The organism is Ruegeria sp., from assembly GCF_965243365.1.
In the GTDB taxonomy this organism is placed as follows: Bacteria; Pseudomonadota; Alphaproteobacteria; order Rhodobacterales; family Rhodobacteraceae; genus Ruegeria.
Genome location: NZ_CBDEUW010000002.1, coordinates 730091 through 787761, shown reverse-complemented (window position 1 = coordinate 787761; position 57671 = coordinate 730091). Strand labels below are relative to the sequence as shown.

The window sequence follows — 57671 nt, the reverse complement described above, 5'->3', positions numbered from 1 at the left end:
TCGTAGGCATAGTCGGTTTCATCAAACCACTGAGAGTTCGGGTCCGTGTTGTCATTTCTCACGCCCGACCAGATGACATTTCCATGCCCATCAAACAGAGTGCGCGTCCAGCCACAGATCGTGGCAGCGTCATTGTCAAAACAATGCGCATCTTGCTGCTCTACAGATGGAAAGGTCAGGGTCTGACCAGTTCTGTACGAAGTTCTCGAAAGCGACAGCCCATACGTTCTTTGGACATATGTTCCATCTGCGGCGATGGTCTGTATCACCCGCCCCAGCGTGTCGTAGCTGAAGCTGACCCGCTGATTTGCAGCGGCAGTGTTTCCGGCAGCCTCGGCCCAGGTCAGAGGAATACTGGTCCAGGCGACATTGCCCCGTGTGTCATGGCCGCTGAGCGTCACAATCGCATCTTCGATCTGATCGGTCGCACCGCTGGTGGTGTCCTTGTAGGTCTGACCAAACCCGTCGAAATACTGCCGCGATACCGTGTCCGGGTTACCGCTGGCCACATCAGCCGACGCTGCACGGGTCTCGACATATTGCGCATCGGGATCGCCAAAGTGATTATAGGACCAGTTGACCTCATGCCCGTTCGGGGCGGTTCTCTTTACCTCCCGGCAATGCCCGTCAAGCGTGACCGTGGTCACCAGACCGTTGAGATCGGTCTCCGTCAGCGGAACCTGACAGCCATGGTGCCATTGCGTGCTCGCCGTGTGGCCCGCCGCGTTAGTTGAACTCGTCCGGAACAGGTGTTTCTGCGTGTCATACGTGTGGGTCGTCGTCCGACCCTTCGCATCCGTCTCTGAGACAACATTACCCCACGCGTCGTAGGTGAAGGCACCAACAGTTTGAACAAATGGATCACCTTGCCCGACCCCGCTACGCCATAGGCGATACTCAGTAAGCTGACCCTTTGCAGGCTGAACCGACCAATGATCTGGTGCCCCGTCATAAAGATAGAACTCCGCAGATAACCATGTTGATTGGTCGTTTGACCAAGCCGCCCCGACGTTTACAATTTTGTGCTTGAATGTGTTAACAATATATTTGCTTAAATTGTAATTTTCGCCAAACCAGGTTGTTCGATCATCCTCAGTGCCGGCAAAACCCAGGTCGCGCCTATGCGCAATCTCACCATACAGAGTGTAGGAATATTCTGTTGTCCGCTCGGTCAGACTGCTTCCATGTAGCGTCTTGTGGCGCGCCCGGTTTTTCCAGGACCGCCTGGGCAACAGGTCGATCCCCGTCGACCCCCAGTCATTGATCTCCTGCCACTGCGTCACCCCGTCCCGGATCAGGGTGCGTGACTTCACCTTGCCCTTCAGCGCGGTGTCGGATTTTCCGCCCGCAACATTCTGTTCATAAACCGTCACCAGTTGCGGCCGCGTTGCCTCTCCAGCAATGGCGGGCAGCGTTGCAGTGATGGTCCGAAACCCAACCGTCTGCCGCATGTCATAGTCAAAGCGGTTGCTGACATAGCTGTAATCGGTGCTCCGCTCCTGACCCGCAAACCCGTTTGAGCGCGTAATACGGCTCACCACCGGATAGGAGCGCGGAACCTTGTTGTCGTTAAAATGTGCGGACGGCGTGTAGGTCACCGCCTGATGCCCACCCAGGGGATCGGTGACTGTGGCCAGCACGTTCTTTGGGCCCGAGACGCCAAACAGGTTCAGGTTGCCGTTCTTGCCGACGATGTCCCCGATCCCGTCCCCATCAAGATCCGTCACAACACCCCGCTTGGGGCCGACAAGATGTTCATTTGTTGAGGTCTTCGGATTGAGCAACGCGACAAAGAAGTTGCCCTTGGAAATGTAGATCTGGGATCGGAACTGGTCGAGCGTACACCAGTCATGCGTCACTTCGCACCTGCGCGTGATCACCAAATCCGCCAGCCCGTCCCCGTTCATATCCCGAACCTGGATACTGGCATTCGGAAACTTGTCAGAGGCGGTGAAAGACGACCAAAGTTCGCCAGACGGCTGAAACGACTTGCCCGTCGACAGGTGAACAGTGATTTTGGCGGGCGAAACATCCGATCTGAACACAACCAGATCCTGAGCGCCGTCGCCGTTCACGTCACCAAAACTAAAAACACGTTTCCGACCATGATCTTTGAGTGGGTTCGTGACAGTTGTTTTCTGGAACCAGACATCCTTGGGGTCGAAGTAACTCCAAGTGTCCGGAATTACATAAATAGGCTCTTCTATCGGAACAAACAAGTCAGGGAAAGTCTTGTTATTTATGACGGTTGTGCCTTTTCCAAAGACCTCGTCCTGACCGTCGCCATCAATATCTGCTATGAAATTGCCATTGATGTTCTCATATGAATACCCACCCCAGATATGACCGGCGGTCCCGACCTGGTTCAAGCTGGAACCCAGGATCGCTTCCAAACCCGGATCCCGATCAAAGTTACCAAACAATTTGATCGGCTGCTTATTGGCCACAGGAACTTCCGGGATCTGAGGCGTTATTCCACGAATTGGCCTTTTTTCTATTCGCGAAAACTGCTGTTCCTCATCACTGGTTTTCACCGTCCACCGAATTTTGTGAGTGTACTGATAAAAGGTCTGATCCGCGACAGGATCATATCGCGATATTTTGCCCAGCACATTCAGATCGTAGTCCCCATCGAACGGGTCAAGGTAATTGTTCGCAAGCAGGTTTCGCAGTGCGGATCCTATGGTTTGTTCAGCTGCTGTTCGGTTGTTGTCGAACTCAAAGGCTTTGAGCAGGTTTCCGGATTTGACCAGCACGTCCTGATGACCATCCTGGTCCAGATCCATGATATTGACGATGTTGGAGAAAACGTTTGCGCTGGCCTTGCGGATAAACGCCATGTTATCCGGCGTGTAGGTGAAGCTGTAGGGCTGACCCAGAGGCGTCCCGTCCGGCACGTGGTTGGTATCAAACGTAAAGTCAGCCCCATATTGCTGAACCTCACTCAGAAGGCTGACCTTGGTCTGCGGAGCGACCGTGTAGCTCAGCGCATAGGCCCGGATCTTACTGGCAAAGTCGCCCTCAAAAACCTCGATTTTCCTGATCCGATGCCATTGCTGCCCAATAACGTCCGTGCCCGTTGCGTATCGCGGGCGCGCCACATCGGTCGGAATAGTGTCATATCCGATATAGATCGTATAAGTCTTCGCACCGTCTGGAAGTTCATATGTGATCTTATAGGGTCGCGGAGCGTGACCGTTCGCGTAGGCGGTATGGTAGTAAGAATATCTAACCGTATTGCCGTTCACATCCGTGACCGTCGAAAGAAAGTATCGGCTCTGATCGAGTAGCTTGTAGAGGTCGGTTCCTGGTGTCGTTTGCGCCCCGGTCAACACCTTCTGGCTCTGATATGTGAGCTTGGTTCCGTCTTTTCTGAAAACATGGAACTCGTTCAGAGCCTGATCCATCTGGATCTTCAGATAGGTCTCGTTATAGGTCGCAAAATGACCACCAGCGGTGCAGCTTGCGCTTGCCCTGGTTGTTTTCCGTTCAGCCGGATAAGGTCTGGAAAGCGTGTTGGTTGCGGCCGCATCGTCGCACAGAAGAAGGTCTTGCCCATCGAGACGGAACACATCCCGATTGTCATCAAAGGTCGGAATACCCCCGCCGTAAGACACCCGCTCAATCGACGACAGCGCAGAGAGCTTCCAGCCCGCCCCCAGAATAGCGTCTGGAGTCCCGTGCCCGTTGAAGCTCGACACGTATCGGAGGTTCAGGTTCGGCTCCAGTCCCCGAAAGGACGGCACCTCAATCGGAACGGAATATCGGAAACTGCCATCCGACAGGACGCTGTTGGCAACCGGCAGATCCGGTGTCGAAAGACCAGCGAACTCCCCTGCAATCTGGGCGTGTGAACTGGTCGACCAAACAAAACCAAGTAAACTCAGGATGGCGAAAGAAAATTTCTTAAACACGGACTTGACCTCATCACTTCAAGTACCAGTTTTCTAATGAGATTCGCTCAATTGGGTCAAACTTAATATATTAAACAACTCAAAGTTGCTCTTATCCAGCCTTTTGACTAAGCCAAACAAACAACTCTACCAAAGATTGTGAACAACAACGAAGGGAAAGAAACACAAGGCCTCGCAATAGCCGGTCTTGGGCGTTCGGTTGGCGTGTCCGACGCGACCCTTGACTCGACTATTGATGGAAAATCGGGTTTCCGGGTTAGGCTCATCCAAAGCCTTGCAGATTTGTCTCGTGCACGGCCCGGCTTCGAATCCTGATCCTCCACCTGAAACACCCTGTGTCAGGTGCAATTGAGGCAAGAGGATAGCGCGCGATCTTCGAACCAGCGGCGGTCACACTTGCCGATCTGCATCAGGCAGCCAACGCACTTTTTAGTAGTTGCTCAGGTTGTTACGGGGCAGTGAACTTTTAGGTCATGTTGACAAATTCCAGATCCAGAGGCGGATCGACGTGATGTCGACAAAGCCGAGGAAACTCTCGGCGGTCTTGTCGTAGCGTGTTGCGATACGGCGGGCGTTCTTGAGCTTGTTGAAACACCGTTCGACAAGATTTCGCAGGCGGCAGAGTGAGCGATCCACCCCGACGCGCTTCTTGCGGGATTTTCGCATGGGGATCACCGGCTGGACGCTGCGGTCGTCCATGGAATTTCGAATGCTGTCGGCGTCATAGCCACGGTCGGCGAGCAAGACTTTCGGTTGAGGCAGGTTCTCGGACATGACCAGGTCGAACCCAAGATAGTCGGATGTCTGGCCCGGAGTGATCTCTGTCCTCATGGGCAAACCGTGCGCGTTGACGAGGAGGTGGATCTTGGTCGTGAAGCCACCACTAGAACGTTCGAAACCCTGTCGCGGAGTCTCCCTTTAGCGCCTGCTGCCTGATGATGGGCGCGGACCACGGTGCTGTCGATCATCTGGAGCGCGTGCGGCACCGCCCCGCTTTCGTTCAGGGCGCCCATCATCTGTTCCCGCAATCCCGCCAGCGTCCAGCGCCAAAACTGACGGTAAACGCTCGACCATTTGCCGAACTCTTCGGGAAGGTCTCGCCAAGGGGCACCGGTCCGGGCGATCCAGAAAATTCCATCAAGAACACGGCGGTGGTTCGTGGGTTTGCGCCCGTTCGGGGCGCGGACGGCCACGATAAAACGCTCGAAGAACGTCCATTCTTTGTCCGACATCAAGTCTCGTGCCAAGCTGGCCACCATTGCAAATACCAGCTTGAATCACGCCTAAGCCTCAGTGTGAATCCCTTTTGTCAACACGACCTAACAATGCTATCTCAATGAGAGTGTATTGGGTTCAAAAATGGATTTGTCGGCGTTCTGAACCTGATCGGTTTGCCTGGAGTTCGACTTAGATGCATCGGTGGATATTGAATCTTTCACTGCGATAGTTACATTGATCTCAACAATAAAATGGCCGGAATGATCTTGACGTTGTCTGAGATTGAACCGGGACAGCGCCTGGCTGAAACAAGTGCCCAGACATATATCACGTTAGAATGCGCTTACGTGGACCCGAAGTGAAACCCGGGGCCGCATTGTATCTGACGTTTTGAATTCGGCTCCGCTTAAGTGAGGAGCCAGATCATTGACTGCGCTGAAGATAGTTTATCAATCCCCCAAGACGCTGAAGCCGCGGGACAGGAATCCCCGAACGCATTCGAAAAGCCAGATTCGGCAGGTGATGCGCTCGATCGAGCACTTTGGCTTCACCAACCCCGTTCTTGTCGATGAGGATAATCGGCTCATCGCGGGGCATGGCCGTGTCGAGGCGGCCAAACAGATGGGTCTGGAGCAAGTCCCAACGATTTGTCTTTCAGGCATGAGCGAAGAAGACATTCGGGCTTATGTCATCGCGGATAACAAGCTTGCCGAAAATGCGGGCTGGGATGCTGGTCTTCTGGCGCTGGAATTCCAGTACCTTGATGAGTTGGAAATCCCGTTTGACCTTACACTCACCGGTTTCGAGTTGCCTGAAATCGATCTGAGCATCCAGACGCTGAAATTGGATGGTGAAGAAGGGCAAGATCCATTGGATCAGGTTCCGATCCCAGTCGGGAAATCACCGGTAACCCGCGGGGGTGATATCTGGCACATTGGCCCTCATCGCCTGATCTGTGGAGACAGCACCGACGCGGAGACCTATGCTGCCTTGCTTGGGTCGGAACGTGCACAGATGGTTTTTACAGATCCCCCTTACAATGTCCCCATACAGGGACACGTTTCGGGCTTGGGGTCGGTACAGCATCGAGAGTTTGCCATGGCGTCCGGTGAAATGTCGCCAGAAGACTTTCAGAGCTTTTTGACATCTGTATTCCAACACCTTGCCTCTTATAGCGATGACGGTTCCATTCACTTTCAGTGCATGGACTGGCGTCATATGCGTGAAATTCTCGGGGCAGGGGAGGTGGTTTATTCAGAGCTAAAACATCTGTGCGTCTGGTCTAAGACAAATGGAGGGATGGGATCGCTCTACCGGTCACAGCATGAGTTGGTGTTTGTATTCAAATCGGGGACCGGCAAACACATCAACAATGTCGAGCTGGGCAAGAATGGCAGGAACCGGACAAATGTCTGGACCTATGCCGGGGCCAATAGCTTTGGTGAAGGGCAGGGCGGTCTTGAGATGCACCCTACCGTCAAGCCGGTGGCATTGGTGAGGGATGCCATTCTGGACTGCTCGCTTCGTGGCGGGTTGGTGTTGGACCCATTTTGCGGGTCGGGATCCACGCTTATCGCGGCTGAGCAATCGAGTCGGCGTGGATTTGGGATCGAGATTGATCCAGCCTACTGTGACGTGATCCTGCGCCGCCTGACGGATACATTCGGCCTGATCCCGCGTCTTGGTGACAATGGGCCGGTGTTTAAGGAGGTGGCGAGCGAACGTGAAAATGATGGCGCCAGTGCGGCGGCAGAGCAGGAGGTGGCCAATGTCTGATAAAGGCTACAACGTTGGCTACGGTCGTCCGCCCCGTGAAACGCAATTCCAAAAAGGTCAATCTGGAAATCCAAAAGGAAGGCCTCGGAAAAAGGGGACTGTTGAACTGGATCTGGATCAGGTCCTGGATCAGCATGTTAGAGTTAAGTCGTTAGGCGGCAGCAAAAAAATGGATACGCGCGAAGCGGCACTGCGGATGCAGGTTGCGAAAGCGCTTAAGGGAAACATTCAGGCCGCAAAGCACGTGCTAAAGCAGTTTGAAAAATATGATGCCATAACGCCGCCACGATCGAAGATACAAACAGGTGTGGTGATCGCACCTAGAGCCTCTTTTATAAAGCCTGAGAGAGATAGTTGATGGATTGCTGGGATCATTTGATGAATGGGCGCGTACTGCGGGAAGCAGAGTGTAAATGCCGCGACAACTGTATCTTCAAGGAACCAAACTATGACCGATGGTACTGACCCGATTGAGGACTTCGATCCTCTTTACCCCAACAGGTTCCAAAAAGGAAAATCTGGCAATCCCAAGGGAAGACCGTGCGGCGCGAAAGGGATGAAGTCTATTGTCCAGAGAGTCGCGCATGAAACGCATATCATAACTGAAAACGGTGAACGTAAGCGCGTCTCAACGGTGGACCTATTGCTAAAGACGATTCAGTGCGAAGCTCTAAAGGGCAACTTAAAAGCCAAGATTCTACTTGATGAACTACGGGAAAAATATAGCCCGCAGGAAGCCAACAATACGGGCTACGGCTGTCTTCTCGTGCCTGAAGGTTGCACGCTGGAGACCACGCTGCTCAGGGTCGAAGACGTTGAGGATGATGAACGCCTCAGGCACCGTTTGACATAGGCAGAGGTGGACTGTCGCAGTTCAGAGTGTCAGACTATTCTTTCGGACAACCATTTGAACAATCCGGACTCCACAGTCTGTGAAGCGAGCTCTTTGCCTGTCCAAATGTTTAAGTTCAATTCGCTTTGCCTTGGGAGGGCCAGTGCGCCGCGTGGATTGGCGCATGCAAATATGAAACGGTTACAGGACCCATCAGCTAAGAACCGATCAATGTAGCTGTCAAGTTCAGCCTGTCCAGCCTGGCTCTTGACCTGAACCCAGGCCGTTTCTCCGGTCAGGGGTTGCTCAAGCACCAGGTCCACATCAGGCATGTTTCCACCCAGCAGGCTGGTGCGCCGCCAACCGTTGCGCAGGAAAATGAGATCAATCAGTGTTTCAAATTCTGCCCAATGCAAGTTCCCGATCATTTGCTCGGTTAGGCTATACATCTCTGCGGTGAGAGCATTGGCGCTGTGTTGAAGTGGATGGCGTTCTATCCGGATTGATCGCAGCAGGTAGTCCTGAGCCTCGACACGGCATATTGTTCGCCTGTATGAAGCTGTTTTTGTAAGTGCTGAACTCAGGGTGTTTAGTTGTAGAGGAGTGCCAGCAAGCGACATTTTGGACCAACCACTTTGTGTGGTACGCCAACGAACCGGGCCTGACGATGTTATCTTGGATAGTTCGATCTTGTCGCCCACAAGCGCCCACCACAGATGCCCATGTGCCATCGTGATCCAAAGTGATCCTTCTGGCAGGTCATAGAAGTCTTTTAGTTCCCGGATGTCTTCTTTTGCAGCCTGAATTCCGCGTCCGGCCTGGGTCATCGTTGTTAGCAACATATCCCAATCGCCTGCCAGACACAGCGCATGATCGGCCAGGTCAAAGTCGACAGGTATGACCGCGTTCTCCAGGGCATAATCAACATGTTTGCCGCCAGAGCCTAGCTTTACATATCGCACATCTGGTGGGTTCAACTGGTCTTGCATGTGCCGCGCCTTGTCGTCGATCGGTGACATAGAAACGCTTCGTTTGGACGAGAAGTCAACTGAATATATCACTGATCGTCTGTAGACCGATCAACTGCATCACTGTCCAAGAAGCAATATGGATGTGCAGAACCGCCTGGCAAAAAACATGCGACGCTTGCGGCAGATGAAAGGCTGGTCGCAGGAGGAGTTCGCGCATCGGGCGGATATTCACAGGACGTACATTAGCGATCTCGAGCGCAGTGCTCGCAACCCTACGATCACCGTTGTTGATAAGCTGGCTGCGGCGCTTGGTGTCTCGTTGGGTGAGTTGTTGGATTAGTTCTAAAGACTGACTGACCACCGATCCAGTGCAAGCCCGTACGCCCGCTTTGCGCAATCCAAAGTTGGTGTTTTGCTTCAGGTTCACCCACTCTGACGGGCTAAGAGCTCAATCGCCCGCATACGCGCGGCGGCGTGTTGCAGTAGGACCTGGAGGGACTGAACAAGCTCTATTGCTTCTTCTGGGCTAATCTTCGATCGCTGGCCTCTGAGAGCATGCGATGCCGCGTCCTCCAAACTACCCGTTAGCTTTGCAAAAACGAAATTGAGCTGTTCACGGGTTGTGTCGTCCATGCCAGCAGTACCGCTTGCCAGGCCATGGAAGTCGAGCAATTTCTTTACTATCATCGGATGTACGACAAAAAAACGCTTCGAGGAATCCACATCAATTTATGGGACATGGAACAGTTAATTGAGGTCCCAAACTTGCGGGTCCAAAATCCCATGAGATGAAGCATCAGTCATGGGTCAAGAAAATGCGACGCCGGAAACGGCCCATTCCTGCCGTTCGACCTTGGTCACCGTCGCCGCGACGCGGCCCGTCAGAGGAGACATTCGCCGCGAGCGCAAAAACGGGGGCCGCTCGAACTCACAGGCAGCCGGACAAAGCCGACTTGCGCACGCGCACCCATTGCTGTTGCAGAGAACTTTCGCCGGTGCAGAGGAGCTAGTGTCGTAAAGCAGTGTATGTTGTCAGCACGGTCGTTGAATGAACTAAGTTTGACCACTTCTGACATCCACTAGCAATTTTGCGTTGACTCATATTTGGAATCATATTTAGTTCGGTTATAGAACGAATTAAAGAGAAGCCATGCCTGCTCAGTCAAAAATCTCTCGCAGAATGTCTCAGAGTGCCGTTGTCCAGACTATCGCAACGTATGGCCCGATCTCGCGCGCAAGCGCCGCCAAGCTCACGGGCCTGTCGAAGCAAACGATCTCGGAAATCGTAGGCAATCTTGAGGCGGATGGGTGGGTTCGCACTGTTGGGCAAACAGAAGGGCATGTCGGTCGTCGGGCGGTTGTCTACGAAATCGCGCCGGACGCGGCGGCCGTTGCCAGCGTCGATCTGGGGGGGACCAAAGTTCGTGTCGCGCTGTGCGATCTGAAAGGATGTGTCCTGGCAGAGCGTGTAGAACCAACTGAGCAGTCAGGCGGCGTTAACGTCGTTGAACAAATTAGCAGGATGGTCCTCGCAACTGCAGCCGAAATGGAATGCGGCGATTTGAAATTTGCTGTCGTCGGTGTTCCAGGTGTTCCTGACATGGTCACGGGGGCGATCCGCATGGCACCGAACATTTCGGGAATAGATCAGATTGATCTCGCCAATGAGTTGAATGCACGGCTTGGCGTGGAAATTCTCGTGGAAAATGACGTGAACCTTGCGGCGCTCGGTGAACATTGGATGGACAACCGCTCCGACAAGGATGATCTGGTCTATATTTCCGTGGGTACCGGCATCGGTGCTGGCATCGTTGTGGATGGTAATGTCATGCGCGGTGCAACGGGTGCGGCTGGGGAGATCGGCTTTTTACCTTTTGGAGGCAACCCGCTTGAGGCAGAAAGCCTCGAAATTGGCGCTTTGGAACGCGTAAGCGCGACAGACGCCATTGTTGGCCAGTACCAATCGCTGTCTGGTAAGAAGCTGAGTGTTCCCGGCATTTTTGATGCTGCCATTGCCGGAGACGAAGATGCAGAAAAAACACTTGATAATGTTGCATTGCAAATCGCGCGCGCGTCGGCGGCCATCATTGCAGTTCTCGACCCATCTTTGATTGTGATGGGAGGTTCCATTGGAGCCAGAGAAGAGCTTCTGCAGCGTATCAGCAAGTACGTGGCAAAATGCTATCCGCGCGCCGTTTCAATTCAACCGTCGAGGCTCGGAACACACGCAGCATTGGCGGGAGGAGTTTCCATTGCCCTGTCCCATCTTCACATGTCGCTTTTTGCAGAAGGGCAGAAAGGTGCGGAAATTCGCGTGCCTCCTCCCGAGTTTGAAGCGTTCAAAGCAGGCGTTTCATGAAGTCGAATGCTCTTTCCGAGAAATTGCGTCTGTCCCAAGACGCGCAGACCGATGTAGCTCTATTGCGCGACGCGCTGACTATTGACAGCGTGACCGGACGCGAAACTCCATTTGCCCGCTTCTTGGAAAAACAACTTTCCGGACTTGGTCTTCAAACGGGAATAAGCACATTTGAGGACCAACGCGAAAATGTCTGGGGTATCTCACATTCAGACGGACCTAACCTCATGGTGCTTGGTCATACAGACACGGTTCATGTACGCGGGTGGTCCGAACACTGGCAGGACGATCCACGAAAGGACCCTTTCGGAGGCGTCGAGGTTGATGGCCAAATCTGGTCACGCGGAGCCAGTGATCTCAAAGGCGGAATCTGCGCCGCCATTGCCGGATATCGACTGTTGCATCGCGTTGGCGTACAGCCGTCCTGCGGACTGACTTTCGCATTTATTGGCGATGAAGAAAGCGGCGAGCCTGGCAGCGGTGTCAGCGCCGGGGCCAAGGATCTGGTGCGGCGCATCAAATCTGACGAGATTCCCCGGCCGGATTTCGCAGTCTATGTCGAGCCAACGAACCTCGATGTTTACACCGCTCAAATTGGCTTTTTTATCGCTGACATCTCGGTCACAGGTAAAACCGCCTACTTTGGCACTCCTGAACTGGGCGTTGATGCCCTGAAAGCGACGCACCTTTTGCTGTCGCGCATCTGGAAGCATGAAGCCGACCTTAGTGCAGGCCCACGCCATGATCTTGTCGGCACGTCTTCTATACTGGTGACGGATATTCAGGGTGGCGGATTCATTGCGGTACCAGGCGATTGCAAACTGTCCCTGATCCGCAAATTACGACCCGGCGAAGTGATTGATGATGCTGTCAGTGCATTTGAGGCCGCTTTGAGCACCAAGGACCTGCCTGAAGGCATCGAGGTCACAATCCGGTATCCAGCCGGTCGAGACCATCCCAAAGGTGGTTCTCCGGTCGAGAACGATCCAGACCTTTCTGCGGTGAACTTGCTGCAAAGTTGCATCCGGGCAACCCGTTCAGAGGCTGGGCAAGCTGACGGCGCACCATATTGGTCTGAGATGCCCTTTCTGACCGAGCAGATTGGCTGCCCGACTGTCTACTGCGCACCTGGCGATATTGCAGTCGCACACACGTTTGAAGAACGCATTGAGGTTGAAGAATACCTCGCTGCTGTCCGGGCCTTTGCGCTCTTTTTCGCAGGCTTCAACACGTCTCACGTACCGTAAAATGTCTAACCTGAGGAGGAACAAATGACTTATCTGAGATCCGCACTGGCCGCATCAGCGTTCATTGTACTGTCCACGGGACTAAGCGCCGAGACAATCGGGCCGGGAGGCGAAAGCGCCACACCTTCATCATCCGTTGTTGTGAGTGATGACCAGGTTGCAGCCGTTCAAGCCGCCGGATATTCGGCAGCGCTTTTATGGCATGATCAATCGGACTTTGTGAACGCCGTCACCGCAGGCGCAAGCGACGAATTTGAACGTCTGGGTATCGAAGTTGTGGCTGTGACCAGCGCAGGCTTTGACGCTGCCAAACAGCGCAGCGACATTGAAACTGCTTTGGCCAAATCCCCGAACATCATCTTGTCACTGCCTCTGGATCCTGTGACGTCAGCAGCCGCTTTTGAGGAAGCCAAAGAGGCAGGCGTCGCACTGTCGTTCCTATCAAACCTACCTGCTGACTATCAGCACCCGGACGACTATGCGGCTATCGTGACTGATGACCTGTTCCAGATGGGCAAACAGGCCGCTGATGCCTTGGCAGCCGCTATGGGTAATGAAGGCACAGTGGGCTGGATTTACCATGACGCCGCCTACTACGTGACCAATCAGCGTGACAATGCCTTCAAGACGACAATCGAAAACGACTACCTGAATATCTCGATTGTGGCCGAACAAGGCATCTCTGATCCGGCCCGCGCCGAAGAGATTGCAAACGCAATGCTGCTGAAGAACCCCGATCTGGGCGGTGTATACGTCACCTGGGCGGGCCCGGCAGAAGGCGTTCTGGCGGCTCTGCGCGCCAATGGAAACAGCACCACCAAGATCGTGACGCTCGATCTTTCCGAGCCGATTGCTTTGGACATGGTTCGGGGCGGGAACGTCGCGGCCATTGTTGCGGACGAAGCCTATGAATTGGGTCGCGCAATGGCAGCGAGCGCAGTGCTCGACCTTCTGGGTGAAGATGTGCCGCCGTTCATCGTTGCACCGGCTCTTTCCGTGACCGCCGACACCGTTGTCGATGGCTGGAAAAAGTCGCTCAATATCGATGCACCGGCCAGCTTGTCTTCCAACTAAGAATCTCCCTGGCGGGTCGCCTTAGGGCGGCCTGTCGAAATTGAATGTAAGGGGCAGGTGACGAGAACACCAATCTTCCATGTAACTTCGACAAAACAAGGAACAGACTATGCTCAATACGCTGAAAACTCTGGTGCTCTCGTCGGTGATTGCAATACCGACGATCACGCTTGCAGACAACCGTCCTGAAACCAAAGGGCCGAATGGTGAAACCCCAACACCGGTTGCAGGACTTGAACTCTCTGATGCGGATATCGCAAAAGTTGCCGAGGGTGGCCACACGGCGGCCCTGGTCTGGCATGAGCAATATGCCTGGTCGAACGCAGTTGCGAATGGGGCGAAAGACGAATTTGCACGGATGGGGATCGAAGTTATTGCTGAAACCAATGCCAGCTTTGACCCCGCCCGCCAAAAGGCCGATGTGGAGACGGTGATGGCAAACAACCCGTCGATCATTGTCTCTCTGCCCATCGACCCACCTACGGCCGCAAACGTGTATGGCATTGCGCGTGATGCGGGTGTCAAGCTCGTGTTCATTGACAACGCCGTGCAGGGCTTCACCCATGGTGAAGACTACGTCTCGGTCGTTTCGGCTGACCTCTTCCAGATTGGCAATAAGGCTGCACATACCCTGGCCGCCGCAATGGGCGAAGAAGGCACTGTGGGGTATATGTTCCATGACGCGGATTTTCCGGTGACAAACCAGCGTGACAACGCGTTCAAGTGGACCATTGAAAACGAATATCCAAACATGGAAATCGTGATCGAATCCGGCATGGCCGATCCTGCAAATGCCGAGGATATCGCTCGCGCCATGTTGTCCCGCAACCCTGACCTCGGCGGTATTTACACACCTTGGGCAGAGCCTGCGCTCGGCGTTTTGTCAGTTCTACGTCAGCAAGGCAATACGGACACGAAAGTGATCACCATCGACCTGAATGAGCCGGTGGCACTCGATATGCTGAACGGTGGAAATACAGCTGGCATCATCGCAGACGAAGCCTACAGCATCGGTGTTTATGCGGCACGCTCGGCCGCGGCCAGCCTACTGGGCCGTTCTGTTGAGCCATTTCTCGTCGTTGATGCCTTGGCCATCGGAACCGACAACGTTGTCGAAGGCTGGAACCAGTCCATGAACGTGGACCCGCCGCAAACGGTGGTCGATGCGGCTCAATAATAGCCCTCTTCGGGCGGGCGGCATCGGTCGCCCACCCGACCTTGTACTCTAATGGAACAGGCAATGACAAAAGCCATAGACACGATAAAGTCTCTCGACCTGCAACGAAGCGTAATCTATTTCGGCTTTCTTGGAATTTTCCTGTTCTTTGCAGTGACACTTCATGATGACGGGTTTCTGACAAGCCGGAACCTGACAAACATCATCCTGCAAACAGCGCCCGCGACGATCATGGCCATAGGCTTGGTATTCGCGCTTTCGGCAGGCGAGATCGACTTGAGCTTTGGCTCTATTGTCGCTGTTGCGGCCTTGTCCGCTGCCGTTGCCATGCAGAACGGACCCATGCTCTATGGCGTGGTAGCGGGGCTTGGAGCGGGTATCCTGATCGGTGCTTTCAATGGTGCGCTGGTCGCTTATCTGCGCCTTCCGTCTTTCCTTGTCACACTTGCCACGATGGGGCTTTTTGCCGGCATCGCGCGGACCATGACAGATCTGCGCTCGATCCCCGTTCTCAATGATACATTCACCGGTATTTTCGGGTCTGGTCGGCTTTTCGGTGTGCCGTCACTGGTGTTATGGACCATCGGTGCGGTTGCGGTCGGCCACATTGTTTACCGCAACACGCGCTTTGGCGCGCATGTTCTGGCTGTCGGGGATAATGCCCGCGCAGCACAGGTTTCCGGTATCAAAGTCCCGCGTGTCCGGTTGATGGTGCTGACACTGTGCGGCGCCACAGCCGGTCTGGCCGGATTGCTCTACGCAGGACGGCTTCAAGCCGCCAAGTACACTTTGGGCGAAAGTGATCTTATGACCGTTATTGCCGCTGTCATTGTGGGCGGCACAGCTTTGAACGGGGGTAAGGGCTCGATCATCGGCGCACTTTTGGGGTCGTTGATGATGGGGATGCTGAACAACGGCTTGATCCTCATGGGGCTTCAGGTTTCCGACCAGATGATCGTGCGTGGGCTGATTATCCTGCTCGCGGTCGCAATCTCCCTTCGCGAAATTCGCCGCTAACTTCTGGAAGGCAAAATATGTTTCTTGATCTCCTCATCCGCCGCAATCCGCAATTCGTCGAAACCGCGATATCCCTGCATCAGCAGGGGAAAATTCCGGCAAACGCCTATGTCCTTGATCTGGACGCGGTAGAGCGAAATGCGCGCACGTTTTCTCAGGCAGCGTCGAAACTCGGGCTCACGACCTTTGCCATGACAAAGCAAGTCGGGCGGCATTCCGGTTTCTGTCAGGCGGTGATGCGCGGCGGCATCAACCGGTCTGTAGCTGTCGACATGCCATGTGCGGTTGCCTGTGATCGCGCTGGATTGAAAACCGGGCATTTGGGTCATCTGGTTCAAGTCCCTCGGCAAGAGGCGGATTTCGCTGCAAGTCATCTGAAACCCGATTTCTGGACCGTCTTTTCAGATACCAAGGCGCAAGAGGCTGCCGCTGCCGCCAGCAGAGCGGGACGTGAACAATCGCTCATGGCCCGTGTTCAGACCGAAGGCGATACATTCTATCGCGGTCACGAAGGTGGGTTCGAGGCCGGTGATATTGTCGATGTGGCAAACCGGCTCGACAATCTGGAGGGCGGGCGATTTGCCGGAATCACGACATTCCCAGCCCTGTTGTTTGATCAGGAAACGCGCAAGGTCAAACCCACGTCCAATCTAACGACCCTGAACAAGGCAGCAGAGGCGTTGGCGCAAACGGGGCGCTCAAACATCGAGATCAACGCCCCCGGCACAACGTCTTCTGCCGTTTTGGCGGCGCTCGCGGACGCCGGCGCGACACAGGTTGAACCCGGCAATGGTCTTCACGGCACAACCCCGCTTCACGCTGTAGAAGACCTGCCCGAGGACCCGGCGGTTCTGTACCTTTCCGAGGTCTCGCACCATCACGGCGGCAAGGCTTATTGTTTTGGCGGGGGTCTCTATATCGACCCGGTATTTCCTAAGTACCAGGTCCGCGCCGTGGTCAGCAGCACCCCGACCACGCAGCCATCGGCCCTGCGCCACGTCGAAATCCCGGATTATTCCGCCATTGATTACTATGCCATGATCGATGCAGATTCTGAAACCGCACCGGCCCCTGGCGATACCGTTGTGTTCGGCTTCCGGGGCCAGGTTTTTGTCACGCGCGCAATGGTTGCAGGTATTCGTGGGGTCGAGAGCGGGAATCCTGAAGTTACAAGTATTGAAAACGGATTTGGTGATCCGGTGAATTGGCCAGGAGCCTTTGCTCAATGACCCCAACTCTCTCGCTCCAAGATATTCGTAAGTCCTTTGGTGGCGTCGTCGCCATCCAGAACTTCTCACTTGACCTCTATCCCGGAGAGATCGTCGCGCTCGTCGGGGATAACGGCGCCGGCAAATCGACCCTCATCAAAATTGTCTCCGGAGTGCACCGGCCTACCAGTGGCGAGATCACCCTGGATGGCACGTCTGTCAGTTTTTCAGATGCAAGTGCGGCGCGCAGCCATGGGATAGAGGTCGTCTACCAAGACCTGGCGCTTGCCGATGAACAACCGGTTTTTATGAACATGTTCTTGGGTCGCGAGTTGACGAAGAAACCATTCGGTTTGCTCGACAAGTCAAAAATGCGCGCAGAAACCCAAAGTCTCGTTGATCAGCTTGATGTCCGCATCCCTTCGGCTGGCTCCACGATCCGTGACCTCAGCGGCGGGCAGCGGCAAGGGATTGCAATTGCGCGCGCGACCCACTGGGCCAGCAAACTGATCCTTCTTGATGAACCCACGGCGGCCCTCGGCGTTGCCGAGACCGCAAAGGTCGAAGAATTGGTTGCCTCCCTCAAAGAGCGAAACCTGGCCATCCTGATCATTAGCCACAGTCTGGATCAGGTGTTTCGCCTCTCGGATCGTATCTGCGTTCTGCGCCGGGGCGAACAGATCGGCGTTAGGAAAACCACAGAGACCGACAAGAACGAGATCATCGCCATGATCACCGGAGTGCATGATCAATGACAGCGGGCACGATTATGGCAGCTGAAATTGCCGAGATTCCTGAGATGATTGAGCGGCAATTGCGATCCATCGAGACCTATCTCGAAGCGGGGCACATGCTGGAGCTAGATGGCACGCATGGCATAGTCACATGCGCGCGCGGAACATCTGACCACGCTGCGACATTCTGCAAATACCTCATTGAGACACAGATCGGATTGCCGGTGGCCTCTATCGGCCCATCGGTTGCGTCTGTCTACGACGCCAAACTGCACCTAAACGGCTTTGCCTGTCTGACCTTTTCACAATCAGGGGGAAGTCCTGATCTGGCATTGCTGCAAAGGGCGGCAAAAGCAGGCGGCGCGAAAACCATCGCAATCCTGAACCAGGTTGAGAGTCCGGTCGGCAATGAAGCTGATCACGTGTTGCCAGTTCTGGCAGGCCCTGAGAAAGCCGTCGCTGCCACCAAGTCGTATGTGGGGATGTTGACAGCTTCATTGGGGATCGTCGCAGGCTATCTGGAAAACAAGGCACTGGTCGATGCGCTGAACTCTTTGCCTGAACTGGCTCGCGAGGCCTTGGACTGTGACTGTTCAGTTGCGAATACGCCATTGGCACGCTGTAGTTCTTTGTATTGTATTGGTCGGGGCCTAAACATGGCCATCGCTGCCGAGGCCGCACTCAAACTCAAGGAGACCTGTCGGCTGCACGCCGAAGCCTATTCGGCGGCAGAGCTTTTGCATGGTCCTGTGGCGATTGCGGGCGACAATCTTGGGGCCCTGATCTTTGGCTCAGAGGGTAAGGCCGCCAGGGCAATCGATACAGCCTATGAGCGGCTTCGCAAAGATGGCGCGAGGGCTTACCTTGTTCACCCCAAACAAGGTTCCTTCAGATTACCAATTCCAAAGTCAGACTATGAACTGATCGATCCTGTGCTTCAGGCAATCTGCTTTTACCGGTTTGTGGAACGGCTCTCGGTTGAAATCGGTGAAAACCCAGACGCCCCTCCTGGTCTCGTGAAAGTCACGGAAACAGTCTAGCAAGCAGCTTTGTGTTTTCGCAGCGCTCAGTGCGTCAAGGAGCACGAGAGCCAACTGAACTATACTCGGACGACCGCTTTCCACCACCAATTGGCTCGTGGTATTTCTCAGTTTTAGAAGTTTCCATGCTGCGTGCAAATGCAGCATAGAACATGCAATGACTGAGATGGCTCGCTGCCGACCTCAGAGGCATTGCAGTAATCACGTGATATGGTGCTTCGTCAACGTCGGGTTGTCGGTGTGGAGGGCATGGCGGATCGGAGGATCAGTCATGGAAACACCAAACTTACCGGCCATTCGCGCGCTTCGTCCAGCCTAGAACAAAGGACGTATCGTTGGCCAGAAACGGCAGCTGAAGCCAAAGCATGTCTGGGCAATCCGTGTTCGACTTGAATTGGCAGAAAATCATCGCGACCTCGCACTGTTCAACATGGCGATCGACAGCAAGCTGAGAGGTTGCGACCTGGTGAAGATGAAAGTCGTTGACGTTATGGCATCTGGCCAGATCAAAGAACGGGCTTCCGTGTTGCAAAGCAAAACGCAAAAACCGGTGCGTTTTGAAATATCCGAAGGCACAAGAGCCTCGGTCGAGAAGTGGATGGAGGAAGAATTCATGGTTGGCTCGGAATACCTTTGGCCGGGTCGCTTCCATAAGCGTCTTCATATCTCGACACGCCAATATGCACGGATCGTCCGCGATTGGGTCGCATCGATCGGTCTAGAAGCTAGCGCATACGGAAAAAATGTCGCAAGAAGTAGAGCGCGTAGATAGGCCGCATTCTCGAGCGACCGTTAATATCTCACCAACGCTCCTACGCGATAAGCTACAAGCGACTTAGTGCCATCGTTTACGAAGAGCTTCAAATTCACTATTCGCGCAGTAGGGTCTCTTTGCTCGATATGATCAAAGCTGCGACTTAACAACTTCCAGACATCCAAAATGGAGAGCTTGCTTCCATGATAAGGAATAGAAAATTCGTTTCTAGAAATCAGATCAGTGCGAAATTGCTCAAAACTGCAGCGGATGAACTCGATCGGCTTTAGTGTTTCTATTTCTCTTGTTGCCGTGTACGCCCAAACATCAAAGTCTATCGAAAAAATCTCTAGATCGCGTTTTATGTGGACGGCTTCAAACCCAGCTGTGTCAGCAAGTTGCCCGTTCCTGTCACAGGCCTGAATCGCATGCCGGACCGTGTTCAAACACAGCAGGCTAGAAACAACCGTAGTTGGGTAGCTCATGTCCAACACCAGCGCCCGATCTTTTTTTACTCTATGAGTTGTGAGCCTTATTTTGATTTCATTCCCGCTACTAACCGATTGCTCCCTGAATTCCTCAAGTGGTTCTGGCGCGTAAATATCTGCAAGTGATTCCTTAATGACGATGTCGTGTACAACGGCCATCAAGAACCGTGCTTCGCCCTTGTACTCGTCTTGTTGGTTCGGGTCCCAGCGATGAGGACTCTTGAGAGAATGGTGCCTAAGTTTTCCTCGTAGTAGGACGAGAGATTTTATCTTATCTTGAAGACTTGCATCAGCTTCGAACAGATCAAACTTCTCTTTTCTTTCGGTTTGATTTGACACGGTAAGCTCTTTTGTAACTTCCTCGATGCTGGAGCGCAAAACTTGTTCATTTGACAGCAATCTAACCTGCTGCGCTGTCTTAGTTTTTCCATCGCAGTATCGTGTCTCCAAAAACAAGAACATATTGTTGTAGGCATCCACGTACCTCCCGGCTTCAAAGGCGAGCCGACCTTCACGATAGTGGGATGTCGATTCAATTCGGTCGTCTGGGATCGGATTGGCGCAAAACGCTCTACCGATCTGTTCGAAATCGCAGGAGGAGTTGAGTGCGTGGTCAAAGCTAGATTTGAAAGAATTCAAGCCAATGCGAGGTTCCTCTTCGATACTCTCCGCATGGTACCGTATCTCGGGGCTATCGTAGTCCAAGTTGATGATTTGAATGCCACTGACAACGGCTTGCCAGTTCATTATCCTCTTTCTAGCTAGGTTCGCAAAGCCGCCATCGGCAATTTTCAGCTGCGTTCTCCCGCTTGTTTCACCGGGCTGCACAAAAATTGGCGCGTGCTCGATACTCACACCAGAAAAAGAGAGGCACACTCTCTTAAGAACGTTACCTTCCCGCTCCAAGGAAAAGGTCATATTCTCCTGCTTGAGGGGCCAACCTTCCATGACTTCGACATGGTTCTTCACGTCAAAGGCAACCGTGACTATCATGCTACGAATTCCTTGCTTTCCAATCAGTAGATATTCAGCTTGTCCCAAGCAGATTGCGCCGTCGGCGGGAGAATTGATTTTTCTATGAGTGGAAAGGATATCACAAGAGACAATCACTACGTGCCGATTTGGCACCAAAAAGGCTTTGTTTCGAGCGGTAAGGCAAAGCTCCACTATTTGAACATGTCGCCCGATGAAATCCATCTCCCCGACGGGCGCATCAAGCATCATCGCGACCTATTCGAAAGCTACCCTTCCCAGTGCTTTTACCAAACTGATCTCTACAGCACGTTTTTTGGCGCACAGGTGAATGATGAGATTGAGCGGAAGCTCTTTGGCGATATCGATACCGGTGGATCAAATGCTGTTCGAGCGTTTCTTGAAGACGACATCTCGGCGTGGCACGAAAACTTCCAGAACCTCTTCGTATACCTTGATGCTCAAAAGTTCCGCACTCCCAAGGGCCTAGAGTGGATAAACTCAAGGTATCCGTCCTTGGATCAGAATGCCCTAATGATGGAGATGCAGGGCGTCCGTGCGATCAACTGCACACTTTGGAGCGAGGGTGTGCGCGAAATCGTCTCCGCGCGACCGGCAGGAGTCAAATTCATCCTGACCGATCATCCGGTCGCAATCTACAACTATGCCTGTTCACCGGATCACTCGCGTTGCGCATATCCTAATGATCCGTCGATTACGCTGAAAGCCAGCCAGACAATCTTCCCACTGGATCAAGATCAGTGTTTGATCCTGACAAACTTGGAATACGCGCAAGAACCGGATTTGGCCGATCCGCTGGAAAAGCGCACCCATGCGCGTCAGGTACGCCAGTCCTTGGTCCGCACGGACAAATTCATCAAGACGCGCGAACTTGGCGATGCGGAAGTCATAGCGATCAACCATGTCCTGAAATCCCGCGCGAAAAGGTTTATCGCGGCAGGCAATCGGGATTGGCTCTGGCCGGAAAAGGCGGTGGAAGGGACGTGGCAGGATATCCGGCAGGTGCTACTGCCGCCCAAGGACGAGCTTTGGAGCTTCGGAGGGGAGACATACGTTCGCTATAAGGACGGAAGCGTTGACTATCAGGATGCGTATGGCCGCAAGACCAAATCCGCAGATTTTCTGAACAAGGACGTCAAGGAGTCCGATCTGGGAGTGAACGATCCGTGCGGGTGCGGATCGGGCAAGAAGTACAAGAAATGCTGCAAGGATAAGCCGAAATCCAAGCGGACAAGTTGGAAGGTTCTGAGTATTCGCGAGCGTAATCTTGGATTTTTCCGAGCGATCAACGCGATCCTGGGACTGGACGCAGGCAAGGACTGGGACGATGTCCGCCGCGAGCTTGACGAGGACAAAGTAAAGAGAATTCATGAACTCTACGGCTACACATGGCCGTTGGATACTGATCTCTTCGAGCTATTGCCGAAACCGGATGGGAACACGCGGGCACTCTACGCGGGCATTCTCGATCCACGCACGACGCCGTTCATAGTCTCGAATGCCTGCCTGTATTTCGGCGATGTTATGGTGCAGAATCCATTCATCAATCCAAATCAGGTCAACTCTGAATTCTCGCCTGTCGAGAACCCGCATTCTTATCTTCTTCAGACTCTGAAGAATTTGCTCTTCTTTTTTCAGCTCTTTCCACTGATCGAGAGCGGGCGCGTCAATCTATTTCCTGACCCGTCATCGGTTGATCCCATTCTGCAGCGCGAAGTCATGGAGCTTGCGCAGCAACGCTCGGAAGGTATGCGAACTTTCGAGCGCGACGCGGAGATCATGAAGACCCTCCATGAGCAGGATTTTCAGCAGACGCTATGCATGCTCCCTAAAGCTTCGCAGGAAAGTATGGCGCGGCGGGCCGACCCGAACGCGCCGGAAGAATATGTGCAGTATTATCTGAGGCATCTGGAACAAATGCGCGAAGACAACCCGCTCGTGCTGCTGAGGGACGATGTTTTCAAAGGCGGCGAAGGCGGGGGGCAACTCACGCCTTTTCAGATGGCACCGAACTTCGAGATGATGTTGATGATAGCTCAGGCAGCGGGAGCATTTATTGTGACCGATAGCCATCATCGGTGGGGAGAGCTTCAGCTTTCAAGTCACCGTGATGCGGGCATCCAACGATCACGCGCACCCAAGTTGATGGGGCACGTCTCTAAAACTCCGCTGCCAATTTGCGAGGAACTATTGGGTGCCGATGCGATGCTGGGCGATGGCACGTTGCAAGAGCATCGTAAATGGATCGAGAGGCTAAATGACGACCTGTCAGCGACAGATGCGCCGCTTCCAGAGGACAAGCTGATCCATGAGTTTGATCGCGCCACCGGCGATGCGGAGCGCCAGTTTGGTGACAATGCAAGTGCGGGCTTTGCGGGTCACTTTCAATACTTGACTCCTGCGGGAGGCATCTATCACAACAATGTTCGCAGGCTCATGGTGCGAAGTGGCATTGATGATCTTCCAGACCGTATTTCGTTGGCGGTGCGAATGGATATCGCTGGGATTTAGGATAGAACTCGATGAGAATATCGTTCGATCAGGGTGATTGCACGAACGTTCCTATCTGCAAGGACACAGTTAAAGTGCTTTAGGCTCAGGTTTCAAAACCTTGTCGCGCGACGACCACCTCAATGTCCGCTTTCGATGAGTCGACCGCTTGATTTATCTTTTGCAGCGAATTTCGGCTCTCCGCCCGTTCTCTAACAAGCCACTGGACTTCCAGGCATTTGAGAGCGGTACTGTCGTTACGAAACATCGCCCGGGATCGCCGGGCTCCACTCAGTACCGGACGAAGGATTGGCCTTCGCAAATGAGTGGAGAGAAATGGTGACGGAATCCGCACAGAAAACCAAAGTCGCGAAAGCAAAGGTCGTAAAGGCGAGGCCTGCGCGAAAGGGACAACTGACCAAACTGCTAAGCCGCAAGACCGGCGCTACAATTCCACAAATGGAGAAGGCATTCGGCTGGCAGCCGCACACGGCCCGGGCCGCGATATCGACACTGCGCAAAGCCGGGTTTCCGGTAGAACGCTCTGATACCGATAAAGGAACTGTCTATCGTATCGTTGCGAAGGCCTGAGGCTATGATGAACAAAGGCGTATCGAATCTTGAGCGGGCAATCAAAAGCATCGACATGCTGGACCGGCCGGGCTGCCTTAATCACTGGCGGGAAGTGTTCGGTCGCCCCCCGCCGAAGTACCTCTCGCCTCAATTCATGAAGCGGGTTCTGATCTGGGAACTACAAAACAGGGAGCTGGGAGACTTATTGGCGAAGACAGAACGCCGACTGAAACAAATTTCGTCTGGCAAGACACCGCCTGCGCAGGCGAAGCCGGGTTCGCACCTGGTTCGGGAATGGAATGGGCACACCTATCAGGTTGAAGTGATCGACGGTGGCTATGTCATGGATGGAAAGGCGTGGCGGTCCCTGTCTGCCATAGCCCGGCACATCACAGGCGCCCGGTGGTCCGGGCCGCGCTTCTTTGGGGTTCAGTGATGCGACGGATCCGCTGTGCCATCTATACCCGCAAGAGCTCGGAGGACGGGCTGGAGCAGGACTTCAACTCGCTGGATGCCCAGCGAGAGGCGTGTGAGGCCTATATCGCCAGCCAGAAACATGAGGGCTGGGAGTTACTGCCGCATCATTATGATGACGGAGGCATATCGGGCGGTCATCTGGAGCGCCCAGCACTTCAGCGTCTGATGCAGGCTGTGGACGGGAAACGCGTCGATCAGATTGTGGTCTACAAGATCGACCGCCTGACACGTTCTCTGGCCGACTTTGCCAAGCTGGTTGACCGGCTGGCCGCGGCTGAGACATCTTTCGTATCTGTCACGCAAAGCTTTAACACCGCCACTAGCATGGGGCGCCTGACCTTGAACATGCTGCTCAGCTTTGCCCAATTTGAACGTGAGGTCACGGCAGAGCGCATCCGGGACAAAATCGCCGCTTCCAAGAGGAAGGGCATGTGGATGGGTGGGAGTGTGCCACTGGGCTATCAGCCAGATGGTCGAACACTGAAAATCGACGAGACCGAAGCCGATACGATCAGGACGCTTTACGACCTCTATCTGAAACTTGGCACCCTGCGGGATGTAAAGGAACGGGCAGAGGATCTCGACCTCAGGTCCCGGCGCCGTGAAAGGGCGGGCGGTCGAATCTCGGGTGGAACGCATTTCGATCGTGGTCATCTCCAGCATATTCTGAGCAATCCGGTCTATGCGGGCCGAATCCGGCACAAGAAACAGGTCTATGATGGACAGCATCCAGCCATCATTGATCCGACGGTTTGGGACAAGGTTCAGGACATGCTGCAGAGCGGGGCAGCGGTTGCTCGCGGCTCCAGACAAAAGGCGACAAGATCACCTTTGGCGGGCAAGCTCTTTGATGAAACCGGCGATCGTCTGACGCCCAGCCACAGCCGAAAGAACGGAAAAAGACTTCGCTACTATATCTCCCGTAGACTGGTCAAAGATCGCAGCCGGAAACATCCGGATGCCTGGCGGCTGCCAGCAGATCAGGTGGAGGAATTACTGGCTGAACTGGTGGGGCGGCATCTGACCAGACCCGGTGCGGTGGTCGCAATGACCGAAGATTTGACGGCAGCCGAACTGACAGACGTATCGAAAAAGCTTCAGGATCAGGGCGATGCAACGGAACTACTGGCTTTGATCGAACGGGTTGATCTGCAACCTGGTTCCCTGACGGTACGGCTGGACATGGCAATGCTTGCTGACCGCCTTGGCAGTAAACAGGAGCAGATCAATCTGGCTGAACTGACAATCGAAGCTCCATTCCAGATGCGCCGGCGTGGCGTGGAACTGAAACTGCATCTGGGCGAGGCACCGGCGGAGATCGACAGAACGCTGGTGCAGAACATTATGAAGGGGCGTAGCTGGCTGGCAATGGTCATCGCAGGCAAAACCTTCTCTGAGATCGCCGACTCCGAAGGAGTGTCGAAGCGCCGTGTTCAGGACGTGACCAACCTGGCATTGCTCGCGCCTGAGGTTCTTGACCGCATCGCTGCCGGCGAACAACCCGATTGCCTCACCACGGATTACCTGATCAAGACGCGGTTCTCGGCTGTCTGGTCAGAGCAGCACGCACAGTTCGCATCGCTCTGAAACAAAACACCCTGAAATCTGCAAACTCGTACCGCCGGAATCGCAAACAGAGACTACGGCGTGAAATCGGCCCGTATCTTGCTCTGGATTGCGTCTCTGCCGAAATCCCAGTCTGCCAAGCGTCCGAAATCACGCGACAATTGCGCGATGAACTTTCAGCGTCTGAAAACAGGGACATTTGTGGCTGGGGTGGTAGGATTCGAACCTACGATACACGGTACCAAAAACCGCTGCCTTACCACTTGGCTACACCCCAACGGTGAGCGGCTGTTTACGGCTGTTGCTTTCCGGGTTCAAGGGCTTTTTGGACAAAAAACAACCCGGGTTGAAATTTTCCCGAAGGCGTTTGTGGTCCTGATCCGTTCGTTCAGGAAATGAGCCTCTATGCAGGTCGGATAGAGCTTAAACACCTTTGGGGTTGGGCCTTCCGGTCGATTGTATTAGCCCATCCAATGAAAGGACCAGAACCACCCATATCGGGTTGCCGAGAAGTCTGAAGCACAAAGACTATTCCCGGACTTCCGTCCGATCAACGCCCCACAAATTGGTCTTCAGGGTCCAGCCGCGGTATCCGCCCGCTGAGATTCGGCACCAATCGATCGAGCAACTGCCCAGCCGTGCCACCACTCCGGTTTCGAAATGCGCATTGACCTGTGAGTTTTGATTTGGAGTGGCGTATACCGGCACCAGATCCGGTTCGACCAATACAGTGCGGACCCCAGACAACAATGCGTAGTGAACCCAGCCTCCGGCGCCGTCGCGATCCTGAACACGGCGCCAGTTGCCGTATTCTGCCGTGATCTGCAACGGCATGCCGCGCCGTTTGAAAACCCAATCGATTCGGTGGGTAAGAGATGGCCCCCGACGTACATTGCCTTCAGCGGCTTTCATCGAGACATAGCGGGGTAGGGGCAGGTTTGTCACTTGGCCGCGCTTGTCCTGGGCGTTGGCCGCAAAAGCTGCGAACGCCACCAGAAACGCGGACACCAACGCCAGACTGTGGCGTTTTACCATTAAAATAGCACTCACTGCCTGCCTGCTCTTATACCTGTTGATCGTTCTTCGAAAAAAGGTTGCGTCTATGCCAATGGGGTTCTTGTGCCCCGCCTGATCCTGCGCCACGATGCCATGGCGCGCGCGCGATTGCAAAGCAGTGGGAGGGCTGAGGTGCCAAGAGAACGTCTGAGTGTTGTCGTAACGCGACGGTTGCCCGAGGCGGTAGAAACTCGACTGAGCGAACTTTTCAACGTGCACCTGCACGACGACGACGCGCCCATGACCCGCGATCAGCTTGTGGCTGCCGTGAAACAGGCGGATGTGCTGGTACCGACCATCACTGACACGATCGACGCGGGGATTCTGGGACAGGCGGGCGAGAACCTTCGGCTGATTGCGAATTATGGCGCGGGTGTTGATAACATAGACGTCCAGACTGCGCGGCAGCGCGGTATCTTGGTTTCAAACACACCGGGTGTGCTGACAGATGATACAGCGGACATGACGATGGCCCTGATTCTGGCGGTCACGCGGCGTATCCCTGAAGGTATGGGCACAATGCAAACGGGCGATTGGCCCGGCTGGGCACCGACCGCGCTGTTGGGCGGGCGTGTCGGCGGTCGTCGGCTGGGGATACTGGGTATGGGTCGGATCGGGCAGGCCGTCGCCCGGCGTGCCCACGCGTTTGGAATGCAGGTGCATTACCACAATCGCCGCAGACTGCGTCCCGAGATCGAACAAGAACTGGAGGCCACCTATTGGGACAGCCTTGACCAGATGGTTGCGCGCATGGATGTCATCTCGGTCAATTGCCCTTCGACGCCGTCGACTTTTCACCTGATGAATGCGCGGCGGTTGAAGCTGATGAAACCCTCGGCTGTGATCGTGAACACCTCGCGCGGAGAGGTTATTGATGAAAACGCCCTGACGCGGATGATCCGGTCGGGTGAGATTGCCGGGGCCGGGCTGGACGTGTACGAACACGGAAACAATGTGAACCCGCGTTTGCGGCAACTGCCTAATGTTGTGTTACTGCCCCATATGGGTTCGGCCACTCTGGAGGGCCGTATCGAAATGGGCGAGAAAGTCATCATCAATATCAAGACATTTGAGGACGGCCACAGGCCCCCGGATCAGGTTGTGCCGTCTATGCTCTAATACGTCCTGATGGGTCTAAGTTGCTCGTCAGGTCATGACTTTCCACTTTGCACCTGCGGTCTGGCGCGCGTTTCGCTGTGCCGGGGGATTAGAGTGGATTCAGCCAGAAAAGGAACGAGCATATGCGTACCAATTGGATTTCAGGTATTCTACTGACCTCGGCGATTTGTACTGCACCGGTCATGGCGCAGGAAACAGCAGATGCCGTGTCACCCGAGGGTGCAACCCAAGGTGACGTCCAGGGTCTGACGGACCAGGTCATCGCCGCGTTGGAAGCCAAGGCTGCGGGTGTCCCGGTCGAGGCTGAGAACTGGATGGTCGCTGCGGCCAACCCGTTGGCCGTCGAGGCCGGAGCCCGTGTTTTGAGCGCGGGTGGGACGGCAGCCGACGCCATGGTGGCGGTGCAAGTCGTCCTGGGCCTTGTCGAGCCGCAATCCTCCGGCCTGGGCGGTGGCGCGTTTCTGATCTGGTATGACGCGGCTTCGGGTGAGCTGACCACGCTTGATGGGCGTGAGACCGCGCCGTTGGCTGCAACGCCCACGCTGTTTCAGGACAAGACCGGAGAGCCATTGAAATTCTTCGATGCAGTGGTCGGCGGGCTTTCCGTCGGCACCCCGGGAACTCCGGCGTTGTTGGAAGAAGCCCACCGGCGTTGGGGGCGCAGCCCATGGCCGTCCTTGTTCGCGGACGGTATCCGGCTGGCAGATGAGGGCTTTCTGGTTTCTCCTCGCCTTGCAGGTCTTGTTGAACGGGACGCAGAGCGCTTGTCGCGGTTCCCGGCAACGGCTGCGTATTTTCTGCCTGAAGGTCAGCCTCTGTCGCAAGGACAGCGACTGACGAACCCGGAATATGCCCAAACGCTGCGGACTTTGGCGGCGGAAGGGGCCGCAGGGTTCTATGGCGGGGACATTGCCGCCGACATTGTTCGGACGGTCCGCAACGCGCTGGGCAATCCGGGCGTTTTGTCGGGCACGGATCTGGCACTTTATCAGGTGATCGAGCGTGAGCCGGTCTGCGCAGCCTATCGGGCTTATGAGGTGTGCGGCATGGGGCCACCGTCTTCAGGAGCGCTGACGGTCGGGCAGATTCTGGGCATGCTGCAGGGCTATGATCTGGCCGCGATGGGCCCGGAAGATCCGCACGCATGGCGGTTGATTGGCGATGCATCTCGTTTGGCTTTTGCGGATCGGGGCCGGTACATGGCTGACAGTGATTTTGTGCCGATGCCAACCAAAGGTCTGGTTGATCCGGAATATCTTGCGCAACGCGGTGCCTTATTGTCCGAGGACGTTTCCTTGACCGAGGTTGGTCCAGGCAAACCCCAATTCGATCATGCCTTGAACTGGGCGGATGATATCTCAATAGAATTGCCGTCAACTTCTCACATCTCGATTGTGGACGCCTATGGCAACGTGCTGTCGATGACGACCACGATCGAAAACGGTTTTGGGTCACGCCTGATGACGAACGGGTTCCTGCTGAACAACGAACTGACGGATTTCTCGTTCCGGACACATTCTGACGGCGTGCCGATTGCAAACCGGTTGGAGCCGGGAAAGCGGCCGCGTTCTTCTATGAGCCCGACTATTGTGCTGCAGGACGGTACTCCGGTTTTGGCCATCGGATCACCCGGAGGCAGCCGCATCATCGGATATGTGGCAAAATCCATCATTGCTTGGGCGGATTGGGGCATGGATGTTCAGCAGGCGGTGATGCTGCCGCATCTTGTCAATCGTTTCGGAACCTATGATGTCGAGCTTGAAACGGCAGCTGAAGGCTATACCGACGCCCTGATCCAACTGGGATTCGAGGTCAATCCCCGTGACCTGACCTCGGGTCTGCACGCCATCGAGATTGGGGAGGTTCTGAAGGGTGGCGCTGACCCCCGGCGCGAAGGGATCGCGCTGGGCGAGTGACCCTGATTGTAAGTGGGGTATTGCCCATCCACAGCGGGCCTTCTAGTCATTGACCGGAAGGCCTGCGTCGGGTCGGACCTTGCGGAGGGATACCATGGTACAAGCAACCCTGTTGCCTCGGAATGCGGACGGGATTGAAACCGTGATCGGCATCCTCAGACAGCGGTTTGGCAATCGCCTGCAAACAAGCGCTGCGATCCGAGAACAGCATGGCCACACCACAACGTGGATCGAGAACCAGCAGCCCGATGCCGTGGTCTTCCCGCAGTCCACGGAAGAGGTGTCCGAGATTGTCCGGACCTGTGCCACCCACAAAGTACCGGTCATCGCCTTTGGCACGGGGACATCTTTGGAAGGCCATGTGAACGCCCCCGCCGGAGGTATCTCGGTGGATTTAAGCCAGATGAACAAGGTTGTGGCCGTCCACGCCGGCGATCTGGATTGCGTGGTGCAACCCGGCGTTACGCGTGAGGACCTGAATACCCATCTGCGCGATCAGGGCCTGTTCTTTCCGATCGATCCCGGAGCCAATGCCTCACTCGGCGGCATGGCCGCAACCCGGGCTTCGGGCACCAACGCGGTGCGCTATGGCACGATGAAGGACAATGTTCTGAGCCTTGAGGCAGTCATGCCTGACGGGCGGATTATCCGCACCGGGCACCGGGCCCAAAAGTCTTCGGCCGGGTATGATCTTGCGCGCCTTTTGATCGGGTCCGAGGGCACCTTGGGTATCATTACCGAACTCACTCTGCGTTTGCAGGGCATCCCCGAGGCGATCACCTCGGCCCGGTGTTCGTTTCCTTCGGTCGATGCCGCGTGTCAGGCTGTGATGATGACGATACAGTATGGTATTCCGGTCGCGCGGATCGAGCTGCTGGATGAGATGTCAGTTCGTGCAGCAAATGCCTATTCTGGTCTGGAACTACCAGAAACGCCGTTGTTGCTGCTTGAATTTCATGGCTCTGAAAGCGGCGCTGCCGAGCAGGCAGATACCTTTGGCCAAATCGCCGATGAATTCGGTGGGTTTGACTTTGCCGCAACCTCGACGACCGAAGAACGCAACAAGCTTTGGCAAGCGCGGCATGATATGTATTGGGCCTGTCTGCAGCTACGCCCCGGTGCGCACGGGATTTCTACCGATATCTGCGTGCCGATCTCGCGCCTTGCGGAAAGTGTCGCCCAGACCCAGGCGAAAGCGACGGAGTTGGGTCTGCTTGCGCCCATGGTTGGTCATGTTGGGGATGGAAATTTCCACCTGTTGTTGCTGATTGACATGGATAATGCAGAAGAGATTTCGAAGGCGGAAACCTTTGTCGGATGGTTGAGTGATCTGGCAATCGGGATGGAGGGTACCTGCACGGGTGAACATGGCATAGGGCAGGGGAAAAGGCCGTATCTGGTCAAGGAACTGGGGGCTGCGACTGATTACATGTCGGCAATCAAGGCCGCATTAGACCCCGATAACATAATGAACCCAGGCAAAATTCTACCTTGAGCTGTGCATCAAAATTGTCATTTCCCGTCACTAGGTGGCCGCAATTGAGTGCGACAATCACCCTGAGAGCAGTATTTTCGTTCTGAGGTATTTTATGGATTTGTTGCGCCTTTTAGGCCTCGGTCTGGTCGCGGTTTTGGTTTTATTGGGTATCGATTACTATCAGCAGGATAAAAAACATGAGGGCAGCCTGTCCTTTGACGGATATATCGCGACCGTAGAGAAACGGTTTAACCTTTTTCAGCGAGAAGAGGTCACGGAAGAGGATGAACGCGGCCAGGATGAACACAGTCGCGAAGGTTAAGCACCGCGCCCTCCCAACACCTGAGAAACCGAGCGCGTCATTTGAACAGCGATCAATCTGACGCCGCGCCGGATTTTTTGTCCCATGATCTACTAAATGACGGCGATGGAACGGTCAAAACTGTTCCAAACGGTGCTCACTCTTTGAGAGTGGAATGACACGGCGACTAAAAACAATAGCCTGCACCGGTTGCGGGTCGTTTTTAATATCTCACTGGTCGGATGGCTGTCGCGGTTATAACGGGAATTGCGCCATATGGTGGCAAGCTAATTCAAGGGGGGATTCCCGACTATGAAAACCCAAGTCAAAGCACTGGTTGTTGGCGGCGGCGCCGTCGGAACCTCGATTGCCTATCATCTGGCCAAAGCGGGCTGGGACGATGTGATGCTGATCGAACGGGATGAGTTGACATCCGGGTCCACATGGCACGCCGCGGGCCTGCTGCCGCTGTTCAACATGTCTTACGCGACGACCCACATCCACAAATACTCGGTCGATTTCTACAAGACGCTTGAGGAAGAAACCGGTCTGAACGCGGGTTTCGCCGTGGTCGGCAACCTGCGCATGGCTCAAACGCAAGAGCGTATGGACGAATACATGCTCTACGCCTCCACCGCTGAGACCTGCGACGTTGCCTACGAATGGCTGACGCCTGAGCAGATCAATGAACGCTGGCCGCTGATCGAAACTTCGGACCTGAAGGGCGCGATTTACCACACTGAGGACGGCTACATTAACCCCGCCGATGTGACTCAGGCCATGGCCAAGGGGGCCCGTCAGCGCGGGGTCGAGATTGTGCGCAAGATGCAGGCCGATGCGTTCCACTGGAATGGCACCCATTGGGAGGTCACCTGCACCAAGATGGTCGAAAAGGGCGGCAACCTTGTCGAAAGCGACGAGCAGGTTGTGATCACTGCTGAGCATGTCGTGACTGCATCGGGCAACCACGCACAGCGCACCGCCAAGATGCTGGGCATCAAGATGCCAGCCATCCCGGTCGAGCACACTTTCATCGTCATGGACAAAGACCCCGAGCTGGTCAAATGGCGTGAGGCAGGAAACCCCGAGCACCCCGTAGTGCGTGACGCCGACAATGAATCCTATGCGCGCGAAGAGCGTGGTGGCTGGATTCTGGGTATCTACGAACACGGCGCGCCTGCGCGGTTTGAACACGGCGTGCCGGACAGCTTCCGTGCAGACCTGTTCCCGCTGGATCTGGACCGGATTGCTGATCAGTACATGGCGATGGCTGAACGTGTGCCCTCTTGTGCCGAATCCGGCTTGAAAGACGATTTCAACGGCCCGATCTGCTACACCCCCGATGGCAACCCTCTGGTTGGTCCCGCTCCGGGTCTGCGCAATATGTGGCTGGCCGAGGGCTTCTCGTTCGGTATCACTGCTGCAGGCGGCACCGGTTATTATCTTGCTCAGATGATGGTCGATGGCGAAGCCGAGATCGACATGGCCTCGCTGGACCCCAAGCGTTATTCGTCCAACTGGATGACCACCGAATTCGCGGCCCGCAAGAACGAAGAGTGCTATGAGCACGTCTACATTCTACACCACCCGGATGAAGAGCGCGAAGCCTGCCGCCCACTGCGTACCGTTCCGGCTTATGACCTTCAGAAAGCGCGCGGAGCTCAATTCGGCTGGGTCAACGGTTGGGAACGCCCGAACTACTATGGCCCGCTGGACGCTCCGGACAACTTTGACAAGGAAAGCCGTTCGTTCCGCCGTGGTGGCTGGTGGCAGTATGCTGTCGAAGAGGCCAAGGCGATCCGCGAAGGCGTTGGCTTGATCGACGCGTCAGCCTTCACCAAGCATGTCGTCAAAGGCCCCGGTGCGACCCAGTTCCTGGATTGGTTCACCTGCAACAAGCTGCCCAAGGTCGGACGCATCAACCTGACCTACGCGCTGACCTCGCACGGCACCACCCGCACCGAATACACCATCGTCCGCAATGGCGAGAACAACTACTACATCGTCTCTGCCGGCGCATGGACTGAATACGACGCCGATTACTTGCGTAAGGCGGCCGAGGACAAGATGGAGGAGTTCGGTTACATCGAAATCCAGGATGTGACCACCCAGTGGGGCGTCTTTGCCATCGCCGGACCCAATTCGCGCGACGTTCTGAAAGAGGTCATCAAGGACGCTGACCCGGAAACCGCGCTGTCCAACAAGCGCTTCCCGTGGCTGTCGGCCCGTCAGATCGAACTGGGCATGTGTCCGGTCAACGCGATCCGCGTGGCCTATACTGGTGAGCTGGGTTGGGAACTGCACCACCCGATCGAAATGCAGAACTACCTGTTCGACCTGCTGGAAAAAGCCGGTGAGAAGCACGGTATGAAGCTGGTCGGCGCCCGCGCCCAGAACTGGCTGCGTCAGGAAAAATCCTATCGCGCCTTCGGTACTGAACTGGGCCGCGACGCGACCCCGCTGGAAGCCGACCTGCCGCGCTTTGTCGACCTGTCGAAAGATTTCTACGGCAAGGCCAAGCTGGAAGAGACCGGTGTGCGCTTCAAGTGCTGCACCCTTCTAATCGACGGACCAGACGATGCCGACCCGTGGGGCCGCGAGGCGCTCTACACGCCGGAAGGCACACGCGTGGGTCGTCTGACCTCGGGTGGCTACTCGGTGGCGTTCGAGAAGTCCATCGGCATGGGCTATGTGACGCCTGATCTCGCGGTTGAAGGCACCAAACTGAAGGTCAAGATTCAGGACAAACTGTGGGAGGCGGTTGTGACCTGCGACAGCCCTTACGACTCGAAGAACGAAACCATCCGCAAGGACGGCTGAGCGTGATCCTAAGATTAGGCGGCGCGATCTGAATGCGTCGCCTGCGGCGACACATGCCGCTGGCAGAGGTATTTAAGAACAAGAGAAGGGGGCAGGTGGCAAGATCCAGCCCCCCTGCTTTTGGCGAGGGGGGCCTTCTCCTGTTACGGTCATCGGCGCCTCCGCCCGTACCGCCTGACAATGTTCAGACATTTAGGTTAAGAAACCGTTTCTTCTTCTGTTCAAAAATACCTCCGCCGGAGGCAAGCCTGCGTTAGCAGGCTTTTCTTGGTCGTTTGGTCAGTTGGACAGCTCGTCGTAACACTCCAGCGCTTTGGCGGCATACATCATCGATGGCCCGCCCCCCACTGAATGGCCATTGCAAGTACATCAGATATCTCTTCGCGCGTGGCGCCCGCTTTGGTCAGCGCTTCGGTGTGCAAGGAAATACAGGGCTCACATCGAACAGCGATGGACATTCCCAAGGCGATGAATTCCTTGGTTTTGTAGTCGAGGTCTCCACCTTCTTTGACTGATTTACCCAAGGCACCAAAAGCGCGCGCTGTTTCAGGTATTGCGCTGTTGAGATTGCGCAGACCTTTTCGGGTATCGGTAAGTTTGTCTTGCCAGTTCATTGGGTGCCCTTTTTATACATATGATAAAACGAATATGTAATGTGGAGCTCAACCAGACTTTGATCTTGATCAGGTGCCTGGCTTTTCTGCGACAAAAGCCAGATTGTTGGCGGGCATTTCGACAGTTTCAACCAAAACCAGCCCGCAACTTTCCAACAAGGCGCGGATGAAGCTGTCATCCTTGTACCCAATCGTCGGATCCTGTTCGGTTAATGCGGTGTGAAACCGCCGGTCGCCCTCGCTTGTCAACTCTCCTGCTCGCAAGAACGGACCGTATAGCAAAAGGCGGCCAGACGGGCGTAGTGCCAGGGTAGCCTCGGCAATCAGGGTTTTTGTTTGCGCTGCGTCGATCAAATGCAAAAGGTTGATCAGGACAATCAGATGCTGGTCGCTGAAGCTTTTGTGCCACCCAGGGATCGTTGCGTCCAGGTGCAACGCGGGAGCAACGTTTGGCAGGTTTTCGGCATAGGCGTCAATGCTGGCCCTGCGTTCGGCGGCAATTTCGGTCGGCTGCCAAAACACTCCCTGTAGGCGCTGGGCGAAGGCGGTGATGTGTTGGCCAGTTCCGCTTGCCAGTTCAAGCGCTTGACCATGCCTGGGCGCAATACGGACAGCAAGGTCGCTGATGGCTTTGGCATTTCGACTGGCGGCTGGCGCAAGCAGTTTGGCACCGTCACCTTTGTTCGCAACGCTGGCATTTGGTGGAAGCTTTCTTTTGCCCATTGGCTCAACCTGTCTGATCCGAGAGGCGTGAGTGCCCAGCCCCGCAACCAAAGTTCCATCTTGAGCGAATTTGCGCAACCTGGCCTCGCGGGCTCCGAGGCGCGTCGTCCGTCCCAAGGCAAACACAGGATGCCCAGATTGCATACTGGGACAGGCAATATCGTTGTTAGAGGCGCTATTGCCCAAAAATACTTCCCCGGATGTAGTCAAACGGCCATGAGGCACAAATCGAACCAGAGGATCGACGCAAGAATTATAAAATTCGAATTTAAGAGTTCGATAGGCATTTAGGCTCGGGCCAATTGTTGAACAGCCATAAGCAGGCTTGAATTTGGGCATCAACCCATCCAAAGAAGGTAGAAACAAACGACAGGAGGGCAGGGTGAACACTGCGGACATACACCCGATGGCCACAGGACATATCCCGTCCTATGTGGTTCAGGCCGATGGCAGCGACTTTCTTTTCACCTTCATGCTGGTATTCACCGTCGTGGTGATCGTGCTGCTTGGAGTTGCATATTTCACGCTGCATTCGATCCCCGAGAAGATTGCGCATCAGTCCAACCATCCTCAGTTTCAACTTGTCGGTATTCTGGCGTTGCTGGCCCTGTTTACCCATAACGGGCTGTTCTGGGTTGCCGCCATATTGGTGGCGGGCTTCCAGTTCCCGGATTTTGCCGCGCCATTGCGTTCGATCGCCGACGCGATCCGGTCGCTGGCGCCACAACGACCAGCCGAGCCGGAGGTCGAAGAACCGCCTGTTGAGCCCACACCAGCCGCACCGCAGGAGCACTAGAACATGCTTGAAACAATGATGTGTGCGCTTGTCACTGTATTGCCCGATTACCTGTTCCGCCGCTTTGTGCAAGGCAAACGGATCGGTCATGAGATTACTCTGTTCACCATGTGGTACGAACTGCGTTGGGGGCTGACCACCTGCGCCATTCTGGCTTTGACGGTGATCACCACGCTGTTTTATTTCCACCCTTCCAGCAGTGCTGCCGCGTCGTATTTCCGCACGGTGACCATTCTGCCGCAATTGGGGGGGCGTGTGTCCGAGGTTTATGTCACCAACAATCAAGAGGTGACCGCCGGTCAGCCGATTTTCCGGATCGAAGATTTCACCCAGACGGCCCAGGTTGAGGCCGCCCATGCGCAGATTGCGCAGGTTCAGGCATCTCTGAAAGTTGCGCAGACCGATCTGGCCGAGGCGGACGCCGGTATTGCGGGTGCAAGGGCGGCTCTGGATCAGGCGCTGGAGGATCTTGAACGGAATACCACCCTGCGCGACCAGGGCTCTAGCGCGGTGCGTTTGACGGAAATCGAGCGGCTTGAGAATCTGGCGGCTGAACGTGAGGCGCAGGTGGTTGCGGCGCAATCGCAGCGGGCGGCAGTTGTACAGCAGATTGAAGAGCTGATCCCGGCACAGTTGGCCAGCGCCAATGCGCAATTGGATGCGGCCCTGACCGAGTTGGACAAGACTGTCATCAGTGCCGGTGTGACGGGGCGGGTTGAACAGTTTGGCTTGCAGGTCGGCGACTATGTCAGCCCCCTGTTGCGGCCTGCGGGAATTCTGGTGCCATCGCATTCTGGTCATGACAGGTTTCAGGCGGCGTTCAACCAGCTTTCCGCGCAAGTCATCAAGCCGGGCATGATCGGCGAGCTGGGCTGCATGACAAAGCCGTTCACTGTTATTCCCGTTGTGGTGGTGCAGGTACAGGATGTGATCCCGTCCGGTCAGATCCGCCCTTCGGACGAGCTTCGCGATGTGCAGACCAACACCCATCCGGGTTCGATTCTGGTGTATCTCGAGCCGCTTTACAAAGGCATGGCCGATAAAATCCCACCCGGTAGTAACTGTTTGGCCAATGTCTACACAGACAACCACGCCAAACTTGAGGATGAAAACCTCGGCTTCTGGGACAAGGCGTTTCTGCACGTGGTCGACACCATTGGTGTAGTTCACGCTGCGGGCCTGCGTTTGCGTCTGATCCTGATGCCGGTGAACACGCTGGTACTTAGCGGGCACTAGGTGCCGGCGCTCGCGGTAATGTGTTTGGTCATGACAGGTAAGTAAGATTAACTGCCGATCATGTTCGACGCCCGGATCAGACCGTTTATTGACCCAAGCCTGAACGCGCAGGGCCGCGTGCTGGCCCGGATCGGGTTTACGGCCAATCAGGTGACACTGATTGGTCTGACTTTGGGCCTGACGGCGGCGGGGATGATTGCGATGGGCCTGGCCGGTTGGGCTTTGGTGCCTTTGCTACTGTCACGCCTAGCTGACGGGCTGGATGGCGCTGTGGCCCGGGCTCGCGGTGGGACGGATTTTGGCGGTTATCTGGATATCACCTGTGACTTCCTGTTCTACGGCGCAATCCCGATGGCGTTTATTCTGGCTGATCCGGCGAATAACGGCGTGGCAGGTGGTTTCCTGCTTTTGTCGTTTTATTTCAATGGGGCAAGCTTTCTGGGCTTTTCCCTGCTGGCGGATCGGCATGGGATGAAAACCGATACCCGGGGCGAAAAGGCGCTGTATTTTACCGGTGGCCTGCTGGAAGGCACCGAGACCATTGTCTTTTTCGTTTTGCTCTGTCTGTTGCCGGATGCCTTTGCCACTTTGTCATGGGTGTTCGGCGGGCTATGCTTCGTGACCGCTTTCTCTCGAATAGCCCTGGCTTGGCGTTGTTTCGGAGGTCGGGTGCAGAAATGAAAAAGCCCGCCGGGTCCGGCGGGCTTTGGTTGTATTCGTCAGGCGAACTTACTGCGGGATCTCGCCTTCCAGCCCTTCGACGTAGAAGTTCATGCCCGCCAGGGTTCCATCATCAGCCACTTCGCCCTCAGCCAGCCAGTCGCTGCCGTCCTGCTTTTTAAGCGGGCCGGTGAAGGGGTGGTATTCACCAGCGGCCATCGCAGCCTTCATCGCCAGAGCTTCTTCCTTGACGTCGGCGGGAACACGGTCGGAAATCTCGCCGATCTCAACCATGCCTTCGCGGATGCCATCCCAGGTGTTCACGGTCTCCCACGAACCGTCCATGACGGCCTGAGTGCGCGCGATGTAATAGGGCGCCCAGTTATCGATGATCGACGACACGCGCGGGAATGGAGCATATTCGCTCATGTCCGAGGCCTGGCCAAAGGTGACAACATTGCCCGCCTCTTGCGCAGCCGCCTGCGGCGCGGTCGAGTCGGTATGCTGCAGGATCACGTCTGCGCCCTGTTCAATCAGCACGGTGGCGGCATCGGCTTCTTTCGCCGGGTCGAACCACGTGTAGGCCCAGACGATCTTGAATTCGACATCCGGGTTCACCTTCTTGGCGTGGATATAGGCCGAGTTGATACCGCGGATCACTTCGGGGATCGGGTACGAGCCGATGTAACCGATGATGTTCGACTCGGTCATCTTACCTGCGATGTGGCCCTGAACGGCGCGACCTTCGTAGAAGCGGGCCGAATAGACCGAGACGTTGTCGGCCGTCTTATAGCCTGTCGCGTGCTCGAACTTCACGTTCGGGAATTTCTTGGCCACATTGATGGTCGGGTCCATGTAGCCGAACGAGGTGGTGAAGATCAGGTCAGCGCCTTCCAGCGCCATCTGGGTCATCACACGTTCGGCGTCGGGGCCTTCCGGAACTGACTCGACGAACACGGTCTCGACCTTGTCGCCAAAATGCTCTTCCACGGCCAGACGGCCTTTGTTGTGCTCATAGGTCCAGCCGCCGTCGCCCACGGGGCCGACATAGACGAAACCGACCTTGGTTTTGTCCTGCGCCACAGCGCCGGTCGCCAGACCTAGCGCTATCGCAGCCGTTGTCAGAAGTGATTTAAATTTCATGAAGTTACTCCCCAAGTTGGTTCAGTTGGCCCCTAGTGTGAGGCATGGAAGGTCCGGCCCAATGCGGCAGGTGCGCTGCTCTTGTCGGCCGAAAGGATCACAAGCACAAGGATCGTGATGATGTAGGGCGACATTGCCAGATACTCGACAGGAATGGCAACGCCCGCTGCCTGCAAATTGAGCTGCAACACTGTGATTCCGCCGAACAAATAAGCGCCCAGCAATGCGCGCCATGGTTTCCAGCTGGCAAAGACCACCAGCGCCAAGGCGATCCAGCCGACACCAGCGGTCATCCCCTCGGTCCACTGCGGGACACGGATTAGGCTGATATAGGCCCCGCCAAGGCCCGCGCAGGCGCCGCCAAACAGGATCGCCATGATACGGATTTTGATGACTTTGTAGCCCAAAGCGTGTGCCGCATCGTGGTTTTCGCCCACCGCACGTAGGATCAGACCCACGCGGGTGTATTTCAGGACGGCCCAGACTGCGGCTGTCAGAGCAATGCCGACGTAGAGGATCGGGTCATGCTGAAACAGAATGGGGCCGATCACCGGAATATCGCTGATCACCGGGATGTGGATGTCGGCCATGTCGGGCGGCTTCACGCCTACATAGCTCTGACCCATCAGGGCGCTGAAACCAAGGCCGAACAGGGTCAACGCAAGCCCACTGGCAACCTGATTGGCCAACGCCACCTGTGTTAGCAGCACAAACAACAGGGACAGCACCGCGCCACCTATAGCCGCCGCGACAAAGCCCAGCCAGGGCGAGCCGGTCTCGACCGAGATCGCAAAGCCGCTGATCGCACCCACGATCATCATGCCTTCGACGCCGAGGTTGAGAACGCCTGCTTTTTCAACGACCAGCTCTCCGATCGCGGCCAAAAGCAGGGGGGTTGCGGCCACCATCAGCGAGGCGACCAGAAGGACGGGGTTGATTTCACCAAGGTCCATAATCACGCTACCTCGCTATGGGCCGCACGGATGCGGTAGTTTGTCAGAAGATCGAACGCCAGAAGGAAGAACAGAAGCATCCCCTGGAACACCTGAATGGCAGCGGCGGGCAGACCCAGCTGAGACTGCGCGATTTCACCGCCAATGTAAGTCAGCGCCATCAGGCCACCAGCCAGTAGGATACCCACCGGATGCAAGCGGCCCAAGAAGGCCACGATGATCGCGGTGAAGCCATAGCCGACGTTAAAGTCGATGCTGACCACTCCCGAAGGTCCCGAGACCTCGAACATCCCCGCAAGCCCTGCCAATGCGCCAGACAGGCCCAGACAGAACAGGATCAGACGCGCCGGGTTCACACCTGCGAACTTGGCCGCGCGGGGCGCTTCACCGGTCAGACGGATATGGAAACCCAGCATGTGACGGTTCAGCAGCACATAGGCAAAGATCACAGCGATCAGTGCGGTCACCACACCCCAATGCATCCCTGACCCGGCGATCAGCTCGGCATTATGCGCGCTTTCATAGGATTGCAGGTTACGCGAACCGGGAAAGCCGAACCCTTCAGGGTTTTTCAGTAGACCAAGTGAGACCGAGGCCAGCATCTGCTCGGCCACATAGACCAGCATCAACGACACAAGGATTTCGTTGGTGCCAAAGCGTACCTTCAGGAAAGCTGGGATCATCGCCCAAAGCCAGCCACCGAACGCGCCAGCGATCACCATGATTGGAAAGATGTAGAATGCGTCCAGCGGATAAAACGCTAGCCCCGCACCGGCGCCAAAGATGGCCCCCATAATGTACTGGCCCTCGGCCCCGATATTCCAAATACCGGCGCGAAAGCCTAAGGAAAGGCCAATTGCGATCAGCACCAGCGGCGCCCCCTTCACCAGCAATTGCGGGCGATAGTAGAAGGCGAACTCTCCAAACAGCGGTTCCCAGAAAATGGTCCCGATGGCCTCGATGGGGTTCTTGCCCAGAATGGCAAACAGGATGCCGCCAAATATCATCGTTGCCAGCACCGCGACCAGAGGGGTGGCATAAGACCACGCCTTGGACGGCTGAGGCCGTTTCTCCAACACTATCATCTGCTCATCCCCCCAAGGTCTTCATCTTTTTGCAAATACTCTCGCCGAAGGCGTCCCAGCGGATCACACATGCGCCACCTCCATGCCATGGGCGCCGCCCATCATCAGACCAATCTCGTCCACCGTCAGACCCGTGGTTTCGCGCGGCGCGCTCAGCCGTCCTTCGTTCAGGGCAGCAAAACTGTCCGAGATTTCCATCAACTCGTCGAGATCCTGCGAAATGCAGACCACCGCGGTTCCCTTTGCAGCCAGATCAAGAATGGCCTGCCGGATCGAGGCCGCCGCCGCCGCATCCACGCCCCAGGTTGGCTGGTTCACCACCAGAACATCCGGGTTTTGCAAAACCTCGCGACCAATCACGAACTTCTGCAGGTTCCCGCCCGACAAAGAACGCGCAGCGTTCTCTGGCCCCGGCGTGCGGACGTCGAAGGCGCTGATGATCTTTTCAGCGAAATTCTTGGTTTCGGCCCATTTCAGAAAGCCGTTATTTTCCAGCCCTTCACGCACCGATCCGGTCAGCAGGGCGTTTTCGGTCAGGCTCATATCCGGTGCCGCCGCGTGGCCCAGCCGTTCCTCGGGTGCAGTCAGGACACCCAGCTTCCGCCGCGCGGTCGGACCCAGCTTGCCGATGGGTTGCCCGTTGAACTTGATCGCGTCGGCCGTGGTTGGGATTTCGCCCGACAGCACGCCCAGCAATTCATCCTGACCGTTCCCGGCAACACCTCCGATTCCCAGAACCTCGCCCTTGCGAACGGTCATGTGAACATTGCGCAGGGCGGTTCCGAACTCCGAAGGCGACGGCACAGATAGCCCACTGACATCCAGCGCGACGTCACCAAACTCACGGCCCGAGCGTTCAGGCGTCTGCAATGTCGACCCCACCATCATCTCGGCCATATCGCGGGCCGAAGTCTCGGCAGGCACACACTCGCCGACATTCTTGCCCAGACGCAGGATTGTGGCGTGATCACAAAGCGTCCGAATTTCCTCTAGCTTGTGCGAGATATACAGGATCGAGGTGCCCTCGGACCGCAATTTGTTCAGCGTTTCGAACAGGATTTCGACCTCTTGCGGGGTCAGCACCGAGGTCGGCTCATCCATGATCAAAAGCTTCGGGTCCTGCAGCAGGCAGCGAATGATCTCAACCCGCTGACGCTCACCCGCGGACAGGTCGCCTACCGTGCGGAAGGGATCCAGCGGTAGCCCGTAGGTTTCGGACACCTCCCGAATGCGCGAGGCCAGATCGCCCATAGGTGGTGGGTTCTCCATCCCCAGCGCGATATTTTCCGCCACGTTCAGCGCATCGAACAGCGAGAAATGCTGGAACACCATCGCGATCCCGTCTGCTCGTGCTGCACGGGGTTCTGGCGGCGCAAAGGGTTGGCCGCGCAACAGCATCGTGCCGCTGTCGGGCTTCACCAGACCGTAGATCATTTTCACCAGCGTGGACTTGCCCGCGCCGTTTTCGCCCAGCAGGGCGTGGACTTCGCCTTCACCGATGTCAAAGGACACCTGATCATTGGCCACGACGCTGGGATAGGCTTTGGTCAGCCCTTGCAAGCTCAAAAGTGGAGTGGTCACGCGCTCAGGTCCTTTTTCAATTCGTTCTGTCTGGCCGGGCGCAAAAGCTGCGCGGCGACGCCAACGGCGATCATCTGCGGGTGTTTGCCCAGGCCGGGATCGCCGATCGGGCAGGTGATGCGGCTGATCCGTGTGGGCGAATGCCCAAGGGCCGCCAACCGCGACCGGAATCGCGCCCATTTCGTAGCCGAGCCGATCAGGCCAGCAAAGCGGAAATCGTGCGAAAGCAGCCGGTTGCACAGTTCCAAATCCAGATTATGCGAATATGTCAGCACAAGGTGCTCGGCATCATGCGGAGCATGGCGCACTAGTTCGGACGGCTTGGCGGCTGGAACTGTGGTAACACCTGCTGGAACCGAGGCCGGGAAGCGCCCGGGCCCGGTGTCGACCCAGGTGATCGCGATGTCGGGTAGCGGGGACAGAACGTCCACCAGTGCCCGTCCGACATGGCCTGCGCCCCAGATCCAAAGGTTCCGAGTTGGCTTGTGGACCGGTTCAACCATCCAGCCGTCGATCAGTTGCGGTTCGGGGGCAATTCCCTGACCGCGCGCAGTTGCCAGCAAGCGTTTGACAGGCAGAGGCATTTCGCCTTCCGAAGCAGATCGCACGATGATCGTGGCGTCGAGCGTTTCAACCGCCTTCAGGTCAAAGACCTCGCTGAACAGTGAAACGGCTCCACCGCAGCATTGGCCCATATCAGGCCCAAGCGCGTGGTGGGTTAGGCGGGACTGGGTGGTTTGTTTCCGCGCGGCATCTGCCGCCTGAAATTCGAGCGTACCGCCGCCTATTGTGCCGCTTTGCCCGTCCTCCCAAACAAGCATTGCTGCGCCGACTTCGCGTGGGGATGACCCCTTGATCGCAGCGACGACAACCCGGGTAACTTTCCCGTGGATTTTGACCGCCTCCCTCAAAGCCTCCAAGTCAAATCCCATCAGATGTCTCCCTTCATCCTTTGGACCCCGTGCCAGACTTCCTCGGCCGTGGCCGGAGCGTTTAGCGCCGGATAGCTGTCGCCGCAGGCTGCGACCGCGTTCGACAAGGCGAGCCACGCGGATATGCCCAGCATGAAGGGCGGCTCGCCCACCGCCTTTGAGCGATAGATCGTGTCTTCGCGGTTCTCGCCGTCCCAGAGCGAGACGTTGAAGATGTCGGGCCGGTCCGAACAGGCTGGGATCTTGTAGGTCGAGGGCGCGTGCGTGCGCAGGTTGCCTTTACCGTCCCAGACCAGTTCCTCGGTCGTCAGCCAGCCCGCGCCTTGCACATAGCCGCCTTCGACCTGCCCAATATCCAAAGCCGGGTTCAGCGATGCGCCTGCGTCGTGCAGGATGTCGGTGCGCAGGATGCGGTTTTCGCCAGTCAGAGTGTCCACGGCAACCTCGGTGATCGAAGCACCGTAGGCGAAATAAAAGAATGGCCGCCCGCGTCCGGCGATTCGATCCCATTCGATCCTGGGGGTTTTGTAGAAACCGGTCGCCGACAGGCTGATGCGCCCCTGATAGGCCAGAGCGGCCGCTTCGGCGAAGGTATAACGTTCCTCGCCGACCGAGACATGACCATCTGAAAAAGTGACTGACGATGGATCGGCTTGATGACGCTCGGCCAGATAATCGGCTATCCGATCACGGATCGTGTCGCAGGCTGCTTTCACCGCCATACCGTTCAGGTCGCTGCCCGAAGAGGCCGCGGTGGCCGAGGTGTTGGGCACCTTGGCCGTGTCGGTCGCTGTGATTTTGACCATCTCCAGCGGGATACCAAAACGCGAGGCTGCAACCTGCGCGACCTTCTGGAACAGGCCCTGTCCCATCTCTGTACCGCCGTGGTTCAGGTGGACCGAGCCGTCCTGATACACGTGCACCAGCGCGCCCGCCTGATTGAGGTGGGTCAGGGTGAAGGAAATCCCGAATTTGACCGGAGAAAAGGCAATACCTTTCTTGATCACGCTGTTCTCGGCATTCCATTTCTCGATTGCGGCCTTGCGCGCCGCGTAGTCGCTGGAATTCAGAAGCGCTTCGGTCATGCCGTGCAGTTCGAAGTCGCTGACCTCCATGCCGTATGGCGTGGTGTTACCGCCTGCGGGAACAGGGCGAACCGGGGCATTCCCGGTTTCAACTGCACCCCGGGTGGTCAGGTCTTCGTGCGGGTCGGGATGGCCCAGCGGTTTTTCCGACGGTGTCACCTCGGCAACTGCATGCGCGGGTTCGTAGTAGTTCCGGCGGCGCAACTCGACCGGGTCCAGCCCCATCTCATACGCGGCATGGTCCATAACACGCTCGATCCCGACCATGCCCTGGGGGCCGCCAAAGCCGCGATAGGCCGTGGCGGATTGGGTGTTGGTCTTTAGCCGGTGACTTTCGATCCGCGCATTGGGCAGCAGATAGGCGTTGTCAGAATGCAGCATCGCACGGTCCGCGACGGGCAGGGACAGGTCCTGTGCCCAGCCGCAGATGGCGTAGTGGTGGAATGAGACTCCCTGAATGTGCCCGTTCTCATCGAACCCGGCCCTGTAGGAAATCCGGAACGCATGACGCTTGCCGGTGATGGTCATGTCATCGTCGCGGTCATAACGCATCTTGCAGGCCTTGCCGGTCGCGCGCGCAGCGATCGCGCAGGCGACGGCCAAGGCGTTGCCTTGGCTTTCCTTGCCGCCAAAGCCGCCACCCATGCGGCGGGTCTCGACCCGGACGGCGTGCATGGGAACGCCCAACGCATCCGCCACCTTGTGCTGAATCTCGGTCGGGTGCTGGGTCGAGCTGTGCACCAGCATATCCGCGCCTTCATGTGGTACCGCCAGGGCGGCCTGACCTTCGAGATAGAAATGCTCTTGCCCGCCGATCTCGAACGTGCCTTCGATCACATGCCTTGCGCTGGCGATAGCCGCATCCGCATCACCTTTGGCATAGATGCGCGGGCCGTCTTCAAACCGGCTGTCGGCGGCTAGCGCGTCCTCGACCGTCAGGATCGGAGTGTCTTCGGCGTATTCGATTTTGCCAAGGCGCGCGGCTTTGCGCGCGGCCAAATGGCTGGTGGCGACCACCAGAAACACAGGCTGGCCGATGTAATGAACAGTACCGTCAGACAGCAGCGGTTCATCATGGATCGAGGGCGAAACGTCGTTTGCAAAAGGCAGATCGTCCGCGGTCATCACCATGAACACATCCTCGGCGTCCTTTACTGCCGACAGATCCATCGCTGTGATTTTGCCCTTGGCTATCGGGCTGAGACCAAAGGCCAAATGCAGCGACCCTTTGGGTGTCGGAATGTCATCGACATAACGCGCGGTTCCAGAGACATGCAGCGGCGCGGCGTCATGGGGGAGGGCTTTGGTCACGCTCATGCCGACACCTCCAGCACGTTTGTCACTTCGCCCTGATCCTCAAGGAAATAGCGTTCCAGCAGTGACTTTGCCGTCTCCAGCCGATAGGTGGCCGAGGCGCGCATGTCCGTCATAGGCGTGTAGTCATCCGCAAACGCAGGCAATGCGGCCTGGATCGTCTCACGGGTCCAAGGTTGGCCGATCAGTGCAGCTTCGACATGCCTGGCGCGTTTGGGGATGCCCGCCATGCCGCCAAAGGCGATCCGCGCCTCAGTGATTACGCCATCGGAAACGGCAATGTTGAAACATCCGCAGACGGCCGAGATATCCTGATCGAACCGTTTACTGAGCTTGTATGCTTTCAACCGATCCGCTTGGCGAGCGAAGCTTACAGCCTCGACGAACTCACCCGGCGCGCGGTCCTGTTTGCCATAATCGATGAAGAACTCTTCCAACGGAAGGGACCGTCGGGTGTCGCCTTTTCTGAGGTGCAAGGTGGCGTCCAAAGCGATCAGTGCAGGCGGGTTGTCCCCGATGGGCGAGCCATTGGCGATGTTGCCGCCGACGGTGGCGGCGTGGCGCACCTGAACGCTGGCGTAGCGGCGGATCATTTCGGAGTAGGAAGGGTGGAGGTCGGACAGCGCCTCTCCCATCCGGTTCATATCGACCATGGCGCCGAAACGGATTTCGTCGTCGGTGATTGTGATCTCTTTCAGATCTTCGCAGCGATTGAGGAAGATTACCGGGTCGAGGTCCCGCAACTGCTTGGTAACCCACAGACCCACATCGGTCGCTCCGGCGATCAGAGTGGCGTCGGGGTTTTGGTCGTAGAGCGCTGCGAGTTCGTCGGCAGAGTTGGGAAGGTAGGGGGGCTCTGCCCCCCGGCCTGCGGCCTCCCCCCGAGGTATTTTTGAACAAGAGAAGGACTGGTCGTCGGTGATCCATGTCGGAACCGCGTGATCCTCGGTGGTTTTGGCGGCGCGGATGATCGGTGCATAGCCGGTGCATCGGCACAGGTTTCCGGCAAGTTGAGTGTCGTGATCGGTTGCCCCGTTCGCGTGGCCGGCGACCATCGACATGACAAAACCGGGGGTGCAGAAGCCGCATTGCGAGCCATGCAGATCGACCATCGCCTGTTGAACCGGGTGGGCTTCGCCGTCCGGGCTGCTTGCGCCTTCGACGGTGCGGATCGCCTTGCCGTGTAGCTGCGGCAGGAACAGGATGCAGGAGTTCAGTGCCTTGTGGCCATCCGCATCCGTCACCATGACGGTGCAGGCCCCGCAATCGCCCTCGTTGCAGCCTTCTTTGGTGCCGGTCAGGCCGCGATCCTCGCGCAGCCAGTCCAGAAGGGTGGCCGTCGGATTGACATCCGCCAGTTCCACTGTCTCTCCGTTCAGAAGAAACGTGATATTCATACGAGAAACCCGTCGCCTTACCCGGTTGCGCCCGTTGGTGCCCTCCTTCGATGCGACGTAGAAAGAGTGGCGGGCGGATAGCTTGCCGTCAGATGTTAGAAACAGCGCAGCTTGTCTGGCAAGAAAAACTACCTATCTGATACACCATTCGGCGCGAACGATACGTGATTTCAGCTTGCGCTTAAAGGTCAACTGATTGTAATTAAAGGGATTTTTTAATGGGCCGCCCGATCAATCCCGAAGCACCTTCTGGAAAATCCGAATAATCAAGTCTGATTTATCGATCGTTTTGAAGCAGCGGTTCCTGCTTTTGCGGCGGCGCTTGGTGAGATAGCGTGGGGGTCATGAGCAGTACTCCTCGATTCATTCACCTCCGCGTTCACACCGAATACTCCCTGTTGGAAGGCGCCGTGCGGTTGAAAAAACTGCCGGCGCTCTGCGAGCAGATGGAGATGCCTGCCGTCGCGGTCACAGATACCAATTCGATGTTCTCGGCGCTGGAGTTTTCCGTCACGGCCAGCGGGGCGGGTATTCAGCCGATCATGGGCTGTCAGGTCGACCTTGCCTATGTTCAGGCGCAACCGGGTGAAAAGCCCAAAGCGCCGGCGCCGTTGGTTCTGCTGGCGCAGTCTGAGGCGGGGTATGAGAACCTGATGAAGCTGAGCTCGTGCCTATATGTAGACAAGGGCGGACAGCTGCCGCAGGTCACGTTGGAGGAACTGGCAGAGCGTTCGGATGGGCTGATCTGCCTGACCGGCGGGCCGGATGGGCCGGTAGGGGTGCTGTTGCAGCAAGGTCAGCGCCCGGCGGCTGAGGCTTTGATGGATCGTTTGACTATGATGTTCCCGGACCGGCTTTATGTCGAGTTACAACGCCATCCGGGTGAAGATGGTCAGCCGGAGGCTGAACGGTTGACTGAACGCGGCCATGTCGAGATGGCTTACGCCAAAAACCTGCCTCTGGTTGCCACCAACGATGTCTATTTTCCGACTTCGGATATGTACGAAGCACATGATGCGCTGATCTGCATTGCCGAGGGCGCTTATGTAGACCAGCAGGACGGCCGCCGCCGTCTGACGGCGCAGCATTATTTCAAGTCGCAGCAAGAGATGGTGACGCTGTTCGCCGATCTACCCGAAGCGACCCAGAACACGGTGGAGATTGCCAAACGTTGCGCTTTCATGGCGTATCGTCGCGATCCGATCCTGCCGAAATTCGCCGACGACGAGGTCGCGGAACTGCGTCGCATCGCCAATGAAGGCCTACAGAAACGTCTGGCCGTGATCCCGCATGCGGTGACGCCCGAGGAGTATCAGGAGCGGCTGGATTTCGAGCTGGGCATCATCGAAGGCATGGGCTTCCCCGGCTACTTTCTGATCGTTGCCGACTTTATCCAATGGGCCAAAGATCACGACATTCCCGTGGGGCCGGGGCGGGGGTCGGGCGCGGGCTCGCTGGTGGCTTACGCACTGACAATCACCGACCTTGACCCGTTGCGTTACAGCCTGCTGTTCGAACGGTTCCTGAACCCCGAACGGGTTTCGATGCCGGACTTCGATATCGACTTCTGTATGGATCGCCGCGAAGAGGTGATCCGTTACGTGCAGCAGAAATACGGCCGCGACAAGGTGGGGCAGATCATCACCTTCGGTGCGTTGCTGTCGAAGGCCGCCGTGCGCGATATCGGGCGGGTGTTGCAGATGCCGTACGGGCAGGTGGACCGCCTGTCCAAGATGATCCCGGTTGAGGGTGTCAAACCCGTCTCCATCGAAAAGGCGTTGAAAGACGAACCTCGCCTGCGCGAGGAAGCGCGCAGCGAAGAGGTAGTGGACCGGTTGCTGACATACGGCCAGCAGGTCGAGGGGTTGCTGCGAAACGCCTCGACCCACGCGGCGGGGGTTGTGATCGGAGACCGGCCTCTGGATTCGCTGGTGCCTCTGTATCAGGACCCGAGGTCGGATATGCCTGCGACCCAGTTTAACATGAAATGGGTGGAACAGGCTGGTCTGGTGAAGTTCGACTTTCTGGGCCTGAAAACCCTGACCGTGATCCAGAACGCGATGGACCTGATTTTCAAATCCGGGCGTGATCTCCACGTAGCTCCTGATGGCACTGAGCTTTATGAACCTGCTGAAGGGGCCGAAAACCAGATCAACGCCATCCCGTTGGATGATGAGGCGACGTACAAGCTCTATTCGGCGGCCAAGACAGTGGCGGTGTTTCAGGTGGAAAGCTCGGGCATGATGGATGCGCTCAAGCGGATGAAGCCGGACTGTATCGAGGATATCATCGCCCTCGTCGCGCTGTATCGTCCCGGCCCGATGGAGAACATCCCTAAATTCTGCGAGGTGAAGAACGGGTTAAGCAAACGGGACACGCTGCACCCCTCCATCGACCACATTCTGGACGAGACCCAGGGCATCATCGTCTATCAGGAACAGGTGATGCAGATCGCGCAGGAAATGGCGGGTTATAGCCTCGGCGGAGCCGACCTGCTGCGCCGCGCGATGGGTAAGAAAATCCAAGAGGCGATGGACGCCGAGCGGCCCAAGTTCCTGAAGGGCGCCGCCGAGAATAGCGTGGACGAGGCCAAGGCAACCGAGGTCTGGAACCTGTTGGACAAGTTCGCCAACTACGGTTTCAACAAATCCCACGCGGCGGCCTATGCGGTGGTCAGCTATCAGACCGGCTGGCTAAAGGCGAACCACCCGGTTGAGTTCATGGCGGGTGTCATGAACTGCGATATCCATCTGACCGACAAGCTGGCTGTTTATTTCGAGGAGGTCCGCAAGGGATTGGACCTGCCCTACGTGCCGCCTTGTGTGAACCGCTCGCAAGCTACGTTTGATGTGAACGATGGGCATCTGGTTTACGCGCTGGGCGCGCTAAAAAACGTGGGTGTCGAGGCGATGAATTTGGTGGTCGAAGGGCGTGGCGACAAACCCTTCGTCAACCTGTTCGACTTCGCTCGCCGGGTTGATCTGAAGAAAGTCGGTAAACGTCCGTTGGAGATGCTGGCACGGGCTGGTGCGTTTGATGAGCTAGATAAAAACCGCCGCCGCGTGTTTGAAAGCCTTGATCCGCTGGTGCAGTATTCGGCGGCGATCCACGAACAGAAAAACTCGAACCAGGTGTCGTTATTCGGTGAGGCGGGTGACGATCTGCCTGAACCCCGCCTTTCGCCGACAGCCGATTGGCTGCCTGCCGAGCGACTAAGCGAGGAATTCAAGGCAATCGGTTTCTACCTGTCCGGCCATCCGCTGGACGACTACATGCCGGCGCTGAAACGCAAACAGGTGCTGACGCTGGACGAGGTGACGGAAAAGGCGCGCTCGGGTCCGTTAATCGCCAAAATGGCCGGCGTTGTCGCTGGGCGGCAAGAACGGAAATCGGCCAGAGGCAACCGGTTTGCTTTTGCTCAGCTTTCCGATCCGACCGGTGCCTATGAGGTCACTCTGTTTTCGGACACGTTGGAGAAATGCAGGGAATATCTGGAAACCGGCGCTCAGGTGGTGCTGACCGCCGAAGCGACCATGGAGGCCGACCAACTGAAGCTTTTGGGTCGTTCGGTTGGCCCAGCAGATTCTCTGGTAGCCGAGGCTGGCGCGACCGGGTTGCGTATTTTCGTGGGTGAACCGCAAGCGTTGCCGACGGTTGCGAAAGTCCTGGAAGATGCCGCAGGGGCCGCCAAAAATGCTGCGCGTGGGCCGATCCAACTGCTGCTGCTGGACCCCGGATTGCCCGGAGATGTTGAGATGGATCTGGGTCGCGAGTTTCCGATCAACCCGCAAATCAAGGGTGCAATTAAGTCGCTGGAAGGGGTCTTGTCGGTCGAAGAGATTTGATCCCTCACCTGCATTGTTGCCACGGGTGAGGTGCCCGGCTAGGCTGAGTGGACAACCTTAAGGGTCATTTTACAGGAGGGTTCCGAAATGGCGAATTCTGGTATTGTTTTCAGATCGCTAACTTTGGCTGCGGCAAGCGCATTGGTTCTGGCCACCGCCGGGCATGCGGACGACAAAAAGAAAAATACTGTCACCGGGGCTTTGGTCGGTGCGGGCGTCGGGGCCCTGGTCGGAGACGGCAAAGGCGCAGCGATTGGCGGTGTCGCCGGTGCGATTATCGGACATAACTGGAAGTGAATATGATGAAAAATATCGCTTTAAAGTCCGCTGTTTGCGCGGTGATCCTTGGCGCCTCTACATTTGCATTTGCGGATGAAGCCGCCGAGCAAATGGTACAAGATGCGTTACCTGTGATGCATTATACATGCGCGTCGATTGCTGAAGAGGCGAATGGCGACGAAGCTTTTGTTGTCACCGTTGTCGAAAAGATGACGGCCCTGTCGCTTTATAATCGTCAGATCAATATCGAAGAACATGCAACCACTGACGAAGAAAAAGCCCAGCTGCGCGAGGCTTTCATAGCGGCTCTGTCAGAGGGCTGCGCTGCGGACAAGGATGCCCTTTTGGGCGGAGTGGTTGATAACGCGGTGAAAACCACGCTGGGCTTGTAATCGCTTAGTAGTGCGGCGGGCGTTCGTCTCCGAGCACAACGCCGCCCGAGCCTTCCTGCGCCCGTTCTGCTTCACGTTGCAGCAACATTTCGACACGGCGGGTTAGTCGGTCGATCTCGGACTGTTGCCGGGTGACGACTCCGTTCAAATCGTCCAAGGTTCGGGTCAGATGGGCGATCTGTTCTTCCAGATGCTGCATGGGAAACTCCTGTCTTGCGCCGGTCATAACGACCTCGGTGGCTCATGGCCAGCGAAACCCCGCCTTGCCCCGATGCAGGGCATGGGATAGACCGCGCGCGGAACACTATACGCCCAAGGACGCCCCATATGGCCAAGCCCAAGAAACAGCCCCGCCCCAAGGCCGTAACGCCGAAAGGGTTCCGCGACTATTTCGGCGAGGAAGTCACGCAGCGCACCGAAATGCTACGGACGATTGCGGGCGTGTATCATCGTTACGGGTTCGACGCTTTGGAGAGCAGCGCGGTCGAGACCGTCGAGGCGCTGGGCAAGTTTCTGCCCGACGTGGACCGCCCGAACGAGGGTGTCTTTGCATGGCAGGAGGTTGACGAGAACGACAAGGGTGATTGGATGGCCCTGCGCTATGACCTGACCGCGCCTTTGGCCCGCGTCTATGCGCAGCACCGCAACGACCTGCCGACACCTTATCGCCGCTATGCGATGGGCCCGGTCTGGCGCAATGAAAAGCCGGGGCCGGGGCGATATCGTCAGTTTTATCAATGTGATGCGGATACGGTGGGAACGGCCTCAATGGCAGCGGATGCCGAGATTTGTGCGATGCTGTCGGATACGCTGGAGACCGTCGGTATTCCGCGTGGCGATTATTTGGTGCGGGTCAACAACCGCAAGGTTTTGAACGGTGTGCTAGAGGCGATGGGTCTGGGCGAAGACGCCACTGCCCGCGACAACGTTCTGCGCACCATCGACAAGTTCGACAAGGTGGGCGAGGCCGGTGTGCGAGAGCTGCTGACCAAGGGCCGTCTGGATGCATCTGGCGCGTTCATCGACGGTGTGGGTCTCAGCGACGATCAGGCCGAGCCGGTTATTGCCTTCCTGACTTCGAAGGCCGCCGATACCGCCGGAACCTTGGCGAACCTGCGCTCTGCTGTGGGCGACAGCAAGATCGGTGCGGATGGGATTGCAGAACTGGAACAGATCGGCGCGCTGTTGGATGCGGGCGGCTATGGCGCGGACCGGATCGAGATTGACCCTTCGGTCGTGCGCGGCTTGGGGTACTACACCGGGCCAGTCTATGAAGCCGAACTGACCTTTGAGATTTTCGACGAGAAAGGCCGCAAGCGGCAGTTCGGGTCGGTCTCGGGCGGGGGCCGCTATGACGATCTGGTCAAGCGCTTCACCGGGCAGGAAGTGCCTGCGACCGGCGTCTCTATCGGTGTTGACCGTCTGTTGGCCGCGCTGCGGGAAAAGGGCCGGATCGCTGCCCAAGCGACGGGTCCTGTCGTTGTCACCGTCATGGACCGCGACCGGATGGCCGACTATCAGGCGATGGTGGCTGAGCTGCGCAATGCAGGCATCCGGGCTGAGGTTTATCTGGGCAACCCCAAGAACTTTGGCAACCAGTTGAAATACGCGGACAAGCGCAACTCTCCGATTGCGGTGATCGAAGGCGGTGATGAAAAGGCCAATGGGATTGTGCAGATCAAGGACCTGATCCTTGGTGCGAAGATCGCCGAAAGCGCCACTCTGGAAGAGTGGAAAGAACGTCCAAGCCAGTTCGAGGTGCCACGCGGCGACTTGGTCGCCAAGGTGCGCGAGATTCTGGGCAGTCAGGACTGAACGATGCCCAACCGTTCCCAAATACAGGCTCGCGCCGCCATGATGCGCGTCCGGTTTGAGGCCGCAGGCGCACAGGTGGTCGATCCCCCGCTGTTGCAACCGGCGGAAACACTGCTGGACCTTTATGGCGAAGACATCCGTGCCCGTGCCTATGTGACCTCGGACGCCCTGCGGGGCGAACAGATGCTGCGCCCGGATTTCACTCTGCCCGTCGTGCAGATGCACATGTCTGAAGGGGCCGAGCCTGCGCGTTATACCTATTCCGGCGAAGTGTTTCGCCGTCAGGAACATGACCCGGATCGGGCCAACGAATATATCCAGGTCGGCTATGAGGTTTTTGACCGCGAAGACCCTGAGGGCGCTGATGCCGAAGTGTTCTCGCTGTTCGCCTTGCAACTCCGGGGCTTGCCGTTGCGCGCGGCGACGGGGGACATCGGTATTTTGACTGCGGCCGTGCGGGGGCTGCGGACGACCGACCGGCGCAAGGCGGCGCTGATGCGCCACCTCTGGCGTCCGCGCCGGTTTCGTATTTTATTGGAACGGTTTGCCGGTCGAAACCCGGGGCCTGAAGGGCGCGACGACCTTCTGAACGCCAAAGATCCGCTGAACGTCGATGCCCCGATGATCGGCAAACGCCGCGCCTCCGAGATCGAAGCTCGGATCGAGGCGCTGCGCGCGGATCGCGACACCCCACCAATCTCGGATAATGAACTGGCTGGGTTGGAGACGCTGCTAAACGTTCGTGAGACCATGCCCTTTGCGTTAGAGCAATTACGCGACGTGGCCGTCGACCTGCCGCAGATCACTCCGGCGTTGGACCGGCTTGAGGCGCGTATTGCTTCGTTGCAGGCGCGCGGCGTCGACGTTGAAAGACTGGATTTCGAAGCCGCTTATGGCCGTACATCTATGGAATACTATGACGGCTTTGTTTTTGGCTTCTATGCCGAAGGTCGCCCCGACCTGCCACCGATTGCCACCGGCGGGCGCTATGACGCGCTGACGCGCCAATTGGGAAATGGTGCGGAAATTCCGGCTGTCGGGGGCGTGCTGCGCCCTGATCTGATGCTCGAGATCGAGGAGACAGCGCAATGAGCCTGAAACTGGGCGTGCCCTCGAAGGGCAGGTTGATGGAGAAGACCTTCGCATGGTTCGAAAAGCGCGGTATCACCCTGTCGCGTAGCGGATCGGACCGGGAATATGCGGGCAAGGTCGAAGGTATCGACGGGGTTTCGCTGATCCTGCTGTCTGCCGGGGAAATTCCGCGCGAACTGGCCGCCGGTCGCATCCATCTGGGTGTGACTGGGACCGATCTGGTGCAGGAAAAACTACCGCGCTGGGAACAGCAAGTTGAAGAGGTTTCGCAGCTTGGCTTCGGCAAGGCGGATTTGATCATCGCCGCACCGGCCTGCTGGGTCGATGTTGACACGCTTGACGATCTGGACGCCGCCGCCGCCGCCTTTCGCAAAACCCATGGGCACCGGATGCGGATTGCCACCAAATACCACCGGCTGGTCCGAGAGTTCCTGATCGATGCTGGCGTGGCTGACTACACGCTGGTCGACAGTCAGGGCGCGACCGAGGGTACGGTGATGAACGAAACCGCCGAGGCGATTGCGGATATCACCTCGACCGGAGAGACCCTGCGGGCGAACCACCTGAAAATCCTGGCGGATGGGCTTGTGTTGCAGTCACAGGCCACACTGTGGCGCAGCCGGGTGGTCAGTTATTCGCCTGAGGACAAACGGGTGCTTGCGGATGTGATGGATCGGGTGAGCAAACCCTAATCAGGGGTAGCGGTCACTGATTTGCTGACGTCAAAACGTTTTGACCCGCACGTCCCTTTCCATTTTTTGAACACGACATTCTTCCTCAGGTCGAATGTCATGGTGCCGCTGTTGCCGCCTCCGCAGTTCGCGCTGTCAAAGTTGAAGCTGATGGATTGCTTCTTGCTGTTCCCCGAAACGCTGGCGCCGTTGATGTTTTGCAGCGTGGAGGATGTGATGCCTGCAATGTTGCCGTTGGCAATGGCGACTGTCACTGGAAAGGGGTTTTTTGAAGGCACTGTCAGGCTGTATTTTCCGTCCTTTGGGGCAGCAAGAACGCTCGTTCCACCTGCCACAAAAACAGCCGCCAATAGAATCGTCCGGATTTGCCCATTCATCATAAAGTGCCCTCGATAACAAAAAAATATTTGGGCACTTTACGTGTTTTTTGGCGCATCCACAACGCGCAAACCTGAGAGCGGGTTGACGTTGGTTTTTACAAAACGCCGATTTCCGCCAGCGCCCGGTTCAGATCGTCGGGCAGGGCATCGTCCTGCTCGCGGTCTTTGGGCAGATCGGCTGGGGTGTCTTCGGGTTTCAGATAACGCCAGCCCTGAAAGGGGCGCTTCAGGGCGTTCTGCGTGCGGTGTACCTTGGGATCGAGGACGATGGCGCAGCGGCGGATACCGTCCTCACCACGAACCTCATCCAGCCGCAGGATGCGTTGGCGGCACTGAACAACGCCTTTGATCACCCAATAGATTGATCCACCATTCAGAATCTCGGCCTCGCGCTTTGGCCACATGCGGGTCACGTGGCGTGGGCAGCCGTCCTCATAGAGCGGTTTGCGACTATCCTGCCACGCCATCAGCGTGTCGACACTTTCCGATCCAACCGAAAGTTTGATGAGGTTAACGTACTTATCCACAGCTTCCCCACAGAGTCGTCCATCGACTATCTATCCATTGTAGCTCATGCGCGATTGTCATCAAGGTATAGTGGATGATAGTCTGTATCCCTTGGTCAGCACAGGGAATCACCAATGAGCCGCTTTGCCGCCCCCATCGCCGAGCAGATCTGGGATATGAAATACCGCTTCAAACAAGCGGATGGCACAGCCATCGATCAGACGGTCGAAGATAGCTGGCGGCGTATCGCACGCGATCTGGCGCGGGTGGAAAAAGACCCGGCGTATTGGGAAGAAAAGTTCTACACCGCGCTGGAGGATTTCAAATACCTTCCTGCGGGTCGTATCACTGCGGGCGCGGGTACTGCGCGTCAAGTGACCCTGTTCAACTGCTTTGTGATGGGCACGATCCCCGACAGCATGGGCGGTATCTTCGACATGTTGAAAGAGGCCGCGCTGACCATGCAGCAGGGCGGGGGGATCGGCTATGACTTTTCGACCATCCGTCCGCGTGGCGCGGATGTGAAAGGAGTGGCGGCAGATGCCTCTGGCCC

48 protein-coding genes, 1 tRNA gene and 1 pseudogene (2 of these 50 running past the window's edge) are annotated in these 57671 nt (G+C 56.6%); 32 read left to right on the top strand and 18 right to left on the bottom strand.

Features of this window, described 5'->3' with window-relative positions; translation table 11 throughout:
* Both ACP0GE_RS07595 and ACP0GE_RS07590 read right to left on the bottom strand, forming a co-directional pair.
* On the bottom strand, positions 1-3914 hold the 5' portion of the coding sequence (locus ACP0GE_RS07595) for an RHS repeat-associated core domain-containing protein (protein ID WP_424831376.1). 2230 nt of this gene lie to the left of the window's left edge; only the first 3914 of its 6144 coding nucleotides appear in the window; the start codon lies at positions 3912-3914; the stop codon falls past the left edge of the window.
* 471 nt (positions 3915-4385) lie between these two features.
* Positions 4386-5173, bottom strand: a protein-coding gene (locus ACP0GE_RS07590) for an IS5 family transposase (RefSeq protein ID WP_424831375.1) whose coding sequence is annotated in 2 segments (ribosomal slippage) — positions 4386-4834 and positions 4834-5173 — 789 coding nt in all. Because the reading frame shifts where the segments join, the coding sequence is not laid out codon by codon here.
* A 385-nt stretch (positions 5174-5558) separates the two neighbouring features.
* Between ACP0GE_RS07590 and ACP0GE_RS07585 the strand changes: the two genes are divergently transcribed.
* The 3 genes from ACP0GE_RS07585 to ACP0GE_RS07575 all read left to right on the top strand — a co-directional run bounded on the left by ACP0GE_RS07585 (position 5559) and on the right by ACP0GE_RS07575 (position 7761).
* Positions 5559-6908 carry a site-specific DNA-methyltransferase gene (locus tag ACP0GE_RS07585; protein WP_424831374.1) on the top strand — a complete coding sequence of 450 codons (1350 nt, stop codon included), beginning with the start codon at positions 5559-5561 and terminating at the stop codon, positions 6906-6908.
* Positions 6901-7266: a DUF5681 domain-containing protein gene (locus ACP0GE_RS07580; protein WP_424831373.1), complete on the top strand. Its 366-nt coding sequence runs from the start codon at positions 6901-6903 to the stop codon at positions 7264-7266. The genes ACP0GE_RS07585 and ACP0GE_RS07580 overlap by 8 nt, the downstream gene beginning before the upstream one ends.
* Positions 7267-7356: 90 nt before the next feature.
* The gene (locus ACP0GE_RS07575; protein ID WP_424831372.1) at positions 7357-7761 is read left to right on the top strand and encodes a DUF5681 domain-containing protein; all 405 of its coding nucleotides are present in this window, start codon (positions 7357-7359) and stop codon (positions 7759-7761) included.
* Between the two features lie 29 nt (positions 7762-7790).
* Here ACP0GE_RS07575 and ACP0GE_RS07570 read toward each other — a convergent pair whose 3' ends face one another.
* The gene (locus tag ACP0GE_RS07570) at positions 7791-8729 is read right to left on the bottom strand and encodes a restriction endonuclease (RefSeq protein ID WP_424831371.1); all 939 of its coding nucleotides are present in this window, start codon (positions 8727-8729) and stop codon (positions 7791-7793) included.
* 118 nt (positions 8730-8847) lie between these two features.
* Between ACP0GE_RS07570 and ACP0GE_RS07565 the strand changes: the two genes are divergently transcribed.
* The 10 genes from ACP0GE_RS07565 (at position 8848) to ACP0GE_RS07520 (ending at position 19339) form a co-directional block, all read left to right on the top strand.
* The gene (locus ACP0GE_RS07565; protein ID WP_424831370.1) at positions 8848-9051 is read left to right on the top strand and encodes a helix-turn-helix domain-containing protein; all 204 of its coding nucleotides are present in this window, start codon (positions 8848-8850) and stop codon (positions 9049-9051) included.
* A gap of 810 nt (positions 9052-9861) precedes the next feature.
* Complete coding sequence (locus tag ACP0GE_RS07560) at positions 9862-11070, top strand: ROK family transcriptional regulator (RefSeq protein WP_424831369.1); 1209 nt, start codon at positions 9862-9864, stop codon at positions 11068-11070.
* Positions 11067-12317: a M20 family metallopeptidase gene (locus ACP0GE_RS07555; RefSeq protein ID WP_424831368.1), complete on the top strand. Its 1251-nt coding sequence runs from the start codon at positions 11067-11069 to the stop codon at positions 12315-12317. The genes ACP0GE_RS07560 and ACP0GE_RS07555 overlap by 4 nt, the downstream gene beginning before the upstream one ends.
* 24 nt (positions 12318-12341) lie before the next feature.
* Positions 12342-13391: a substrate-binding domain-containing protein gene (locus ACP0GE_RS07550; protein WP_424831367.1), complete on the top strand. Its 1050-nt coding sequence runs from the start codon at positions 12342-12344 to the stop codon at positions 13389-13391.
* A 109-nt stretch (positions 13392-13500) separates the two neighbouring features.
* On the top strand, positions 13501-14568 hold the full coding sequence (locus ACP0GE_RS07545) for a substrate-binding domain-containing protein (RefSeq protein WP_424831366.1): 1068 nt from the start codon (positions 13501-13503) through the stop codon (positions 14566-14568).
* Positions 14569-14631: 63 nt separating this feature from the next.
* Positions 14632-15585: an ABC transporter permease gene (locus ACP0GE_RS07540; RefSeq protein WP_424831365.1), complete on the top strand. Its 954-nt coding sequence runs from the start codon at positions 14632-14634 to the stop codon at positions 15583-15585.
* Between the two features lie 17 nt (positions 15586-15602).
* Positions 15603-16814 (top strand): alanine racemase, encoded by a 1212-nt coding sequence (locus ACP0GE_RS07535; protein ID WP_424831364.1) that lies wholly within the window; start codon positions 15603-15605, stop codon positions 16812-16814.
* Positions 16811-17548 carry an ATP-binding cassette domain-containing protein gene (locus ACP0GE_RS07530; RefSeq protein ID WP_424831363.1) on the top strand — a complete coding sequence of 246 codons (738 nt, stop codon included), beginning with the start codon at positions 16811-16813 and terminating at the stop codon, positions 17546-17548. The genes ACP0GE_RS07535 and ACP0GE_RS07530 overlap by 4 nt, the downstream gene beginning before the upstream one ends.
* A 14-nt stretch (positions 17549-17562) precedes the next feature.
* On the top strand, positions 17563-18567 hold the full coding sequence (locus ACP0GE_RS07525) for an SIS domain-containing protein (RefSeq protein ID WP_424831362.1): 1005 nt from the start codon (positions 17563-17565) through the stop codon (positions 18565-18567).
* A 331-nt stretch (positions 18568-18898) separates the two neighbouring features.
* Entirely contained in the window at positions 18899-19339 is a 441-nt protein-coding gene (locus ACP0GE_RS07520) for a tyrosine-type recombinase/integrase (RefSeq protein ID WP_424833825.1), read from the top strand.
* A 20-nt stretch (positions 19340-19359) separates the two neighbouring features.
* Here the strand turns inward: ACP0GE_RS07520 and ACP0GE_RS07515 are convergent, their stop codons facing one another.
* On the bottom strand, positions 19360-20802 hold the full coding sequence (locus tag ACP0GE_RS07515; RefSeq protein ID WP_424831361.1) for a hypothetical protein: 1443 nt from the start codon (positions 20800-20802) through the stop codon (positions 19360-19362).
* Positions 20803-20886: 84 nt separating this feature from the next.
* On the opposite strand from ACP0GE_RS07515, the gene ACP0GE_RS07510 reads away from it, so the two are divergent.
* The 4 genes from ACP0GE_RS07510 (at position 20887) to ACP0GE_RS07495 (ending at position 25929) form a co-directional block, all read left to right on the top strand.
* Positions 20887-23313, top strand: a complete 2427-nt coding sequence (locus ACP0GE_RS07510; protein ID WP_424831360.1) for a DUF4238 domain-containing protein — start codon at positions 20887-20889, stop codon at positions 23311-23313.
* 318 nt (positions 23314-23631) lie between these two features.
* Entirely contained in the window at positions 23632-23883 is a 252-nt protein-coding gene (locus tag ACP0GE_RS07505) for a DUF3489 domain-containing protein (RefSeq protein WP_424831359.1), read from the top strand.
* A 7-nt stretch (positions 23884-23890) separates the two neighbouring features.
* Positions 23891-24301, top strand: a complete 411-nt coding sequence (locus tag ACP0GE_RS07500; protein WP_424831358.1) for a DUF2924 domain-containing protein — start codon at positions 23891-23893, stop codon at positions 24299-24301.
* Entirely contained in the window at positions 24301-25929 is a 1629-nt protein-coding gene (locus ACP0GE_RS07495; protein ID WP_424831357.1) for a recombinase family protein, read from the top strand. Before ACP0GE_RS07500 ends, ACP0GE_RS07495 begins: the two co-directional genes overlap by 1 nt.
* A gap of 181 nt (positions 25930-26110) precedes the next feature.
* On the opposite strand, the gene ACP0GE_RS07490 is transcribed toward ACP0GE_RS07495, so the two are convergent.
* Positions 26111-26185, bottom strand: a tRNA-Gln gene (locus ACP0GE_RS07490).
* Positions 26186-26436: 251 nt separating this feature from the next.
* A complete protein-coding gene (locus tag ACP0GE_RS07485) occupies positions 26437-26943 on the bottom strand; it encodes an SH3 domain-containing protein (RefSeq protein ID WP_424833824.1) in 507 nt (168 codons plus the stop codon).
* Between the two features lie 153 nt (positions 26944-27096).
* Here ACP0GE_RS07485 and ACP0GE_RS07480 point away from each other — a divergent pair, with 153 nt between their 5' ends.
* From ACP0GE_RS07480 to ACP0GE_RS07460, 5 genes are all read left to right on the top strand, one after another.
* The gene (locus tag ACP0GE_RS07480; protein ID WP_424833823.1) at positions 27097-28083 is read left to right on the top strand and encodes a 2-hydroxyacid dehydrogenase; all 987 of its coding nucleotides are present in this window, start codon (positions 27097-27099) and stop codon (positions 28081-28083) included.
* A 122-nt stretch (positions 28084-28205) separates the two neighbouring features.
* Positions 28206-29999 carry a gamma-glutamyltransferase gene (gene ggt / locus ACP0GE_RS07475; protein ID WP_424831356.1) on the top strand — a complete coding sequence of 598 codons (1794 nt, stop codon included), beginning with the start codon at positions 28206-28208 and terminating at the stop codon, positions 29997-29999.
* A gap of 94 nt (positions 30000-30093) precedes the next feature.
* Positions 30094-31494 (top strand): FAD-binding oxidoreductase, encoded by a 1401-nt coding sequence (locus ACP0GE_RS07470; RefSeq protein ID WP_424831355.1) that lies wholly within the window; start codon positions 30094-30096, stop codon positions 31492-31494.
* 94 nt (positions 31495-31588) lie between these two features.
* Positions 31589-31798 carry a hypothetical protein gene (locus tag ACP0GE_RS07465; RefSeq protein ID WP_424831354.1) on the top strand — a complete coding sequence of 70 codons (210 nt, stop codon included), beginning with the start codon at positions 31589-31591 and terminating at the stop codon, positions 31796-31798.
* Positions 31799-32089: 291 nt separating this feature from the next.
* Positions 32090-34597 carry a GcvT family protein gene (locus ACP0GE_RS07460; protein WP_424831353.1) on the top strand — a complete coding sequence of 836 codons (2508 nt, stop codon included), beginning with the start codon at positions 32090-32092 and terminating at the stop codon, positions 34595-34597.
* Between the two features lie 279 nt (positions 34598-34876).
* Here the strand turns inward: ACP0GE_RS07460 and ACP0GE_RS07455 are convergent.
* Both ACP0GE_RS07455 and ACP0GE_RS07450 read right to left on the bottom strand, forming a co-directional pair.
* A pseudogene (locus tag ACP0GE_RS07455) lies at positions 34877-35211 on the bottom strand (carboxymuconolactone decarboxylase family protein).
* A 69-nt stretch (positions 35212-35280) separates the two neighbouring features.
* On the bottom strand, positions 35281-35934 hold the full coding sequence (locus ACP0GE_RS07450; RefSeq protein WP_424831352.1) for a DUF938 domain-containing protein: 654 nt from the start codon (positions 35932-35934) through the stop codon (positions 35281-35283).
* A gap of 382 nt (positions 35935-36316) precedes the next feature.
* Here ACP0GE_RS07450 and ACP0GE_RS07445 point away from each other — a divergent pair, with 382 nt between their 5' ends.
* Genes ACP0GE_RS07445 through ACP0GE_RS07435 form a run of 3 tightly spaced genes read left to right on the top strand, consistent with a single transcriptional unit; the run spans position 36317 to position 38647 of the window.
* Positions 36317-36730, top strand: coding sequence for a hypothetical protein (locus ACP0GE_RS07445; protein WP_424831351.1), 414 nt, complete (start codon positions 36317-36319; stop codon positions 36728-36730).
* Between the two features lie 3 nt (positions 36731-36733).
* Positions 36734-37966 (top strand): HlyD family secretion protein, encoded by a 1233-nt coding sequence (locus ACP0GE_RS07440; RefSeq protein ID WP_424831350.1) that lies wholly within the window; start codon positions 36734-36736, stop codon positions 37964-37966.
* Between the two features lie 60 nt (positions 37967-38026).
* Positions 38027-38647, top strand: a complete 621-nt coding sequence (locus tag ACP0GE_RS07435; protein WP_424831349.1) for a CDP-alcohol phosphatidyltransferase family protein — start codon at positions 38027-38029, stop codon at positions 38645-38647.
* Between the two features lie 48 nt (positions 38648-38695).
* Here ACP0GE_RS07435 and ACP0GE_RS07430 read toward each other — a convergent pair whose 3' ends face one another.
* The 7 genes from ACP0GE_RS07430 to xdhA form a co-directional block, all read right to left on the bottom strand.
* Positions 38696-39769 carry a BMP family ABC transporter substrate-binding protein gene (locus tag ACP0GE_RS07430; RefSeq protein ID WP_424831348.1) on the bottom strand — a complete coding sequence of 358 codons (1074 nt, stop codon included), beginning with the start codon at positions 39767-39769 and terminating at the stop codon, positions 38696-38698.
* A gap of 32 nt (positions 39770-39801) precedes the next feature.
* On the bottom strand, positions 39802-40722 hold the full coding sequence (locus ACP0GE_RS07425; RefSeq protein WP_424831347.1) for an ABC transporter permease: 921 nt from the start codon (positions 40720-40722) through the stop codon (positions 39802-39804).
* A 2-nt stretch (positions 40723-40724) separates the two neighbouring features.
* Positions 40725-41807, bottom strand: a complete 1083-nt coding sequence (locus ACP0GE_RS07420) for an ABC transporter permease (RefSeq protein ID WP_424831346.1) — start codon at positions 41805-41807, stop codon at positions 40725-40727.
* Between the two features lie 63 nt (positions 41808-41870).
* Complete coding sequence (locus tag ACP0GE_RS07415; RefSeq protein ID WP_424831345.1) at positions 41871-43388, bottom strand: ABC transporter ATP-binding protein; 1518 nt, start codon at positions 43386-43388, stop codon at positions 41871-41873.
* A complete protein-coding gene (xdhC, locus tag ACP0GE_RS07410; RefSeq protein ID WP_424831344.1) occupies positions 43385-44320 on the bottom strand; it encodes a xanthine dehydrogenase accessory protein XdhC in 936 nt (311 codons plus the stop codon). The genes ACP0GE_RS07415 and xdhC overlap by 4 nt, the downstream gene beginning before the upstream one ends.
* Positions 44320-46722: a xanthine dehydrogenase molybdopterin binding subunit gene (gene xdhB / locus ACP0GE_RS07405; protein WP_424831343.1), complete on the bottom strand. Its 2403-nt coding sequence runs from the start codon at positions 46720-46722 to the stop codon at positions 44320-44322. The genes xdhC and xdhB overlap by 1 nt, the downstream gene beginning before the upstream one ends.
* Positions 46719-48116, bottom strand: coding sequence for a xanthine dehydrogenase small subunit (gene xdhA, locus ACP0GE_RS07400; RefSeq protein ID WP_424831342.1), 1398 nt, complete (start codon positions 48114-48116; stop codon positions 46719-46721). Before xdhA ends, xdhB begins: the two co-directional genes overlap by 4 nt.
* 344 nt (positions 48117-48460) lie before the next feature.
* Between xdhA and dnaE the strand changes: the two genes are divergently transcribed.
* The 3 genes from dnaE to ACP0GE_RS07385 all read left to right on the top strand — a co-directional run bounded on the left by dnaE (position 48461) and on the right by ACP0GE_RS07385 (position 52632).
* Positions 48461-51961 carry a DNA polymerase III subunit alpha gene (gene dnaE, locus ACP0GE_RS07395; RefSeq protein ID WP_424831341.1) on the top strand — a complete coding sequence of 1167 codons (3501 nt, stop codon included), beginning with the start codon at positions 48461-48463 and terminating at the stop codon, positions 51959-51961.
* An 87-nt stretch (positions 51962-52048) separates the two neighbouring features.
* Positions 52049-52258 (top strand): YMGG-like glycine zipper-containing protein, encoded by a 210-nt coding sequence (locus ACP0GE_RS07390; protein ID WP_424831340.1) that lies wholly within the window; start codon positions 52049-52051, stop codon positions 52256-52258.
* Positions 52259-52263: 5 nt separating this feature from the next.
* The gene (locus ACP0GE_RS07385; RefSeq protein WP_424831339.1) at positions 52264-52632 is read left to right on the top strand and encodes a hypothetical protein; all 369 of its coding nucleotides are present in this window, start codon (positions 52264-52266) and stop codon (positions 52630-52632) included.
* Between the two features lie 4 nt (positions 52633-52636).
* Here ACP0GE_RS07385 and ACP0GE_RS07380 read toward each other — a convergent pair whose 3' ends face one another.
* Positions 52637-52831, bottom strand: a complete 195-nt coding sequence (locus ACP0GE_RS07380) for a SlyX family protein (protein WP_424831338.1) — start codon at positions 52829-52831, stop codon at positions 52637-52639.
* Positions 52832-52959: 128 nt separating this feature from the next.
* On the opposite strand from ACP0GE_RS07380, the gene hisS reads away from it, so the two are divergent.
* From hisS to hisG, 3 genes are read left to right on the top strand one after another with little or no spacing between them, the layout of a single operon-like run.
* A complete protein-coding gene (gene hisS / locus ACP0GE_RS07375; protein ID WP_424831337.1) occupies positions 52960-54447 on the top strand; it encodes a histidine--tRNA ligase in 1488 nt (495 codons plus the stop codon).
* Between the two features lie 3 nt (positions 54448-54450).
* Positions 54451-55539, top strand: a complete 1089-nt coding sequence (locus ACP0GE_RS07370) for an ATP phosphoribosyltransferase regulatory subunit (protein ID WP_424831336.1) — start codon at positions 54451-54453, stop codon at positions 55537-55539.
* The gene (gene hisG / locus ACP0GE_RS07365; protein WP_424831335.1) at positions 55536-56231 is read left to right on the top strand and encodes an ATP phosphoribosyltransferase; all 696 of its coding nucleotides are present in this window, start codon (positions 55536-55538) and stop codon (positions 56229-56231) included. The genes ACP0GE_RS07370 and hisG overlap by 4 nt, the downstream gene beginning before the upstream one ends.
* Here hisG and ACP0GE_RS07360 read toward each other — a convergent pair.
* Complete coding sequence (locus ACP0GE_RS07360) at positions 56228-56608, bottom strand: hypothetical protein (RefSeq protein ID WP_424831334.1); 381 nt, start codon at positions 56606-56608, stop codon at positions 56228-56230. The genes hisG and ACP0GE_RS07360 overlap by 4 nt on opposite strands.
* Before the next feature lie 98 nt (positions 56609-56706).
* The gene (locus ACP0GE_RS07355; protein WP_424831333.1) at positions 56707-57138 is read right to left on the bottom strand and encodes a DUF1489 family protein; all 432 of its coding nucleotides are present in this window, start codon (positions 57136-57138) and stop codon (positions 56707-56709) included.
* 114 nt (positions 57139-57252) lie between these two features.
* Between ACP0GE_RS07355 and ACP0GE_RS07350 the strand changes: the two genes are divergently transcribed.
* Positions 57253-57671 carry the 5' portion of an adenosylcobalamin-dependent ribonucleoside-diphosphate reductase gene (locus tag ACP0GE_RS07350; protein WP_424831332.1) on the top strand. It continues 1864 nt past the right edge of the window, so the window shows 419 of its 2283 coding nt (coding positions 1-419); the start codon lies at positions 57253-57255; its stop codon lies beyond the right edge, outside the window.

Coding starts and splice junctions, on each gene's coding strand:
- ACP0GE_RS07580 (WP_424831373.1), top strand. CDS start 6,901: ATGTCTGATAAAGGCTACAACGTTGGCTACGGTCGTCCGCCCCGTGAA.
- ACP0GE_RS07575 (WP_424831372.1), top strand. CDS start 7,357: ATGACCGATGGTACTGACCCGATTGAGGACTTCGATCCTCTTTACCCC.
- ACP0GE_RS07570 (WP_424831371.1), bottom strand. CDS start 8,729: ATGCAAGACCAGTTGAACCCACCAGATGTGCGATATGTAAAGCTAGGC.
- ACP0GE_RS07565 (WP_424831370.1), top strand. CDS start 8,848: ATGGATGTGCAGAACCGCCTGGCAAAAAACATGCGACGCTTGCGGCAG.
- ACP0GE_RS07560 (WP_424831369.1), top strand. CDS start 9,862: ATGCCTGCTCAGTCAAAAATCTCTCGCAGAATGTCTCAGAGTGCCGTT.
- ACP0GE_RS07555 (WP_424831368.1), top strand. CDS start 11,067: ATGAAGTCGAATGCTCTTTCCGAGAAATTGCGTCTGTCCCAAGACGCG.
- ACP0GE_RS07550 (WP_424831367.1), top strand. CDS start 12,342: ATGACTTATCTGAGATCCGCACTGGCCGCATCAGCGTTCATTGTACTG.
- ACP0GE_RS07545 (WP_424831366.1), top strand. CDS start 13,501: ATGCTCAATACGCTGAAAACTCTGGTGCTCTCGTCGGTGATTGCAATA.
- ACP0GE_RS07540 (WP_424831365.1), top strand. CDS start 14,632: ATGACAAAAGCCATAGACACGATAAAGTCTCTCGACCTGCAACGAAGC.
- ACP0GE_RS07535 (WP_424831364.1), top strand. CDS start 15,603: ATGTTTCTTGATCTCCTCATCCGCCGCAATCCGCAATTCGTCGAAACC.
- ACP0GE_RS07530 (WP_424831363.1), top strand. CDS start 16,811: ATGACCCCAACTCTCTCGCTCCAAGATATTCGTAAGTCCTTTGGTGGC.
- ACP0GE_RS07525 (WP_424831362.1), top strand. CDS start 17,563: ATGGCAGCTGAAATTGCCGAGATTCCTGAGATGATTGAGCGGCAATTG.
- ACP0GE_RS07515 (WP_424831361.1), bottom strand. CDS start 20,802: ATGATAGTCACGGTTGCCTTTGACGTGAAGAACCATGTCGAAGTCATG.
- ACP0GE_RS07510 (WP_424831360.1), top strand. CDS start 20,887: ATGAGTGGAAAGGATATCACAAGAGACAATCACTACGTGCCGATTTGG.
- ACP0GE_RS07500 (WP_424831358.1), top strand. CDS start 23,891: ATGAACAAAGGCGTATCGAATCTTGAGCGGGCAATCAAAAGCATCGAC.
- ACP0GE_RS07495 (WP_424831357.1), top strand. CDS start 24,301: ATGCGACGGATCCGCTGTGCCATCTATACCCGCAAGAGCTCGGAGGAC.
- ACP0GE_RS07485 (WP_424833824.1), bottom strand. CDS start 26,943: ATGGTAAAACGCCACAGTCTGGCGTTGGTGTCCGCGTTTCTGGTGGCG.
- ggt (WP_424831356.1), top strand. CDS start 28,206: ATGCGTACCAATTGGATTTCAGGTATTCTACTGACCTCGGCGATTTGT.
- ACP0GE_RS07470 (WP_424831355.1), top strand. CDS start 30,094: ATGGTACAAGCAACCCTGTTGCCTCGGAATGCGGACGGGATTGAAACC.
- ACP0GE_RS07465 (WP_424831354.1), top strand. CDS start 31,589: ATGGATTTGTTGCGCCTTTTAGGCCTCGGTCTGGTCGCGGTTTTGGTT.
- ACP0GE_RS07460 (WP_424831353.1), top strand. CDS start 32,090: ATGAAAACCCAAGTCAAAGCACTGGTTGTTGGCGGCGGCGCCGTCGGA.
- ACP0GE_RS07450 (WP_424831352.1), bottom strand. CDS start 35,934: ATGGGCAAAAGAAAGCTTCCACCAAATGCCAGCGTTGCGAACAAAGGT.
- ACP0GE_RS07440 (WP_424831350.1), top strand. CDS start 36,734: ATGCTTGAAACAATGATGTGTGCGCTTGTCACTGTATTGCCCGATTAC.
- ACP0GE_RS07435 (WP_424831349.1), top strand. CDS start 38,027: ATGTTCGACGCCCGGATCAGACCGTTTATTGACCCAAGCCTGAACGCG.
- ACP0GE_RS07430 (WP_424831348.1), bottom strand. CDS start 39,769: ATGAAATTTAAATCACTTCTGACAACGGCTGCGATAGCGCTAGGTCTG.
- ACP0GE_RS07425 (WP_424831347.1), bottom strand. CDS start 40,722: ATGGACCTTGGTGAAATCAACCCCGTCCTTCTGGTCGCCTCGCTGATG.
- ACP0GE_RS07420 (WP_424831346.1), bottom strand. CDS start 41,807: ATGATAGTGTTGGAGAAACGGCCTCAGCCGTCCAAGGCGTGGTCTTAT.
- xdhC (WP_424831344.1), bottom strand. CDS start 44,320: ATGGGATTTGACTTGGAGGCTTTGAGGGAGGCGGTCAAAATCCACGGG.
- xdhB (WP_424831343.1), bottom strand. CDS start 46,722: ATGAGCGTGACCAAAGCCCTCCCCCATGACGCCGCGCCGCTGCATGTC.
- xdhA (WP_424831342.1), bottom strand. CDS start 48,116: ATGAATATCACGTTTCTTCTGAACGGAGAGACAGTGGAACTGGCGGAT.
- dnaE (WP_424831341.1), top strand. CDS start 48,461: ATGAGCAGTACTCCTCGATTCATTCACCTCCGCGTTCACACCGAATAC.
- ACP0GE_RS07390 (WP_424831340.1), top strand. CDS start 52,049: ATGGCGAATTCTGGTATTGTTTTCAGATCGCTAACTTTGGCTGCGGCA.
- ACP0GE_RS07385 (WP_424831339.1), top strand. CDS start 52,264: ATGAAAAATATCGCTTTAAAGTCCGCTGTTTGCGCGGTGATCCTTGGC.
- ACP0GE_RS07380 (WP_424831338.1), bottom strand. CDS start 52,831: ATGCAGCATCTGGAAGAACAGATCGCCCATCTGACCCGAACCTTGGAC.
- hisS (WP_424831337.1), top strand. CDS start 52,960: ATGGCCAAGCCCAAGAAACAGCCCCGCCCCAAGGCCGTAACGCCGAAA.
- ACP0GE_RS07370 (WP_424831336.1), top strand. CDS start 54,451: ATGCCCAACCGTTCCCAAATACAGGCTCGCGCCGCCATGATGCGCGTC.
- hisG (WP_424831335.1), top strand. CDS start 55,536: ATGAGCCTGAAACTGGGCGTGCCCTCGAAGGGCAGGTTGATGGAGAAG.
- ACP0GE_RS07360 (WP_424831334.1), bottom strand. CDS start 56,608: ATGAATGGGCAAATCCGGACGATTCTATTGGCGGCTGTTTTTGTGGCA.